Raw genomic sequence first — 49,059 nt, 5'->3', positions numbered from 1 at the left:
CAGCCGGTGGAGAACCCGCGCCGGAAGGAGAGCGTGACGTACGTCTGGCCGGTCGCGAAGGCGATCGTGCCGAGGACGATGACGAACACCGACGGCATCAGCACGCCGACGACCACGATGCCGAAGCCCGCGAAGGCGAGCAGACGCCATCTCAGGCGCGCCTTGTACTGCAGGAGCACCTCGCCGAGCAGCCACAGCGCGACGATTCCGAACGCGATGTAGAGGACCGTCCAGCCCATGCCCGCCCCCTCCTACGGCCACCCCCCGGGTCGCGGCGGGTACGGCCGGTCACGACTGCTTGTGCAGTCCGAGATTTTCGTAGATTTCGAGCGTCGCCGTCGAGTTGTTGAGCGTGATGAAGTGCAGTCCGGGCACACCCTCGGATCGCAGCCTCGCGCAGAACTGCGTTGCGAAGTCGATGCCAATGGAGCGTACAGCGGCGGGATCGTCCTTGGCGGCGAGGATGCGTTCTTTCAGGGAAGAGGGGAAAGACGCGTTGCTGAGCTGCGCAAATCTGTCCAACTGTTTGACGCTGGTCAGCGGCATGACTTCGGGAATGATCGGAGTTTCGCAACCCGCAGCGACCACCCGGTCACGCATACGCAGATAGTCCTCCGGATTGAAGAACATCTGGGTGATCGCATAGTCGGCACCGGCGCGGCACTTGTCCACGAAATGCCGGATGTCGGTGTCCCAGTCGGTCGATCGCGGGTGCATCTCGGGAAATGCCGCGACGCCGACACAGAAATCGCCGGATTCCTTGATGAGCCGGACGAGATCGGCCGCGTACCGCACGCCCTGCGGGTGCTCGATCCACTCGCCCATCGGGTCGCCCGGCGGGTCTCCGCGCACGGCGAGGATGTTCCGGATCCCGGCGTCCGCGTACTGCCCGACCATGTTGCGCAGCTCGGCGACGGAGTGGTTGACCGCCGTGAGGTGGGCGACCGGGGTGAGGGTGGAATCGGCCGCGATCTGCTCGGTGGCCTTGACCGTCCCGGCCCGGGTGGAGCCACCGGCCCCGTAGGTCACGGAGACGAAGCTCGGCCGCACCGCCTCGACCCGGCGCAGCGCGTTCCAGAGGTTCCGCTCGCCCTTCTCGGTCTTGGGCGCCCAGAACTCGAACGAGTACGAGGTCTTGCCGGTCGCGAGGAGCTCACGCACCGTGCGTGCGTGATCTGTCCTGGTGGATGGTGTGCCAAGGGCCATACCGGCAGGTTAACCAGAGCTCGACGGCCGATGGACCGGACCAGCGCGAATTGCCCGAATTGACTGGTTGTTTGTCCGTCCCTCGGACAGTCGGCCGGATATCGCCTCCGGGCGGCCGGAGACCGCTTCCGGCCGGTCGGCCGGATCACGCCGCGGCGCGCTCCCGGATCCTCCTGGCCAGGCCGGCGGTGGCGGCGGCCGGGTCGGCGGCCTCGGTGATCGCCCGGACGACGACCACCCGGCGGGCGCCGGCGTCCAGCACCTCGTCGAGATTGCCGGCGTCGATCCCGCCGATGGCGAACCAGGGCCGCGGCTGGTCGAGCGAGGCGGCGTACCGCACCAGGTCCAGGCCCGGGGCATGCCGTCCGGGCTTGGTCGGGGTGGGCCAGCAGGGGCCGGTGCAGAAGTAGTCCACGCCGGGCTGGGCGACGGCCGCGTCGACCTCGGAGCGGGCGTGTGTGGAGCGGCCGATCACCACGTCCTGGCCGATGACGGCGCGGGCGGCGGGCACCGGCAGGTCGCCCTGGCCGAGGTGCAGCACATCGGTGCCGATGGCATGGGCGACGTCGGCCCGGTCGTTCACCGCGAGGAGCTTGCCGTGGCGCCGGCACGCCTCGGCGAGGACGGCCAGATGGTCGAGCTCCTCGGCCGCCTCCATGCCCTTGTCGCGGAGCTGGACGATGTCCACCCCGGCGGCGAGGACGGCGTCGAGGAACTCGGGGAAGTCGCCCTGGCGCCTGCGGGCGTCCGTGCACAGATAGAGCCGGGCGCCGGACAGCAGCGCGCGAGGCGTGGACATGGTGCGGTTCCCCCCTGGGAGAGCGTGGTGGAGCGGTTGTCGCCGGTCGGTGCGGGCGCGGGCCGCGCGCTCTCGCGCGGCCCGCCCCTCACATACGGCCGGCCGTCAGACGGCGAGCGCCTGGGCGCGGCGCTTCACCTCCGTGCCGCGATTCTCGCTCAGTGCCTGGGCGGGGGTGCCGGGCAGGGTCGGGTCGGGGGTGAAGAGCCACTCAAGCATCTCTTCGTCGTTGTAGCCGTCGTCCCTCAGGAGCGTCAGGGTGCCGGAGAGGCCCTTGACCACCTTGTCGCCGTCGATGAAGGCGGCAGGCACCTGGAGCGTCCGGTTCTCACCACGTCGTACGGCGATCAGCTGGCCCTCCTTGACCAACTGCCGCACGCGCGTCACCTGGACATCGAGCATTTCGGCGATGTCGGGCAGGTGCAGCCAGGCGGGGACGAGAGCATCGATCTTTGCGTCAATCTCGGTCACGGGGACAAGCCTGCCATCCCGCACCGACAGCCGATACCCGGACTCAGCCCTTCAGGGCCTCGCGGACCACGTCAGGGACCCTGCAGTGGCTCTGCCGGTCGCCGGTGACCCAGCCGTGCGCGGTCGTCAGGGACCGCGAAAAGCAGGCCCCGGTGTCGGTGGTGCCCCGGTACGTCTCGGACGAGGCGCCGTCCGCGGCCCGGACCGCGCCGTTCTCGCGGGCGAGGCTGCCGGTCGTGTCCACGGTGTCGTCCGTGACCGCGTCCGTGCGCCACCGCTGCGCGTGGCCCGTCCTGGATGTGTCGAGAAGCACTCGGCGCTGGGTGACGGCGGCCTTCAGCTCGTAGTTGTTGTAGTCGCCGTAGAGCGGGGTGTCCATGTCGACGTCGATGGGGTAGGACCAGGCGTGCCGCCGGGCCTCGGTGCGCGCGCCGGTCTTCGTCGTCACGGTGGTGGCGCCGTGGTCGCGCTGGTGCATCGTCTGCTGCTGGCCGGTCCTGGAGACCGTGTCCTCGTTGGTGTACGAGAAGTTCTGCTCGACGGTGGTGGTGACCCGGCCCTTCGAGGTCCGGACGTAGCCCGAGATCTTCCAGGAGCGCCCGGTCGACACGGCGACATGGGTGGAGCCGTCGCCGCGCGGGGTCTGGACGGTCTTCACCACCGGCCGGTCGGTGAGGGTGTCGACGGTGACCCTGCCGCCGGTCCGGGCCGCCTGCGCGTCCGTGCGGAGGAAGAGCGAACCGTCGACGATCCAGCTGTCGGCCGCGCCGTACGGGGTGATGCTGATGGCGTGCGGCCTGCCGTCGGCCAGTTCACCGGCGAACGGGGTGAGGTCGATGTCGTACGCCTCGGTCCTGAACTGGTCGATGGCCGGGACCGGCCGCCACAGGGTCGGCACGATGCCGCCGGAGTAGACCACGGGGTACGGCTGGGCGAGGCCCGCGGGCCGCCCGTCCACGGCGATCTGCACCTCGCGGTAGGGGCCGCCGCCGCAGAGGTAGTCCGGGGCGGTGGCGGCGAGGTCGCTGGGGACCGCGTCGAACCACTGCTCGTCGCAGCCGCCGCCGCGGGCGTACACCTGGAGCCGGGCGGCGGTCAGATTGCGCGGGAAGGTGACGTCGGTACTGGTGGAGCCGCCCTTGCCGACGGTCATCCAGGGGGCGCCGGTGGACCCGGTGTCGCCGAGGGGGACGATCCGGTCGGCCGTGCTCGCGGCCGGGTGGCGCTTGTCGGCCCGGTAGTAGGTGATCGTCAGCTTGACCTTGTAGACACCGGTGTAGGTGTCGTTGACAACGTTGCCGAGTTCCAGCTGGAGCTTCTGCGGGTCCTTCAGGAGCGGCGCGAAGTCGGTGATGTCCTTGGCGACGTGCCAGCTGATGCCGTCGTCGTCGGGTTCGGCGGTGCTGGTGCGGAAGATCTCCGCGCCGCCGACGAACACCGCGGCGAGACGGTCGTACTGACGCCCCTTCACGCTGGCCGACCAGTCGAGAACGACCTTGTTCCAGGGGCCCTGGCACTTGTCGGGCGGGGTGAGCGTGGTGGTGTACGGCGGCCCGCCGAGGGTGTTGCCGAATTCGTGGTCGACGGCCGTGACCGCGCAGTGTCCGGTGTCCGGCCGGGAGACCGGCGGCAGCGCGTCGACCGGGTCCTGGTAGTCGACGGCCGGGTTGGAGCCGGGCTTCGGGGCGCTGCCCGCGTCGGCCGGAACGGCGAGGGCGCCGCCGGCCAGGGCTATCGAGGCCGAGACCACGGAGATCCGGCGCAGGGCGCGGACCCATCTGTGTCGGAACATGTGCTTCCTTCGGGAACGAGTCGGTGATCCAAAAGATGTACAGTGCACCAATTCCGGCCGCCGTCCAAGGGGTTGCCCGCATTCCGGACACCCCCGCACGCCCTGCGGCACGCTACTGACGGATCGCCGACTTCAGCGGTACGGCCGGGTCGGCGGCCCGTTCCGGATCGAGCCGCGCCCCCGCCTCGATGAGCTTGCGCCCCTGGGCCAGGTCGCGCGGCCGCCCGACGGCGAGCACCGCGACCAGCACGTCGTCCCGCAGCCAGCACACCGACCAGGCGGGTCCGGCCGGATCGCCGCGCCACAGCAGGGTGTCGGCGCTCCCGTGATGGCCCGCGTACTGCACGAACCGGCCGAACTGCTCGGACCAGAAGTACGGCACGGGGTCGTACGTCACCGGCTCCGGGGCGTCGCCGGCCGCCGCGCCGATGATGTTGGCGGCGGCGGTGCGCGGGCCCTGGAGCGCGTTGTCCCAGTGGTGGACGAGCAGGCGTTCGCCGTACCGGGCGGAGGGGAACGAGGCGCAGTCGCCCACCGCGTACACATCGGGCGCCGAGGTGCGCAGCGCACCGTCGGCGGTCACCGATCCGTCGGGGCCGAGCGCGATGCCGGAGCCGGCCAGCCAGCCGGTGGCGGGGCGGGCGCCGATTCCGACGACGACCGCTCCGGCCGGGACGGTACGCCCGTCCGCGAGGACCACCCGGCCCGGCTCGATGCGGTCGACCCGGGCCCCGGTGAGGAGTTCGGCGCCGGTCTCCGCGTACCAGGCGGCCATCGGGGCGGCGACCTCCGCGGGCATCGCGCCCGCCAGGGGCCGGTCGGCGGCCTCGACGACGGTGACCGCGCAGCCGGCGGCGCGGGCCGCGGTGGCGAACTCGGCGCCGATCCAGCCCGCGCCGACGACCACGACGCGGTGCTGCTCGTCGAGGACCGGCCGCAGCCGTGCCGCGTCGTCGAGGGTGCGCAGCAGATGGACGCCGGGAACGCCCTCGGTGCCGGGCAGGACGACCGGTTCGGCACCGGTCGCGATCACCAGGGCGTCGTACGGAACGGGCCCTTCCGGGGTGTCCAGTTCGTGCGCGTCCGGCCGGACACCGGTCACCTCGCGCCCCAGGTGCAGCTCGATCTCCAGCGCCTCGAAGTCGATGTCGAAGGCTGAGTCCTCGGCCTTGCCGAGCAGCACCGCCTTGGACAGCGGGGGCCGGTCGTAGGGCTGGTGCGGTTCGGCGCCGATCAGGGTGACGGGGCCGGTGAAGCCCTGCTCCCGCAGGGCCACCGCGGTCTGCACCCCGGCCATGCCCGCACCGACGACGACGACGCGGCGTCCTGCCCGCCGGTCCGGCTGCTCTGACTGCTGCTGATCGCTCACCCGTACACCATAAGCACCTGATTGATCGTCAGGAAAGGGCGAGTTCCTCGACCGTGCTCGTCCCGCTGCCCTCCTGCGACTCCCACGCCCACCGCTCGTCCAGCCGGACCCGGCCGTCCGGGAGGTCGACGACGGTGGAGACGCAGTGGCCGCAGGAGGTCGTCCCGTCCCGCTTCAGCTGGACGTACCGGAAGTCGAGGGTGTCACCGTCCCGGGTGCCGACGAGATGGCCACGCACCACGTCACCGCCCGCGTAATCGGCCCAGATCCGGCCGTCCCCCTCGTGGTACGTGAAGCGGGTACGGGTACCGACCTGGCCGGGCGCCTGGTCGGCGACCGGGGCCAGGACGAGTCCGTCGAGCGAACGGGCCACGGTGACTGCTCCCTTACTGGGCCGGCGGGACTGGGTTTAGGGTGGCCAACGTAAAACACTCGCGGGAGCCCGGACGCACCGGGCTGAGAGGGAGGCTGGGCGGCCTCCGACCGTACGAACCTGATCCGGGTCATGCCGGCGAAGGGAGGGGCTGGAAGCCCATGCGTTCTTCTCGGAACGAGAACGGATCCGATGTCCTCGTCATCGGGGGCGGGATCATCGGTCTGGTGACGGCCTGGCGGGCCGCGCAGCGCGGACTGCGCACGGCGGTCGCCGACCCCGAACCGGGCGGCGGCGCCGCCCGGGTGGCGGCCGGCATGCTGGCCGCCGTCACCGAACTCCACTACGGCGAGCAGCTGCTGCTGGGCCTCAACGTCGCCTCGGCGGCCCGCTATCCGGCCTTCGTGGCCGAGCTGGAGGCGGCGAGCGGTCAGGAGACCGGCTTTCGCACCTGCGGCACCCTGGCCGTCGCGCTGGACTCCGACGACCGTGCCCACCTGCGGGATCTGCACGCCCTCCAGCAGCGTTCGGGCCTCGGATCGGAGTGGCTCACCGGCCGTGAGTGCCGTCGGCTGGAGCCGATGCTCGCGCCGGGCGTCCGGGGCGGTCTGCGGGTCGACGGCGACCACCAGATCGATCCCCGCCGGCTGGCCGCCGCCCTGCTGACCGCCTGCGAACGGGCCGGGGTGGTCTTCCACCGCGGCTGGGTGGAGCGTCTGAGCGTGGTGGGCGGCAGGGCCTCCGGGGCGGTGCTCGCCGGGGATACGGAGCTGGCGGCCGACCAGGTCGTGCTCGCCGCGGGAAGCCTCAGCGGGCGGCTGCCCGGGCTGCCGGACGAGGTCGTGCCACCGGTCCGGCCGGTGAAGGGCCAGGTGGTGCGGCTGACCGTGCCCGCCGGGTACGCGCCGTTCCTGAGCCGGACGGTCCGGGCCGTGGTCCGGGGCGGCCACCTCTACCTCGTACCGCGCGAGAACGGCGAGCTGGTCGTCGGAGCCACCAGCGAGGAGATGGGCTGGGACACCACGGTCACCGCGGGCGGCGTCTACGAGCTGCTGCGGGACGCCCACGAACTGGTCCCCGGCATCACCGAGCTGCCGCTCACCGAGACCCTGGCCGGGCTGCGCCCCGCCTCCCCCGACAACGCCCCGCTGCTGGGCCCCACCGCCCTGCCCGGCCTCCACCTCGCCACCGGCCACCACCGCAACGGGGTGCTGCTCACCCCCATCACCGGCGACGTCATGGCGGAGCTCCTCACCGGCGGCGAGCCGCCCGAGCCGGCCCGCCCGTTCACCCCGCACCGTTTCTCCTCCGCCGCCGCCTCCGTACGTCAGGAGCAGCCCGTATGACCGAGTCCGCACCGCCCACCGTGTCCGTGAACGGCGAGGCCCGTCCCGTCGCCGCGGGCACCACCCTGGCGTCACTCGTCGCCACGCTCACCACCGCGCACACCGGTGTCGCGGCCGCCGTCAACGAGACCGTCGTACCGCGCGGCCGGTGGTCCACCGCCGTGCTCCGTGACGGCGACCGCGTCGAGGTCCTGACCGCGGTCCAGGGAGGCTGACCGTGTCCGACGACCTCTTCACCCTCGGCGACGCCACGTTCGGTTCCCGGCTGATCATGGGGACGGGCGGGGCGGCCGGCCTCGACGTGCTGGAGCGCTCGCTGACCGCCTCCGGCACCGAGCTGACCACCGTCGCGATGCGCCGCCTCGATCCGACCGTCCAGGGCTCGGTGCTCTCCGTCCTGAAGCGGCTCTCCATCCGTGTGCTGCCGAACACGGCGGGGTGTTTCACCGCCGGTGAGGCCGTGCTGACCGCCCGGCTGGCCCGCGAGGCGCTCGGCACCGACTGGATCAAGCTGGAGGTGGTGGCCGACGAGCGGACCCTGCTGCCCGATCCGATCGAGCTGCTGGACGCCGCGGAGATCCTGGTGGACGACGGCTTCACCGTGCTGCCGTACACCAATGACGACCCGGTGCTGGCGCGCAGGCTCCAGGACGTGGGGTGCGCGGCGGTGATGCCGCTCGGCTCCCCCATCGGCTCCGGGCTCGGCATCCGCAATCCGCACAACTTCCGGCTGATCGTCGAGCAGGCCCGGGTGCCGGTGATCCTGGACGCGGGCGCCGGGACGGCCTCCGACGCGGCGCTCGCGATGGAGCTGGGGTGCGCGGCGGTGATGCTGGCGTCCGCGGTGACCCGGGCCCAGGAGCCCGAGCTGATGGCGGCGGCGATGCGCCGTGCGGTGGAGGGCGGGCGGCTGGCGTACCGGGCCGGGCGGATTCCGCGCCGCCACTTCGCCGAGGCGTCGTCGCCGGTGGAGGGACGGGCGGTGCTGGACCCGGAACGCCCGGCCTTCTGAGCCGCCGGTACGGCGGTGGAACGCGTGTTCCTGTCACGGCTCGGCTTCAGTACGGCCCCGGGACCGCCCCGGCCCGTGGGTCGTGTCCGTGGCGGCTCGTAGACTCGCCTGCGTGGATACGACCCTCCAGGACCCTCTTGTCGGGCAGCTGCTCGACGGCCGCTACCGCGTCGATGCCCGCATCGCCGTGGGCGGCATGGCCACGGTCTACCGGGCCGTGGACACCCGGCTGGACCGGGTGCTCGCCCTCAAGGTGATGCACCCGGCGCTGGCGACCGACGCCTCGTTCGTCGAGCGCTTCATCCGCGAGGCCAAGTCGGTGGCCCGGCTCGCGCACCCCAATGTGGTCGCGGTCTTCGACCAGGGCGCCCAGGGGCAGTACGTCTACCTGGCGATGGAGTACGTCGCGGGCTGCACTCTGCGCGACGTGCTGCGCGATCGCGGCGCCCTCCAGCCGAGGGCCGCGCTGGACATCCTGGAGCCGGTCCTCGCCGCGCTCGGCGCCGCGCACCGGGCGGGGTTCGTGCACCGCGACATGAAGCCGGAGAACGTCCTGATAGGGGACGACGGCCGGGTCAAGGTCGCCGACTTCGGCCTCGTGCGCGCGGTGGGCACCGTCACGAACACCACCGGGTCCGTCCTGGGCACGGTCTCCTATCTCGCCCCCGAGCAGATAGAGGACGGCACGGCGGACACCCGCACCGATGTGTACGCCTGCGGCGTCGTCCTGTACGAGATGCTGACCGGCTCCAAGCCGCACGGCGGCGAAACCCCCGCCCAGGTCCTCTACCAGCACCTCAACGAGCCCGTTCCGGCGCCGTCGGCCGCCGTCCCGGGGCTCCCGGCCGGGCTGGACGACCTGGTGGCGAGCGCCACCGCCCGCAACCCCGAGGCCCGCCCGTTCGACGCGGTGGCGCTGCTCGCCGAGACCCGTGCGGCCCGCTCCGGCCTCACCGATGCCCAGCTGGACGCCGTACCGCCGCAGGCCACCGCCGAGACGCACGACGCCGCCGAGGACCGCACCAGCGTGATACCGCGGCTGCTCCCGGCCGGCCAGGGCGTCTCGCACCACACCAGCCGGCTGGAGGTGCCCCCGCCGGCCGCGCCGCAGGACCGGCGCCGCCGCGGGCCGCGGCGCTCGGTCGTCGCCGTGGTCGTCGCCGTGCTGCTGGCACTGGGGATCGGCACCGGTGTCTGGTACATCAACTCCGGCCAGTTCACCCAGGTCCCCCTGCTGCTCGGCCAGACCGAGAAGGACGCCCGGCAGCGGCTCTCGAAGGCCGGCCTGGAGCTCAAGGGCGTCGAGCGGGCGTACAGCGACACCGTGGACCGCGGCAAGGTCATCAGCAGCGATCCGGAGTCCGGTGACCGCATCAGGGGCAACGACGCGGTGAAGCTCGTCGTCTCGCGCGGCCCCGAGATCGTGAAGGTGCCCGACCTCCGGGATCTCTCGATCGCCGACGCCAGGCGTGAGCTGAAGAAGGCCGGTCTGGTGCCGGGCATGATCACCAAGGAGTTCAGCGAGGAGACGGTCCGGGGCGATGTGATCCGTACGGACCCCGCGGCGGGCACCGAGCGCCACCCGGACTCGGCGGTCGCGCTCCATGTCAGCAAGGGCGCTCCGGTGGACGTCCCCGACGTCAGCGGACTGTCCGTCGAGGACGCCACCGCCGCGCTGGCGGACGAGGGGCTGAAGGCCAAGGTGCTGCCCGACCGGGTCAATTCCCCCGAGGTCGCGGGCGACATCGCCCGGCAGTCGCCGGGCGAGGGTGCCGAGGCCGCCGAGGGCGACACCATCGAGCTCACGGTCTCCGACGGGCCGCGGATGATCGACGTCCCCGACGTCACCGGCAAGGACGTCGACGAAGCCACGAGCGAACTGAAGGACGCGGGCTTCGAGGTCAAGGTCGACCGCCCGTTCCTGTCCTTCAGTGACACCATCGCGAGCCAGTCCGTCGACGGCGGCGAGCAGGCCCCCGAGGGCAGCACCATCACCATCAAGACCAAGGGACTCTAGATCCATATGCGCAACCCAGTCGGCGGCCACATTCCGGTGGCCGGCGGCCTCGCCAAGGTCGGCCTCCCCTACGCCCGCGAGATGGGGGCGGAGGCCGTCCAGGTCTTCGTCGCCAACCCGCGCGGCTGGGCGACCCCGGTCGGCAACCCGGCCCAGGACGAGCGGTTCCGCGCCGAGTGCGCCGCCGCGTCCGTACCGGCGTACGTCCACGCCCCGTATCTGATCAACTTCGGGTCGCACACCGGGGCGACCGTGGAGAAGTCCGTGGACTCGCTGCGCCACTCGCTGCGCCGGGCCCGCGAGATCGGCGCCCTGGGCGTCGTGGTGCACACCGGGTCGGCGACCGGCGGCCGACCGCGCGAGCAGGCCCTCGCGCAGGTACGCACGCACATGCGGCCGCTGCTGGACGAGCTGACGCACGACGACGACCCGTATCTGCTGCTGGAGTCGACCGCCGGGCAGGGGTTCTCGCTCTGCTCGCGGACCTGGGACTTCGGCCCGTACTTCGACGCGCTCGACGCCCACCCCAAGCTCGGCATCTGCCTCGACACCTGCCACATCTACGCGGCGGGCCACGACCTGACCGGCCCGGTGGGCATGCGGCAGACCCTGGACCAGCTGGTGGCGACGGTCGGCGAGGGCCGGCTGAAACTGATCCACGCCAATGACTCCAAGGACGTGGTGGGAGCCCACAAGGACCGGCACGAGAACATCGGCGCCGGGCACATCGGCGAGGAACCCTTCCGTGAGCTCTTCTCGCACCCGGCCACCGAGGGCGTACCGCTGATCATCGAGACCCCGGGTGGCAAGGAAGGCCACGCGGCGGATGTGGCGCGGCTGAAGGGGCTGCGCGACCTGGGCCGACGTTGTTCCCCGACCCATTGAGGAATACCCCGTGGGGGTATACGGTTCCTGCTGTCGGCAGGAGCCGCTACTCGACGTCCGGGGGTTCACCATGCAGCACGACACACACCACGACCAGCACGGCCGGCACATGGACCATGCGGATCACGCAGCCCACACCGCCCACGCCGCCCATCACCCCGGCGGGGCGAGCTGGTCCATGGCCGCCCGGGCCACGCTGCACTGCCTCACCGGATGCGCCATCGGCGAGATCCTCGGCATGGTGATCGGCACGGCGCTCGGCTGGGGCAACATGGAGACGATGGTCCTCGCGATCGTCCTGGCCTTCTTCTTCGGCTACTCGCTGACCCTGCGCTCCATCCTGAAGGCCGGCGTCGACTTCCGTACGGCGCTGAGGGTCGCTTTCGCCGCCGACACCCTGTCCATCGCGGTGATGGAGCTGATCGACAACGGCGTGATCGCGCTCTGGCCGGGCGCCATGGACGCCACGCTCGCCGACACGCTGTTCTGGGGCGCGCTCGCGATCTCGCTCGCCGTCGCCTTCGTCGTCACCACACCGGTCAACAAGTGGATGATCGGCCGGGGCAAGGGGCATGCGGTGGTGCACCAGTACCACCACTGAGAAACGGGGCGGGACGGGACGGACCGACCCCGGGAGCCGCCGGGATCAGAGCTCGGGGCCGTCCCCGGGCTCTTCCTGGTAGGAGTACCGCTGCTCGCTCCACGGGTCACCGATGTTGTGGTAACCGCGCTCCTCCCAGAAGCCCCGGCGGTCGGTCGTCATGTACTCGACGCCCCGGACCCACTTGGGCCCCTTCCAGGCATAGAGATGCGGCACGACGAGGCGGAGCGGGAAACCGTGCTCGGCGGTGAGCAGCTCCCCACCCTTGTGGGTGGCGAAAAGTGTTCGGTCCGAGGCGAAGTCGGAGAGCCGCAGATTCGAACTGAATCCGTACTCGGCCCAGACCATCACGTGGGTGACGTTCGGCGCGGGCGGCGCGAGTTCCAGGACCGTACGGGCGAGGACTCCGCCCCATTCGGCACCGATCATGCTGAATTTGGTGACGCAGTGCAGGTCGGCGACGACCGAGGCGAACGGCAGCACCGAGAATTCCTGATGGTTCCAGCAGTGCTTCTCGCCGTCCGCGGTGGCCCCGAAGACCCGGAACTCCCAGCGGTCCGGCTTGAACTTCGGCACGGGCCCGTAGTGGGTAACCGGCCAACCGCGCTGGAGTCGCTGGCCCGGCGGAAGCTCGGACTGCTCTGACGCGCTTTGTTCCCGGCTTTCCGGCTGACCCATGTCTCCATGGTGACAGACAGGCAGGGGTGGTCCCGACCAGGGCGGGGGGCAATTCGGGCAACTCACAGTAAGCCTGCACTTACTGGACGGCCATCGGGTGCGATGCGAAGATGCGGCCAACTTGCCAGTTCACCGGTTGGAAGGAGCCTCTGCGATGCAGGGCGACCCCGAGGTCCTTGAGTTCCTGAACGAGCAGCTGACCGCAGAATTGACTGCCATCAATCAGTACTTCCTGCATGCGAAGATGCAGGACAACTTCGGCTGGACGAAACTCGCGAAGTACACCCGCTCCGAGTCGTTCGACGAGATGAAGCACGCCGAGATCCTCACGGACCGGATCCTCTTCCTCGACGGACTGCCCAACTACCAGCGGCTGTTCCATGTGCGGGTGGGCCAGACGGTCACCGAGATGTTCCAGGCGGACCGCCAGGTCGAGGTGGAGGCGATCGACCGCCTCAAGCGCGGGATCGAGCTGATGCGCGGCAAGGGCGACATCACGTCCGCGAACATCTTCGAGTCGATCCTGGCGGACGAGGAGCACCACATCGACTACCTCGACACCCAGCTGGAACTGGTCGAGAAGCTCGGTGAGCCGCTCTACATCGCCCAGCTGATCGAGCAGCCGGACAGCTAGGCCGGCACCGGCGAAACGGTCAGGCCGCGTCGGGAAGCGCGATTCCCGGTGCCATGCCGGGGGCGATGCCCGGTTCGGTTCCGGGGCCGGATCCGGCGCCCGTGACGGTGTCGTCAGCGGCGCCGGGCGTCCGCTTGCGGTCGAGCAGTTCGCGGCGCGGGCAGGCACCGCGGCCGAGCATCGCCTGGATGGCCCGGACGCAGCCGCCGCAGTCCGTGCCCGCCTTGCAGGCGGAGGCTATCTGCCTGGGCGTACAGGCCCCGGCGTCCGCATGTTCCTTGACCTGCTTCTCCGTGATGCCGAAGCATGAGCAGACGTACACGCGGTTCACCTCCCGGCGGGATCGGTCGTTCGCTGCCACCCCGTTTATCGGTGAGGCTAACCTAACCTTACCCGGCACCCAGGGGCGTTAAAAGCCTCCGGACGCCCTGTGGGGCACGGATCACATCGATCCGTGCCCCACAGTCGTACGTCCGCTGCCTGCGGTGATGCCTACTGGTCCCGGTACATCTCGGCGACCAGGAACGCCAGGTCGAGGGACTGGCTGCGGTTGAGCCGCGGGTCGCAGGCCGTCTCGTAGCGCTGGTGCAGATCGTCCACGAAGATCTCGTGTCCGCCGCCCACGCACTCGGTGACGTCGTCACCGGTGAGCTCGACGTGGATGCCGCCCGGGTGCGTGCCGAGGCCCTTGTGCACCTCGAAGAAGCCCTTGACCTCGTCCAGGACGTCGTCGAAGCGGCGCGTCTTGTGGCCGGAGGCGGCCTCGAAGGTGTTGCCGTGCATCGGGTCGGTCACCCACGCCACGGTGGCGCCGGAGGCGGTGACCTTCTCGACCAGGGCCGGGAGCTTGTCGCGGACCTTGTCGGCGCCCATCCGGACGATGAAGGTCAGCCGGCCGGGCTCGCGCTCGGGGTCGAGGCGGTCGATGTAGCCGAGCGCCTCGTCGACCGTGGTGGTCGGGCCGAGCTTGATGCCGATGGGGTTGCGGATCTTCGAGGCGAACTCGATGTGCGCGCCGTCCATCTGGCGGGTGCGCTCACCGATCCAGACCATGTGGCCGGAGGTGTCGTACAGCTCGCCGGTGCGCGAGTCGGTGCGGGTCAGCGCCGACTCGTAGTCCAGCAGCAGGCCCTCGTGCGAGGAGTAGAACTCGACCGCCTTGAACTCGGCCGGGTCCGTGCCGCACGCCTTCATGAAGTTCAGCGCGTTGTCGATCTCGCGGGCGAGCGCCTCGTAGCGCTGGCCGGACGGGGACGACTTCACGAAGTCCTGGTTCCAGGCGTGCACCTGGCGCAGGTCGGCGTAACCGCCGGTGGTGAAGGCTCGGACCAGGTTCAGCGTGGAAGCGGATGCGTGGTACATCTGCTTCAGCCGCTCGGGGTCCGGGACGCGGTCCTTCTCGGTGAAGGCGAAGCCGTTGACGGAGTCGCCGCGGTAGGTCGGCAGGGTGACGCCGTCACGGGTCTCGGTCGGCTTGGAGCGCGGCTTGGAGTACTGCCCGGCGATCCGGCCCACCTTGACCACGGGCACGGAGGCCGCGTACGTGAGGACGGCGCTCATCTGGAGCAGCGTCTTCAGCTTGGCCCGGATGTGGTCGGCCGACACGGCGTCGAAGGCCTCGGCGCAGTCACCGCCCTGCAGCAGGAACGCCTCGCCCTTGGCGACGGCTCCCATGCGGGCGCGCAGCTGGTCGCACTCGCCCGCGAACACGAGGGGCGGATACGACGTGAGGTCCGCGAGTACATCGCGCAGAGCCTCGGCATCGGGGTACTCGGGCTGCTGCGCCGCGGGAAGGTCTCGCCAGGTGTGGCCACCGGCGACGGAGGTATTGGCGTTCACGGTCACATCCTCAACATTACGGGGTTCGGCGGTGGGTCCATCCACAGGCTCAATAGATGAGACACGCGCTCGGACGAGACCGGCGTCCGCTAGGGTTCGGAACATGTTCGCGCAGACAAACCAGAACTGGTGGTGGACCGCTCATCCGGCGGCCCACTGACAATCGCGCGCGACAGACCACGCGAAGGCCGCCCGAGGGGCGGCCTTCTCCGCGTTTTCGGGAGCCGTTCCTCCGTCCGGAAGGAACAACCCCATGGATCACCGCACCGATGCCGTCATCGACCGGCTCCTGAGTGACGGCTGCCCGCCGTTCGCGCTGCTGCGCAGGCGCACCCCCGGCCACGACCAGGACACCGTCGAGGTGCTGATCGGCCGGGTGCGGGAAGCGGACCGGCTCGCCGGTCTCCCGGTCGGTGAACAGCCCTCGCTCGCCCTGGTGCCGTTCCGGCAGATCGCCGAGCGCGGCTTCGATGTGCGCGACGACGGGACTCCGCTGTCCGTGCTGGTCGCCGAGGAGACGTACGAGCTGCCGCTCGCCGAGGTGCTGGACCGGCTGCCGGTGCGCGAGGTGCGGGTCGAGGGCGGCGCCTTCGACGTGCCGGACGAGGAGTACGCCGGGATCGTCCGGCGGGTCGTCGAGGACGAGATCGGGCAGGGCGAGGGCGCGAACTTCGTCGTCCGGCGGACCTTCGAGGGCGAGATCCCGGGCTTCGGGCGGGCCGACGCGCTGGCGCTCTTCCGGCGGCTGCTGGCCGGGGAGCGGGGCGCGTACTGGACCTTCGTCGTGCACACCGGGGACAGGACGCTGGTCGGCGCCAGCCCGGAGGTCCATGTGCGGATGTCCGGCGGAACGGTCGTGATGAACCCGATCAGCGGGACGTACCGCTACCCCGCCGAGGGCCCGACCGCGGAGAGCCTGCTGACCTTCCTCGCCGACCGCAAGGAGACCGAGGAGCTCTCCATGGTGGTCGACGAGGAGCTCAAGATGATGTGCACCGTCGGCGACATGGGCGGGGTGGTGATCGGACCGCGGCTCAAGGAGATGGCCCATCTCGCCCATACGGAGTACGAGCTGCGCGGGCGTTCCTCGCTGGATGTGCGGGAGGTGCTGAAGGAGACCATGTTCGCGGCCACGGTCACCGGCTCCCCGGTCCAGAACGCCTGCCGGGTCATCGAGCGGTACGAGCCCGGCGGGCGCGGCTACTACGCGGGGGCCCTGGCGCTGCTGCGGCAGGAGCCGGGCGGGGCGCAGACCCTGGATTCGCCGATCCTGATCCGTACCGCCGACATCTCGGCCGGCGGCCGGCTGCGGGTGCCGGTCGGGGCGACCCTGGTGCGTCACTCCGATCCGGACGGCGAGGTCGCCGAGACCCATGCGAAGGCGGCCGGGGTGCTCACCGCGCTCGGGGTGCGGCCCGGCCGGCCGGTGGACGAGGCGGCCCGGCCGCAACTGGCGGACGACCCGCGGGTGCGGGCGGCGCTGGACGCCCGGCGGGACGGGCTCGCGCCGTTCTGGCTGCGGATGCAGGAGCGCACCCACGAGCTGTCCGGCCGGGCGCTGGTGATCGACGGGGAGGACACCTTCACCGCGATGCTGGCGCATCTGCTGCGCTCCTCGGGCCTCGATGTGTCGGTGCACCGCTACGACGAGCCGGGGCTGCGCGAGCTGGTGCGGGCGCACACCGGTCCGGTCGTGCTGGGCCCCGGGCCGGGGAATCCGGGCGACACCGGCGATCCGAAGATGCGGCTGATGCGCGGGCTCGCCGCGGAGCTGGTCCGTGACCACCGGCACGGCCTGCTGGGGGTCTGCCTGGGCCATGAGCTGATCGCGGCGGAGCTGGGGCTGGAGATCGTCCGCAAGACCGTGCCGTACCAGGGCGCGCAGACCCGGATCGAGCTGTTCGGGCGGCCGGAGACGGTCGGTTTCTACAACAGCTTCACCGCGCGCTGCGACGGTCCGGTGGTCGACGAGCTCGCGGCGCACGGCGTCGAGGTGAGCCTGGACGAGTCCACCGGCGAGCTGCACGCGCTGCGCGGGCCGGGCTTCGCCTCGGTGCAGTTCCACCCGGAGTCGGTGCTGACGCTGCGCGGTGCGGCGATCGTGGCGGAGCTGCTGGCGGGGTTGCCGGTGGCCGGCTGAAGGCGGGGGCCCCGGGATCCCGGGGGCCCTCGGACGGCCTTCGGCCGCCCGGCCGGCCGCTCAGCCCGCCGGGAGCGCGGGGACCAGGACGTTGTCGCTGCGGCGGCCGGCCAGGTAGTCGGCGACGTTGCCCACCGTGGCGTCGATGATCTGCCCCACCGCGTCCTCGGTGTAGTACGCCTGGTGCGAGGTGACGATGACGTTCGGGAAGGTGACGAGCCGGGCCAGGGTGTCGTCGTCGACACCCTCCAGCGACTTGTCCAGGAAGAACAGCCCGGCCTCCGCCTCGTACACGTCGAGTCCGACGCCCAGGAAGCGGCCCGCGCGCAACTCGGTGACCAGCGCCGTGGTGTCGATGAGTCCGCCGCGACTGGAGTTGACCAGGATCGCGTCGTCCTTCATCCGGGCCAGGGCGTCCGCGCCGATGATGTGGTGGGTCGCGGGGAGCAGCGGTACGTGCAGGCTGATCAGGTCGGACTCGGCGAGCAGCTGCTCCTTCTCGACGTACTTCATGCCGAGGGCGGCGCAGGCGGGGTTCTCCGCGACGTCCCAGCCGAGCAGTTCCATGCCGAAGCCGTGGGCGATCCGGGTGAAGGCCTCGCCGATCTTGCCGGTGCCGATCACGCCCGCCGTGCGGCCGCGCATGTCACGGCCGAGGAGTCCGTCGAGCCGGAAGTCGAAGTCGCGGGTGCGGCTCGCGGCCCGGATGATCCGGCGGTTGACGGCCATCGCGAGGGTCCAGGCGAATTCGGCGACCGAGTACGGCGAGTAGTAGGAGACCCGGGCGACCCGCAGCGCGAGGCGTTCGGCGACGTCCAGGTCGATGTTGTTGAAGCCGGTGGAGCGCTGGGCGATCATCTGCGTGCCCCCGGCCGCGAGGGTCTGCAGGACGCTGCCGCCCAGGTCGGCGTTGACGCTGGTGGAGATGATCTCGTATCCCGCCGCGATGGGGGCGGTGTCCTTGTTCAGGAAGACGTCCAGGCAGCGGACCTCGTGCTGTCCGGCGAAGGCCTTCTCGATCAGCGGCTTCTCGTCGGACTGCACACCGAAGGCCAGGATTTCCACGACTTCTCCCGTTCGTCGCGCGGATCGGCGGACCAGCGGACCGGCGGATCAGGGGGGCATGGGCCGGGCATCGCGAGCATGCCGGTCATCGCGAATATACGGCCCATGCCCCTGCCGCGCCGCCCGGCCGGGGCCGCTGGCTCAGGCGTCGTCGAGACCGCGCTCGATCGCGTACCGCACCAGCTCCACCCGGTTGTGCAGCTGGAGCTTGCCCAGGGTGTTCTGCACGTGGTTCTGCACGGTGCGGTGCGAGATGACCAGCCGCTCGGCGATCTGCTTGTACGAGAGGCCCTTGGCGACCAGCCGCAGCACCTCGGTCTCGCGCTCGGTGAGCTGCGGGGCCTTGGGCTCGTCGGACGCGGCGGGCGCGGGGTCGGAGGCGAGCCTGCGGTACTCGCCGAGCACCAGCCCGGCCAGACCCGGCGTGAAGACGGGGTCGCCGACGGCGGTGGACCGCACGGCCTCGGTCAGCTCCTGGGTACTGGCCGACTTGAGCAGATAGCCGGTGGCGCCGGACTTGACCGCTTCCAGCACGTCGGCGTGCTCACCGCTGGCGGAGAGCACCAGCACCCGCAGCCCGGGGTGGGAGCCGACGAGCTCCTTGCAGACCTGGACGCCGGGCATGCCGGGCAGATTCAGGTCGAGCACCAGGACGTCGGGGGTGACGGCCTTCGCCCTTCGGACCGCCTGCGGTCCGTCGCCCGCGGTCGCCACCACTTCGAAGCCGGACTCGGAAAGGTCGCGGGCGACGGCGTCGCGCCACATCGGATGGTCGTCGACCACCATGACCCTGATGGCCCGCTCCTGTGCGGCCCCGGTGTTCTCCGTGCTCATCTCGCTGATCCTGCCTTCCCCCGCGGAACCTTCTGAACCTTCAACTCGACCTCGGTGCCCTGGCCTGGCACCGAGATCACCTCGGCCGTGCCGCCCAGGTCACGCAGCCGCCCCCGGATCGACAGGGCCACCCCCATCCGCCCTTCCCCCTCGGCCTGGGCGAGCCGCCCGTCCGGGATTCCGGGGCCGTCGTCCCGGACCGTCACGATCACCTCGTCCGGCCAGTCCTCGACGAGGATCCATGCCTGGGCATTCTCCCCCGCGTGGACCCTGACATTGTCCAGGGCGGCACTGACAGCGGCCGCCAGCTCCGTCGCGGCCGCGGGGGCCAGCAGCACCGGAGCGCCCGGCTCCGCGAAGCTGACCCGGGATCCGGCGTGCGGGGCGAGCAGGGCGCGCAGATCGCAGTCGGCCTGTTCGGACGGTTCGTCGTCGACCTCGACGCTGCGGACCACCGCGCCCTCGGCGGCGTCCTCGGAGACCCGGGTGGTGGGCACCAGTCCGCTGGAGACCAGGGTGCGCAGGGCGACCTCCTGCTCCCCGGCCATCCGGCCCAGTTCGGCCGCCTCCCCGCCGAGCGCGGTGCCCCGGCGCTGCACCATCGCCAGGACCTGGAGCACGCTGTCGTGGATGTCCCGGGCCAGCCGTTCCCGCTCGCGGGTGGCGGCCTCGATCTCCAGGGCGCGGGCCAGGGTGCGCTCACTGGCCCTGGCCACCTCGATGACGTACCCGATGGCGATGGAGGCGACCCAGACCAGCAGCACGTTGTGGAAGGTGTCCCGGCTGGGATGGCCGCGCTCGACGATGTTGGCGACGGCGACGAAGCTCGACGCGAAGGCCGCCCAGCGCCAGCCGCCCTTGATCGCGAAGGCCAGCACGGAGCCCGCGGTCCAGATGGACGGCAGCGTCGGGCCGTCCATCTGCTGGGCCTCGAAGTCGGCGAGCGGGGTGAGGAGTATGCCGGTGAGCGCGATGGTCAGATCGGCGCCGAGGAAGCGTTTGGTGCAGGCGGTGGCGTTCGAGACCTTCGGGAGGGTGGCGAGCGTCCAGACCACCAGCACCGCGAGGAAGGCGACGGCCACCCATGGCCGGTCGTACTTCTCCCGGCCGAAGACGGCGAGCAGTACCGCGTACAGCATCGTCAGGATGCGATACGCGGTCAGCGCACTCCACAGCGGCTGTTCGACCGACATCCGTACGACCCGCTCGCGCCTGGCCACTTCCCCCACCCCCCGGACGGAACGGACGCGTTCACGCGCCGTACCGTTCCTTCACCCCTGTGTCGCGGACCCGGTGTCCTTGTGCTTCTCCGCCTCGGCGTGGCGCTTGGCCTCGTCCGCGATCTGCCGCTTGGCCGCCGTCGCGTAGATGTCGACGTACTCCTGGCCGGAGAGCTTCATGATCTCGTACATCACCTCGTCGGTGACCGAGCGCAGGATGAAGCGGTCCCCGTCCATGCCGTGGTAGCGGCTGAAGTCGAGCGGCTTGCCGATCCTGATCCCCGGGCGCATCAGCTTGGGCATCACCTGGCCGGGCGGCTGGATCTTCTCCGTGTCGATCATCGCGACGGGGATGACGGGCGCCCCGGTGGCCAGCGCCACCCGGGCCAGCCCGCCGGGCTTGCCCCGGTAGAGACGGCCGTCGGGCGAGCGGGTGCCCTCCGGGTAGATGCCGAAGAGGCCGCCGCTCTCGATGACTTCGATGCCCGCCTTGATGGCCGCCTCACCGGCGCCGCGGGCGCCCGAGCGGTCCACCGGGAGCTGGCCGACGCCCTTGAAGAAGGCGGCGGTCAGCTTGCCCTTCACGCCGGGTGCGGTGAAGTACTCGGACTTGGCGATGAAGGTGACCTTGCGGTCCAGGACGGCCGGCAGGAAGAAGGAGTCGGAGAACGACAGGTGATTACTCGCGAGGATCGCCGGTCCCTGCGCGGGGATGTTCTCCAGGCCCTCCACCCATGGCCGGAAGGCGAGCTTCAGTGAGCCGCCGATGGAGAACTTCATTGCGCCGTAGATCAACTCGGGTGCCTCCTGTGTGCTGTCCGACAGACCTTAACCCGTGGGACGCCCGCGCTCCCGCCCGGCACGGAGCCGCTGCGGCGGCCTGAGCCGGTGACGGCCCTGGTCGGTGTCGGTGACAGCCCTGGTCGGTGTCGGTGACAGCCCTGGTCGGTGTCGGTGACGGCCCTGGTCGGTGTCGGTCCGGTCGCGTACGGTGAAGTAATCCTCTGCACGCCCCCTTTCGCTCCCCTGCGAGCCTCACGAACAGGAGACCCCGGTGCCGGTCCTTCCTGGAGCCGAGCCGTTCCGCCACGAGGGCGGAGAGGTCGGCGTCCTCCTCTGTCACGGATTTACCGGTTCCCCGCAGTCGCTGCGCCCCTGGGCCGAGCATCTGGCGGAGCGCGGGCTCACCGTCTCGCTGCCCCTGCTGCCGGGGCACGGCACCCGCTGGGAGGACATGCAGCTCACCGGCTGGCAGGACTGGTACGCGGAGGTGGACCGGGAGCTGCGCGCCCTGCTGGAGCGGTGCAGCCAGGTCTTCGTCTTCGGGCTGTCCATGGGCGGCGCGCTGACGCTGCGGCTGGCGGCGAAGCACGGGGACGCGATCAGCGGCCTGGTGCTGGTCAACCCGGCCAACAAGGTGCACGGCCTGTCGGCGTACGCGCTGCCGGTCGCCCGTCATCTGGTGCGTACGACGAAGGGGCTGGCGAGCGACATCGCCCTGGCGGGCTCCGACGAGGTGGGGTACGACCGGGTGCCGCTGCACGCGGCGCATTCGCTGCGGAAGTTCTTCCGTCTGGTCGATGCCGAGCTTCCCCAGGTCACCCAGCCGCTGGTGCTGCTGCACAGCCCGCAGGACCATGTGGTGCCGCCGGCCGACTCGGCCCGCATCCTCAGCCGGGTGTCGTCGACGGACGTCGAGGAGATCCTGCTGGAACAGAGCTACCACGTCGCGACGTTGGACCATGATGCGGAGCGGATCTTCGACGAGAGCTACCGGTTCATCGGCCGCCTCGCCCCGAGCGTCGGCAAGAAGGGGAGCACGTCAGGTGGCTGAGCACGACGCGGAGCGCGCGGGCAGCGAGGAGGAGCGCGAGCCCCTTCCCGCGGAGGGAGCGGCCGTGCCCGACGACGGCGCGGGCCCGCAGGACGGCGCCGCACAGCAGGCGGCACCGGGCGCCGACGGCGGCCGGCCTGAGCCGTCGGTCGACGAGGACGCCGCGTGGCAGGCGATCGTCGCCGGGTACGGCGAGGAGCCGCCGGACCCGCCGGGCGCCAAGCCGTTCAGGTCGATCGAGGATCTCGCGCTGCCGGAGGACGACGGGTCCGACGTCCTGGATCCGGACAAGGGGCTCGGGAAGAAGTCCGTGAAGCCGCCGGAGAAGCCGCTCGGCAGCTCGGTCGTCTTCGCGCCCGGGGTCATCGGTCCGCGCGACTACGAGGTCCCGGAGCCGAAGGACGGCGACCTCGACGACAGCGACGAGGGGCACTTCGTCCCCCCGGAACCGCCGCCGCTCCCGGAGGCCGATGTCACGGCGAAGTTCGCCTGGCTCGCGGTCGTCGGCGGTCCGGTGCTGATGCTGATCGCGGTGCTGCTGCGGTGGGACATGACCTGGTGGCTGACGACGGTCTGCGTCGGCGGTTTCCTGGGCGGTTTCGTCACGCTGGTGGCGCGGATGAACGATGACGACGAGGACGGCGACGACCCCGGGCGCGGGGCGGTCGTCTGAGACCGGAGCGGAGTAACGGCCTCACCCGCGATTGTCAGCGGGGGAAGGAGCGGCGCCCGGGGCCTTCGAATCCAAGGCGGAGGAGGGAGTGATGGCGGAGCCATCGCGACTGACGACAACGCCGGAGGCGGAGGTCCCGGGCGCCGCGACGCCGCTGACAATCGCGGGTGAGGCCGTAAGGGTGTCAGGGCAGCATCGCGGGCACCCGCAGCGCCGCCAGCACCGGCAGATGGTCGGTGGCCGCCCGCAGGTCCGCCTCGGTGACCCCGGGCAGCCCGACGGGGACACCGCAGCCGAGCACCTCGATCCCCTCCGTCGCGAAGATCGCGTCGATGCGCCGTCGCGGGTCGTCCGGCGAGTAGGTGTGCTCCTCGCCCCACGGCCGGACCGCCCAGCAGTCCTGGAGCCGCCCGGCCAGCCGCCGGAAGGCGCCCCCGGTCGGTACGTCGTTGAGGTCGCCGGCCGCGATCGCGTGCTCGACGCCCATCTCGTCCAGCCGCTCCAGCAGTGTCTCGGTCTGGGCCAGGCGTTCGTCCCGTTGCAGGCTCAGGTGGAAGCTCAGCAGACCGATCCGGGTGCCCGCGATCCGTACCACCGAGGTGGCGAAGCCCCTGCGGTGCAGCCCTGGGGTGCGCGGCAGCAGCACGTCCTGCGTCCGCTCCACGGTGGCCCGCAGCGAGCAGAGCAGCAGCGGCCCGGCCGCCGTGGCACCGCCGCCGAGCACGACCAGGTCGGTACGGGCCGCGAGCCAGGCCGCGCGCTTGCGCCAGCGGAAGAACCGCGGCGCCTCCTGGACGAGGACGAGGTCGGGGGCGCAAGCGGTGATGACGCGGGCCAGCGCCTCGCGGTCGTCGCGCATCGACCGGATGTTGTAGCTGAGCACTCTGATGACGGCCGAACCATCCGGCTCGGTACGGGAGTCGGGCAGTGGCGTCAGGACCATGCGCCTCACGATACGACGGACGCCCGCCGCTGCCACAAGGGCGCGACGGGCGTCCGGGTTCGCCGCGGTCCGGTCGGCTCAGCCCTGGCGGGCGAGGTCGGCCGCACCCACCAGGCCCGCCTTGCCGCCCAGTTGGGCCGCGAGGACCTGGGCGTGCGGGCGCCATTCGCCGCCGATCAGCCAGCGCCGGAACGACTTGCGGATCGGGTCGAGCACCAGCTCGCCCTCGTCCGAGACGCCGCCGCCGACGATGAACGCGGACGGGTCGAAGAGCGAGGCGAGGTCGGCCAGTCCGGCGCCGGCCCAGCGGGCCAGCTCGCGGAACGAGTCGACCGACACCGGGTCGCCCTGCCGGGCGGCCTGGCTGATGTGCTTGCCCTCGATGCCGTCCACCGTGCCGTCGCCGAGCGACAGCAGGATCGTGGCGTTCTCCGGGGTGGCGTTGGCGCGCTGCTTGGCGTACCGGACGAGTGCGCGTCCGGACGCGTACTGCTCCCAGCAGCCCTGGCTTCCGCAGCCGCAGAGCAGACCGTCCGGGACGACCCGGATGTGGCCGAACTCGGCGGCCACGCCGAAGCGTCCGCGGCGCAGCTTGTTGCCGATGATGATGCCGCCGCCGAGGCCGGTGCCGAGCGTGATGCAGATGACGTCGTCGTGGCCCTGGCCGGCACCGAAGCGGTACTCGCCCCAGGCGGCGGCGTTGGCGTCGTTCTCGACGACGACGGGCAGGCCGACGCGCTGTTCGACCTTGTCCTTCAGCGGCTCGTGCCGCCAGTTGATGTTCGGCGCGAAGAGCACGGTGGCGCGCTTGTCGTCGACGTATCCGGCGGCGCCGATGCCGACGGCCTCGATCTGATGGCCCTCGCTCGCGCCGGACACGGCCGAGGCGATCGCGTCGACGATGCCTTCGGCCGTCGGCGGGGTCGGCACCTTGTGCGTCGAGAGGATCCGGCCCTCTTCGTCGACCACTCCAGCCGCGATCTTCGTGCCGCCGATATCGACGCCGATGGTGAGTCCCATGAATCCCTCAGTTCCGGTCGAGCCCCGCTGTGGCCAACCGTACCCGAGCCGGGGGCCCGGCCCTTCGGTGCCGGTCAGTCCAGGTCGATGTGTTCGCCCGCGGCGGGGCCCTCGTCACGGGGGTCGGAGGGGTCGTCGGCCTTCTTCCCGGTGCCGGCCGGGTCACCGGCGCCCTGGGTCCAGCGGCGTTCCTGGCCCTCGACGGCGGAGCGGTAGGCGGCGAGGAGCTCGCTGCCGGCCGCGGCGATGTGGTCGAAGACGTCCGGGTTGCGCTCGATGACGGGCTCGACCGCGGACTTCGCCTGCTTGATGATCTGCTGCACGGTGCCCTGGGCCGCCGCGCCGAACAGCGGCGACTGGAGGGACGAGAACTTGTCGGCCACGGCGTCGACCAGCTTGCGCAGTTCCTCGGCGGCGGAGCCGGGCGGCGGGCCGTGCTGGGCGCGGCGGCGGGCCTTCTCCGCTTCGAGGTCCTCGGCGCAGGCCTTCGCCCACGCGTCGTCGTCGACGGGACGATCGGTGGCATCGCTCATGGCGGACTCCTGCGACGTGGTGTGCCGGCGGCCCGGCATACGGGGCACGTACTAACGACGTTACCCGAAGCGCGACGCGCCGTTCAGCCCGTCCTCGGCCACAGGCCGGGGTCCGGCGTGAACCGGACCCGGAGCACTCCGTCGGTGAGGGCGGCGCCGGAGACGGTGCACCGGCGCAGTCCGGACTCCAGCGGGACGATCCGGTGGAACGGGCCGACGGTGAGCAGCAGTTCGTCGCCGCGGCGGACCAGCTGGAGGTCCTTCTTGGCGGCGCCGGGCAGCGGCAGGCACCAGACCAGGACCGGGTCGCCGTCGCCGGACGGTGGGCCGGTGGTCACGATCCGGGCGCCGGGCAGCAGCCCGTCCAGGCCGTCCGGGGTGCCGGGGCTCTCTATCCACCAGGGGGCGTCGGCCCGGCCGGGGCCCCGCCCGTCCAGTCCCCCGGCGAGGCCGTCGTCCCCGCGGGGGGCGCCGGCCGGGGTGTCGAGGCGGGCGAGGTCGTCGAGACCGCGCGGGTCGCGGCCGAGGTGGGGCACCTCGCACAGCGCGGCGTCGGGCGCCCACTCCTCGTACCAGTGGTCGACGGTCTTCTCCTGCTGGGCGGCGAGCCCGGCGAACCAGGGGTCGCCGGAGTGCCGGGGCAGGACCCGGTTCACGGTGAGGGCGTCGACCCGCAGTCCGTGCAGGGCGAGGCCGGTGCGGGCGGTGCGCAGGGTGTCCTCGGCGGCGGGGCCGGGCTCCGCGACCAGCCGGACCGTGGTGTCGCGGGCCTCGATCAGGGCCTGCACGGCTGCCAGCTCGGCGTCCCTGCGGGCGGCCGCCTCGTACAGCCACTGGGCGGGCATGGGCACGCCGGCGAGCTGGGCGAGCATCGGGCGCAGGGCGCGGGCGGCCTGGCGTTCCGGGGGGAGCAGCCGGCGCAGATAGCGGCGCAGCTGTTCGGGGAGGGCGAGCAGGGCGAGTGCTTCGCGCAGGGGTGGCAGGTCGACGACGAGGAGGTCGTGGCCGGCCCGCGACCAGTCGCCCTCGGCGGCGCGGCGCAGGGTGTGCAGCAGGGCGAGCTGGGTGCTGCCGGGGAGTTCGGTCAGCTCCTCGCCGTCCAGCCGGTTCCCGCCGAGCAGGTCCAGCACGACGGAGGCCTGGTCCTGGAGGGCGAGAAGCTCGGCGCGGAAGTGCTCGCCGGAGTCGATGCGGGCGGACCACAGCCCGTCGGTGACCTCGGTGGGCTCGGTGTCCTCGGGGAAGCCGGGTATGCCGTCGGCGGTCAGCAGCAGGGTGCGCTGGCCCCGGCGGGCGGCGGCCAGCGCGGTCGCCGCCGCGACGGTGGTACGGCCGGCGCCGCCAGGGCCGGTGACGAGGACCGTACGCATCCGGGTCAGGCCTTCGGGACGGACTCGACGCGCTTCTTCAGTCCGGCCAGGGCCCGGTCGATGATGACCTTCTCGGCCTTGCGCTTGATCATGCCGAGCATCGGGATCTTGACGTCGACGGTGAGCCGGTAGGTGACCTCGGTGCGGTCGCCGTCGCCGAGCGGGGCCAGTGCGTAGGAGCCGTCGATGGCGCGCAGCATCTGGGACTTGACGAGGGTCCAGCTGACCTCGTAGTCGCCGATCCAGGTGTAGGCGAGGGTGTGGTCGTCCTTGATCGCTCCGGCGTCGAGGACGAGCCGGACCTTCTCGGCGCGGCCGCGGTCGTCCTCGGAGAGGACCTCGGCCTCCTTGACCTCACCGGTCCATTCCGGGTAGCGGGCGAAGTCGGCGATCACTCCCATGACATCGGCCGGTGCCGCCTCGATCGTGATGCTCGAGCTGGTGTGTTCAGCCATCGCCGTGGCTCCTCCAGTGCGGTGTACCGGTGCGTCGGCAGATGCCTGCCGTCAGAAGGCTATCGCGTGTGCGCCGCGCCTCGTTCCAGGGTCCGGCGCCGGTGTGGTCACCACTCCAGGGACCAGGGCCTGCCGGTGGACGCGAAGTGGCCGACGTTCACGCATTCGGTGGCGCCGATCCGCATCCGGCGCACCAGCGGCTGGTGGACGTGGCCGAACAGGGCGTACCGGGGGCGGGTCCGGCGGATGGCGTCCAGCAGGGCCCGGCTGCCGCGCTCGAAGCGGCGCGCCACCGTGTCGTACGTCAGCTCCGGCACATCGGGCGGGATGTGGGTGCAGAGCACGTCGACCGGTCCGAGCGCCTCGATCTTCGCCGCGTACTCCTCGTCGCCGATCTCGTACGGGGTGTTCATCGGGGTCTTCAGCCCGCCGCCGACGAAGCCGAAGACGCGGCCGCCGATCTCGGCCCGTTCGCCGTCCAGGACGGTGGTGCCGGGGTGCGCGTACTCGGACCACAGGCCGGGGATGTCGACGTTGCCGTAGGTGGCGTACGTCGGGGTGGGGAAGGCCGCGAAGAGCTCGGCGTACTGCTTGCGCACCGCCGAGACGATCGCCGCGTTGCGGTCCCGGCCCGCCCACAGGCCCCGGCCGAACTCTCGGGCCTCCTCGAAGCGGCGCGCGGTGCGCAGCGCGACGATCCGGTCGGCGTTCTCCACGCCGAAGAGATCGGGGAAGATGCCGCGCGAGTGGTCGGCGTAGTCGAGGAAGAGCACCAGGTCACCGAGGCAGACCAGCGCGTCGGCGCCGTCCCCGGCGCGGGCCAGGGCCTCGGTGTTGCCGTGCACGTCGCTGACCACGTGGATACGCGTGCGCTGTCTGGTGCTGTCGGGTCCGGCTCGCATGGCGATCACCCTAGGACTCTGCCGGTCACCTGGGTAGAGGCCGCCGGACCTGCGAAAATCTTCGCCCGGTCATACGGGTGGACTACTGTGCGCCCAAGGATCACCGTTATGTGTGACGCGTAAGACATCTGGCCGGAACCCCCTATCGGGAACCGAGTACTGGTGGGTAACGTCCGGGCAGTCCAGTCGCGCTCACCCCACTGAGCGCCCGCCAGCCTTGGACCGCAGCCGGTGCGTCACACAGAGCCGTGGCACCGGAGCCCGATGAGGAGCAGCAGTCTTGCGCGAGTTCAGCCTTCCGGCCCTGTACGAGGTCCCCTCGGACGGCAACCTGACGGATCTCATCCGCCGCAATGCCGCTCAGCATCCCGATGTCGCGGTGATGAGCCGCAAGGTGGGGGGCACGTGGACCGATGTGAACGCCGCGCAGTTCCTGGCCGAGGTCAGAGGCGTCGCCAAAGGACTGATCGCCGCGGGCGTCGACGCCGGTGACCGGGTGGCCCTGCTCTCGCGCACCCGCTACGAGTGGGTGCTGCTCGACTTCGCGATCTGGAGCGCCGGCGCGGTCACCGTCCCGGTGTACGAGACCAGTTCGCCCGAGCAGATCCAGTGGATCCTCGGTGACTCCGGCACCACCCTGTGCGTCGTGGAGTCCGAGGCGCACCAGGCCTCCGTGGTCTCCGTCCAGGCGGACCTGCCTGCCCTGAAGGGCATCTGGCAGATCGAGGACGACGCGATCCGCCGGTTGACGGCGATCGGCGAGGACGTCTCGGACGAGACGCTGGACCTGCGGATGACGAGCGCCAAGGCGGACGACCCGGCCACCATCGTCTACACCTCGGGCACCACCGGCCGCCCCAAGGGCTGTGTGCTCACGCACCGCAGCTTCTTCGCCGAGTGCGGCAACGTGGTGGAGCGGCTGAAGCCGCTCTTCCGTACCGGTGAGTGCTCCGTACTGCTCTTCCTGCCGGCCGCGCACGTCTTCGGGCGGCTGGTCGAGGTGGCCTCGGTGATGGCCCCGATCAAGCTCGGCTGCGTACCGGACATCAAGCACCTCACCGATGAACTGGCCTCGTTCCGGCCGACGTTGATCCTCGGTGTGCCGCGGGTCTTCGAGAAGGTGTACAACGCGGCGCGGGCCAAGGCGCAGGCCGACGGCAAGGGGAAGATCTTCGACAGGGCCGCGAACACGGCGATCGCCTACAGCCGCGCGCTGGGCACCCCCCAGGGCCCCCCGCTGGGCCTGAGGCTGAAGCACAAGGTCTTCGACCGGCTGGTCTACGGCAAGCTGCGCGCGGTGCTCGGCGGGCGCGGCGAGTACGCGATCTCCGGCGGCGCGCCGCTGGGCGAGCGGCTCGGCCACTTCTACCGCGGCATCGGCTTCACCGTCCTGGAGGGCTACGGCCTGACCGAGACGTGCGCGGCCACCGCCTTCAACCCGTGGGACCGGCAGAAGATCGGTACGGTCGGCCAGCCGCTGCCCGGTTCGGTGGTGCGGATCGCCGACGACGGCGAGGTGCTGCTGCACGGCGAGCACCTGTTCACCGGTTACTGGAACAACGAGGCGGCGACGGCCGACGCGCTGGCCGACGGCTGGTTCCACACCGGCGACATCGGCACGCTGGACGAGGACGGCTATCTCGCGATCACCGGCCGCAAGAAGGAGATCATCGTCACGGCGGGCGGCAAGAACGTCGCTCCCGCAGTGATCGAGGACCGGATCCGCGGGCACGCCCTGGTCGCCGAGTGCATGGTGGTCGGCGACGGACGGCCGTTCGTGGGCGCGCTGGTCACCCTGGACGAGGAGTTCCTGGGCCGCTGGGCCGCGGAGCACGGCAAGCCGGCCGGTTCGACGGCGGTGTCGCTGCGCGAGGACCCGGAGCTGCTGGCCGAGGTGCAGCGGGCGGTGGACGACGGGAACGCGGCCGTGTCCAAGGCGGAGTCGGTGCGCAAGTTCCGCATCCTGGACTCGCAGTTCACCGAGGAGGCGGGTCACATCACGCCGTCGCTGAAGCTGAAGCGGAACGTGGTGGCGAAGGACTTCGCGGACGAGATCGAGTCGATCTACCGGGGCTGACGACCGGGACGTACTCGCGAGAGGGGGCCCGCACGGCGAGTGCGGGCCCCCTCTCGCGTACGTGGCTCAGAGCAGCGCCCGCAGCCGCTCGGCGAGCAGGTCCCAGCGCCACTTCTCCTCGACCCAGGCCCGCCCCCGCTCCCCCATCCGCTGCCGCAGCTCCGGGTCGCGCAGCAGCGTGACGATCCGGTCGGCCGACTCCTCCACGCTGCCGCCGCGCACCACCCACCCGGTCTCGCCGTCGAGCACCGCGTCGGGCGCGCCGCCCGAGTCGCCCGCCACCACCGGCAGACCGGTCGCGGAGGCCTCCAGGAAGACGATGCCGAGCCCCTCCACGTCGAGGCCGCCGCGCCGGGTGCGGCACGGCATGGCGAAGACGTCGCCCGCGCCGTAGTGGGCGGGCAGCTCCTCCCAGGGCACCGGTCCGGTGAACCGCACGGACTCCCCGACCCCGGTCTCCCGGGCCAGCCGCCTCAGCTCCTTGTCGTACGGTCCGCCGCCGACGATCAGGAGCACCGCGTCCGGCACCTGCGCCAGGATCGCGGGCATCGCGAGGATCAGCGTGTCCTGGCCCTTGCGCGGCACGAGCCGGGACACACAGACGACGACCGGCCGGTCCGAGAGGCCGAGCCCGGCCCTGGTCCGGTCCCCGCCCGAGTCCGGGTGGAAGGTCTTCTCGTCGACGCCTGGCGGCAGTTGGGCCATCCGCGCCGCGGCCCCGGGGGTGAGCGCGGGGGCGATCCGGGAGCGGGTGTACTCCCCCAGGTACGTGATCGTGTCCGTGCCCTCGCCGATCCGCCGCAGCAGCTGCCGGGCCGCGGGCAGCTGCGCCCATCCCGCCTCGTGCCCGTGGGTGGTGGCGACCAGACGGCGGGCGCCGGCCCTGCGCAGCGCCGGGGCCATCAGCCCGAGCGGGGCGGCGGCGCCGAACCAGACGGAGGTGCAGCCGTGCTCGCGCAGCAGCCGCACCGCGCGCCGGGTGACCCGGGGGGTCGGCAGCAGCATCGTCACGGGGTCGCGCACGACGGTGAACGGCTGCTCGGCGTCGAAGGCGGCGGTGGCCGCGCGGCCTTCGGGGGTCCGCTTCCAGGTGGAGGCGTACACGACGATCTGTGCGGGATCCAGGCGCAGCGCCATGTTGTGCAGGAACGCCTGGATGCCGCCGGGGCGGGGCGGGAAGTCGTTGGTCACGATCAGGGTCTTGTCCATCCCGGCCGACAGTACCGGCAGCCCGGCCCGATGGCTCTCGCGCGCTCCGGGCGGGCATCATGGCTCCTCGTACCCGCCCAGTACCCACCGGGTACCCCCCGATGAGAACGGATGAGACCGTCATGACGGGATCGACCGGCGCGCGGCTCGCCGTCGCGGTGTGGGCCCTGACCAGGGTCGCGCTGCTGCTCTGCGTCACCAAGGTGATCACGCTGCCCGGACCGGACGTGACCAGCGATGTCTCGGTGATCTACCACGGCTGGTCCGAGGTCCTGAAGACCGGTACGTATCCGCGGTCCGACGTCACCTGGCAGTACCCGCCGCTGGCCGCCCTCGCCGTCCTCTCCCCCGCGCTGCTGCCGTTCCTGGACTACGCCTCGGCCTTCTTCGTCCTCGCGTTCGTCTGCGACCTGCTGGTGCTGGGGCTGCTGCTGTACGCGGGCCGGGGGGACGGCCGGTGGCCGGCCGGCGCCTGGGTGTGGGTGGCGGGGGTGCCGCTGCTCGGCACGACCGCGTACGCCCGTTACGACGTGATGGTCACGGCGGTCGCGGTGGCGGCGCTGCTGGCCGGGCTGCGGCATCCGCGGGTGCTGGGGGCGCTGGCCGCCGTCGGCGCGCTGCTGAAGGTGTGGCCGGCGCTGATCCTGGCCGGTACGGCGCGCGGCCGGGCGACGCGGTGGGCGTGGACGGCCGCGGCGGCGACGGCGGCCGGGCTGCTGGTGGTGTGCACCGTGGCGATGCCCGGTGCGCTGGACTTCCTCGGCTCCCAGCGCGACCGGGGCACCGAGGTCGAGTCGCTGGGGGCGCTGGTCTTCCATGTGGCGCGGCAGTTCGGCTGGCAGGGCCGGGTGGAGTTCCACTACGGCTCGATGGAGTTCATGGGTCCGCACGTGCCGCTGGTGAGCACGCTCGCCGTCGGTCTGTCGGTCCTGGCGTTCGGCTGGCTGCTGCTGTGGCGGCTGCGGGCCCGCGAGTTCGGGGTGAGCACCCCGGCGGACGCGGCGTTCGCGGCGGTGCTGCTGTTCACGACGACGAGCCGGGTGATCAGCCCCCAGTACATGCTGTGGCTGGTCGGCCTGGCGGCGGTCTGCCTGGTGTTCCGCGACAGCCGGATGGTGCTGCCGGCCGGTCTGGTGCTGGTGGCGACGGGCGTCACCCAGTGGGAGTTCCCGCTCGGGTTCGTGCACGTGGTGACCAGCGACGCGACGGGTGTGACGCTGATGTTCCTGCGCAACGGCCTGCTGGTGGCGGCGACGCTGATCGCCTGCCGCCGGCTGTGGCGGCAGACGGTCACCGGGGCGGCGCGCGAGGGCGGCCCGGCCGCCCGGTCCGGTCTCGACCGGGCGACGGAGCCGGTCGCCTCCTGAGTGGCGCGTCTGCTCAGCCGAGCGTGGTGCGCAGGTGGTCGCGCCAGAGCGCGGTGAAGTCCTCGGGAGTCGTGCCGAGCACCTCGTGCATGGCCTGCTCCACCGCTCCGTCCCGTCCCCGGTGCCCTCCGACGGCCCGGTAGAAGGCGAACAGCTTCTCCTCGCCCCAGTGGTCGGCGATCAGCTCGCAGGCCGCCCAGCCGCCCTCGTACGCCCTCGCCAGGCGCGCCGGGTCGCCCGCGAAGCCGAAGTCCTCGTCGGTGGGGAGCCCGGCCGGCAGCTCGCCGCGTGCGACTGCGTCCGCGAGTCCGGGCGCGATCTGTGCGGCGGTGCGGTCCTCGGGGCGGTAGGCCGCCCAGTCCGCGAAGCCCTCGGAGAGCCAGGTCGGGGTCGCGGCGGAGGTGCGGGCGCGGGTGGCGACGTGGGTGGTCTCGTGGGTGAGCACGATCCGCTGCCCGAAGGTGCCGAGCGTGCCGTACGCCTGCGGGTTGACGATCACCCGGTCCGCCGGGGCCCGGCCCGTGCCGCCGGTCCGTCCGGTGGTGACGGCGGCGATCCCCCGGTAGTCCGCGGCCGTCGACCCCAGCAGCCCCGCCATGTCCCGCACCGTCCGCGGCACGAGCACCACCACGCGGCCCGCCCAGCGTTCCGGCCAGGCGGCGGAGACGGCGGGCACCGCGCCGTCCGCGGTCCGGGCGATCCGGTTCAGCTCCCGGTCCGTGCGGCCGACGCCGAGCACCAGGCTGTGTTTCCCGCGCACCACCCGGACGTCGCCCTGCTGCCAGAGCTGGACACCGTCCCCGACCGCCCGGTCGCCCACGACGTACCAGCGGCCGGCCGCCCGGTCCCGCTTCAGGTCCAGCACCCGGTCCGCGGTGACCGGCGCCGCGTCGTAGTCCTTGATCCGGTAGCGCAGCTCGACGTCGGCGGTGGCCCGGTCGGTGCCCTCGGCGGTCACGTCGCGCAGCCGGTACGTCCAGGAGGCGAGCGGTACGTCGGCGAGGTTGCCGAGCTCCCGGCGCTGGGCCGCGCGCAGCGCGGTGGCCCCGGGATCCGTGGTGGCGAGGTAGGCGTCCGTGTCGTGGTCCAGCACGGCGGCGGCCCGGCGCTCCAGCGTGGCGCGGACGGCCCGGGTGGTGGATCCGGGGGCGGCGCCGTCGTCGGGGGCCGCGCAGCCGGAGACGAGCAGCAGTCCCGCGAGCAGTGCTCCCGCCGCCCGTCGCCCGCCGTTCCGTCCCCGCCGCTGCATCACCCGATCGAGGGTACGGTCAGACGCGGGTCACCGACGAGACGGGCATCATGCCGACGGGGTCGTAGCGCACCGGAGCGCCGGGGTACGGGGCGTGGATCACCTGTCCGTTGCCGACGTACATCGCCACATGGCTCGCGTCCGCCCGGTAGACGACCAGGTCGCCGGGGCGGGCCGCGGAGAGCGGCACCATGTGTCCGGCGTACCGCTGGGCCTGCGAGGTGCGGGGCAGGCTGACCCCGGCCTGGGCGTACGCCCACTGCATCAGCCCGGAGCAGTCGAATCCGGCCGGTCCGTTGGCCCCCCAGATGTACGGGCGGCCGAGCGCCTGCCGGACCGCCATGACGGCGGCCGCCGCCCGCGCGGAGCCGGCCGGCACGTCGGCCGTCGCCGGGTAGCCGGCGTCCCGGCCGGAGCGTGAGGCCCGCTCGAACTCCGCCCGGTCGGCGCCGGGCAGGGCGTGCAGCAGCTTCCTGGCCTCGGTGAGCTTGCGCTCGACGGTCCGTTTGTGGCGGGTGGCGTCCGCCCGGCTGCGCTCCAGCTCGGCCAGTGCGCGGGCCGCCTCCGCCCGGGTCTGCGTCAGCCCTCGCTGGACCTGCTGGAGTTCCCGCAGCTCGGCGGCCTGAAGGCCGGTCAGGCGCTCCAGCGCGGCGGCCCGGTCGAGATAGCTGTCCGGGTCGGAGGAGAGCAGCAGGGCGAGCGAGGGGTCGATGCCGCCGGAGCGGTACTGCGCGCTCGCCGCCGAACCGAGCACCGTACGCATCCGGTTGACCTGTTCCTGGCCGCGGGCCGCCCGGTCCTGGGCCCGGTCGACCTCGCCGCGCAGCCGGCCGATGTTCTCACCGGCCTCGTTGTACTGCTCGGTGGCCCGCTCCGCCTCGGTGTACAGCCGGTCGATGCGGGCCTTGGCGGTCCTGGGCGCGTCCTGCGGGTCGGCGTTCGCGGTGGCCGCGCCGAGGGTGGCGGCCGCGGTCGCCGCCGCGGCGGACAGAACGGTGGCCCGGACGCTCAGATTGAGGCCGGACTGTGTGGAACGGCGATGGGACACCACAGGACGCCGCACTCCCTTCCGCTGTACGCAGACGCGCGCAGCCCCTGCCGCCCGGGGCGGGCGGACCGACGACCGGGAGCTGCACAGCAGGCAGACAGTAGTCGGGCGATCACGGAGCGACGAACGGCCACGCCGGACGAAGGGGCGGCGGAAACGACGGCGCCCCGCCGGTGACCTGTGGTCTCCGGCGGGGCGGACGGTCTGTACGGGCGCGGGAATTCGCCCGTTCGGGCGTCGTCAGCCGACGCGCACACCGAACTGGAAGCTGCCGATGGTGTCCATCGACTCGAAGCGGACGAACGTGCCCGGGTACGGGGCGTGCAAGAGGGTGTTGTTGCCCGCGTAGAGCCCCACGTGCGAGGTGTTGTTGAAGAAGACCAGGTCGCCCGGCTTCAGCGCGCTGCGCCCGATGCGGACACCGTCGTTGATCTGGGTGTAAGTGACCCGGGAGATCTGGACGTTGGCCTGGCCGTAGGCCCACTGGGTCAGCCCGGAGCAGTCGAAGGAGCCGGGGCCGGTGCCGCCGCGGCCGTACGGCTTGCCCACCTGGGTCTTGGCGGCGTTCAGGGCGGCGGCGCCCCGGGCGGAGGCGGGGGCCTCGTTGCCCAGCTCGACCCGGTCGCCCGCGGAGCGGCTGGCGCGCTGCTGGTCCTCGCGCATCTTCGTGCGCTCGGCGGCGGTCATCGAGTTGAGCAGGCGCTGCGCCTTGCCCAGCTTGGTCTGGAGTTCCTTCTTCTTCTCGCCGAGCGTCTTGCGTACGTCCGCGAGGTCACCGAGCTTGTCCTGGGCCTCCTTGCGCTGCTGCGCGAGGACCCGCTGCTTCTCCTGGATCTTCCCCAGGGTCTCGGTCTGCTTGGCCGTCAGCTGGTCGAGGGCCGATGCCTCGTCGAGGAAGGTGTCCGGGTTGGACGAGAGGAAGAGCTGCACCGACGGGTCGATTCCACCGGAGCGGTACTGAGCGGCGGCGAGCGAACCGAGGCCGTTGCGGAGCGTGTTGATCTCCTGCTGACCGCGGGCCACCTTGTCCTGCAGCGCGCTGACTTCCTTCTGCAGCTTCTCCTGCTTCTCCTTGGCGCCGTAGTACCGCTCGTTGGCCTCGCCGGCCTCGTGACTGAGCTTCTCGACCTCGGTCTTGACCTCGCCCTTGGAGGGCTTCGGGTCGGCGTGGGCCGCCTGGGAGGTCAGGGCGACGGCTGCGGCGGCGGTTGCGGTGAGCACGGTCACACGAGCGCGGCTCGGCTGCTTGGGACGACGGTGGGACGCCACGGAGGCGAGCTCCTTCTTCCTCGAGCCGCCTACCGGGCTGTGGGGGACGCGAATCCCCGGCTCCGTGCATGTCACGGACTCGGCGGTGCCTTCACCGTCACCCCGGATGGGTGATCAACCGTGCGAAGGTTCGAGGCCTGACCCTAGTGACCATCTTGTGATCAGTTCAAATCCTCACCGGAAAAATCTCGTCACGGACCGCACTTCTTTACCCACGACGCACGGGGTGTAGCGGTGACCTGACGGTCCGTTCCCCGATTTCCACCGAGAACCGGCAAGTGCCGCTAGACGCGCGAAAGACGCTTCAGGAGCAAGACGGACGCAACGGGCCTGGCGCCCGCCTTCGCCACTCCGTCGGCGACTTCACGGTCGGTGGAGACCACCACGACCGGCCTGCCCGGAGGTTCGGCGCGCGCCAGCTGACGGATGAGCTCGTCGGCGGTCACCCCGGGCTTGCTGAACAGCACCCGGACCCCGCGCGGCGGCGCCAGCAGCACCGGGGCCGCCAGCTCGGCCCCGTCGAAGACACAGGTCACCTCCGCGCCGGTCTGCGCGGCGAGCATCGAGAGCCCGCCCAGCAGCCGCAACCGCTGCTTCTCCAGCGGCAGCTGCGGATAGCCGGTCTTGGTGACGTTGTAGCCGTCGATGATCAGATGCGCCTGCGGCAGCGCGAGCAGCTGGTCGAGCAGGGCCGGGTCGGTCTCCGAAAGGGCCCTGGCGGCAATGTCCTTGGGCGACATCCGGCCCGGCTCGACCGCGTCGACGCTGTCCGCCGGGCGCATCGAGGAGGGCGGCAGGGCCAGTTCGCGGCGGAGCCCGCTCGCCGCGTCGAGCACCGTGTCCAGAAGCAGCCGCAGCCGCATGTCCTCGACCGAGCGGCCCTCCCTGGCGGCCCGGCGGCCCGCCTCCACGGACGCCTCGGCCTCGCCGAGCCGCGCCTTGAGCCGACGGCTCTCGCTCTCGGCCGCGGAGACCTGGGCGGCCGCCTCGGACCGTACGGTGTCGGTCTCGGCGCGGCTGCGGCGCAGCGCGGCCTCGCCGCGCTTGACCTCGTTGACGGCGCTGCGCAGCTTGCGCTGGAGGGACTCCGCCTCCTTGCGGGCCGCGTCCAGCTCGACGCGCAGCCGCTCCGTCTCGGCCTTCGTCTGGGAGCGGGCCCGGACCAGCTCCTCGCGCAGCCGCTCCAGCTCGCGGCGGCTCTCCTCGTCGGCGCGCTCGGCGTCCGCGCGCTGGACCTCCTCGCCGGCGGCGGCGACCAGCTTGACCCAGCCCGCCGGGCGCAGCACATAGGCCGCGGCGGCCACGTCGACGGGGTCGGCGGCGGCCGGCGGCGCCCCGGCCTCCAGGGCACCGGCCAGCTCCGGCTGGCCCTCCTTGAGCCGCTCGCCGATGCGCTGCCGGAACAGCGAGTCGCTCTCCAGGGCGGCAGCCATCGCGTTCCCGGCGAACTTGGCCCGCCGGGTCGGGGTGAAGCGGGCGTACTGCCGCAGCTGGGCCGGGAGTTCGGTGACCGTCAGGCCGCCGAACGCGTCCGAGACCAGCGCGACGACCCGCCGCCGTACGCCTTCGGGCAGCGGGCGGTCGAGCGCCTCGACGGCGTCGTCGGCCGCCCCGGCCGACTCGGCGCCGCTAGCGGGCTGCTCCACCATCCGTCACCCCAAATGTCTGTGGGCGCGGCTCCGTCAGGAGTCGGCACCCGGCCTGTCCACCAGTTCGATCTGGTCCACCGCGTTGCACCAACGGCAGCGCACCGACTCGATGGTCTCACTGACCACCTCACGTTCCTCGACGCTGGACTCACCGGCCAGGTCGAGATGGACGTATTCGACGACCTTCGAGGAGCGGGTCACGTCGAAGCGCGTGAGATTTCCGCAGAGCGTGCAGCGCCAGCGAGTCCCGTCGGTCGGCTGGGGAACCGTCGTCATCGTTGCGTCCTCTTTCGTCGAGCCTCGTGCTGCCTTGCTTCAAGGATCTCGCGGTGCGCCGTCGAACTGCGGATGTCCTGCTGTAACCCTACGGCCTCGTCGTGTCCCCCCGACACGGCGAGGCGGTCTGTCCCGTTCCCTCCGCTTGCGTCATGCTCTGTTCATGATCGATCGGCGAGCTGTGACCGGCAGGCTGACCGGCGGGCTGCTACGGACGGTCACCTCCGGCGGCCCACTGGTGACCCATGCCCTGATCGCGGTCTGCTCCCTGGTCTTCGTGATCAGCCCGCTGTCCGGCTTCAATCCGGTCCCCGGCACCGCCGACGCCCTGCTCGCCGCCCAGGCCGGGTACTTCGAACGCTGGGGCGTGATCCCCAGCGAGCTGTGGGGCGGCTCCGCGCACGCCCTGCTCACCCCGCTCACCGCCCTGTTCGTGCACGGCAGCTGGCTGCATCTGCTCGGCAACGTGCTCTTCCTGTACGTGTTCGGGGCGATGACCGAGGAGCGCATGGGCCGGGTCGGGTTCACCTTCTTCTACGTGATCTCCGGCTACCTCGCGCTGGTGGCCTACGCGGCCGCGCACGCCACGTCCGACCAGACGCTGGTGGGGGCCTCGGGGGCGATCTCGGCGGTGCTCGGGGCGTTCCTGTATCTGTTCCCCAGGGCCCGGGTCACCAGCCTGTTCCCGTTCCTCTTCTTCCTGCCGCTGCGCTTCCCCGCCTGGATCGTGCTGGTCTTCTGGTTCGCCCTCCAGTGGCTGGCCGTCCAGGGCGCGGGCAGCGGGGGGCCGGGCGTGGCCTATCTGGCCCATGTGGTGGGCTTCGCCCTCGGCTTTCTCTACGCCTGGGGGCGTTACCGGCGTACGGATAGAGTGAAGGGACCAGCCACGGCCACCGAGGGAGAAAGCCAGCCGTGATCACCGCGATCGTGCTCATCAAAACCAGCGTGGACCGGATTCCCGAGATCGCCGAGGCCATCGCCGCGCTGGACAGTGTCAGCGAGGTCTTCTCGGTCACCGGTACGTACGACCTGATCGCCATGGTCCGGGTGCCCAAGCACGACGATCTCGCCGATGTCATCCCCGGCCGGATCAGCAAGATCCCCGGCGTCGAGGCCACCGACACCCATGTGGCGTTCCGTACCTACTCCCAGCACGACCTGGAGGCCGCCTTCGCCATCGGCCTCGACGCGTAGGTACGCACCTCACCACCCCCGCAGCACTTCGGCGGGGGACGGGCCCACAAGGCCGCCCGTCCCCCGCCGAAGTGCTGTCCGCCGTCAGAGCTGTGCCGCACCCCGGTCCGGGACGCAGCGGCCGTCCTCGGTGCGGTACTTCCACTGGGCGCCCTTGCTGACCAGTTCCTTGACCGCGCGGACGAACCGCTCGATGTGCTCGTCCGGCGTACCGGCGCCGAAGCTCACCCGGATCGCGTTGAGCGAGCGCTCGCCCGGCTCGGCCTCCGGCGCACCGCACTCGCCGACCTCCTGCGGGTCGCTGCCCAGCAGGGTGCGGACCAGCGGGTGGGCGCAGAACAGTCCGTCGCGGACGCCGATGCCGTACTCGGCGGAGAGCGCGGCGGCGAAGTGCGAGCTGTTCCAGCCCTCCACCACGAACGAGATGACGCCGACCCGCGGGGCGTCGTCGCCGAACAGCGAGAGCACCTTGACCTCGGGGACCTCGGCCAGGCCGGCGCGGACCGCGGCGACGAGGCGCTGCTCCCGGGCCACCAGGTTGTCGAAGCCCGCCTCGGTGAGCGCCTTGCAGGCGGCCGCGATGGAGTACACGCCGATGACGTTGGGGGAACCGGCCTCGTGGCGGGCGGCGGTGGAGTGCCACTCGACGTCCACCCCGCCATCGGTGCGACGGGCGACCTTGCGCGAGGCGCCACCGCCCGCGAGGTAGGGCTCGGCCGCCTGGAGCCAGTCGGCCCGGCCGGCCAGTACGCCCGAGCCGAACGGTGCGTACAGCTTGTGGCCGGAGAAGGCGACCCAGTCCACGTCCAGCTCGGCGATGTCGACGGGGTGGTGCGGGGCGAGCTGGGCGGCGTCCAGCACGATCCGGGCGCCGTGCGCGTGCGCGGCGGCGGCCAGCTCCTTCACCGGCCACAGCTCGCCGGTGACGTTGGAGGCACCGGTGACGCAGACCAGCGCGGGGCCGTAGGGGTCGCGCTCCGCGAGCGCCCGCTCCAGCGTCTCGACGGCCTGGGCCGGGGTGCGCGGGGCGTTCAGGTAGGTCACCCGGGCGTCGCGCCACGGCAGCAGCGAGGCGTGGTGCTCGGTCTCGTAGACGAAGACCTGGCAGTCGGCCGGGACCACCGCGGCCAGCAGGTTCAGCGAGTCGGTGGTCGAGCGGGTGAAGATCACCTGGTCACCGGCGCGGCAGCCGAGGAACTCCGCGACGGTGGCGCGGCTGTTCTCGAAAAGGTCCGTGGAGAGCTGCGAGAGGTATCCGGCCCCGCGGTGGACGCTGCCGTAGTACGGGGCGTACGCGGCGACGTCGTCCCAGACCCGCTGGAGGGCGGGGGCGCTGGCGGCGTAGTCGAGCGCGGCGTAGCTGACCTCACCGCCCGTGACCAGCGGAACCGTCACATCCTTGCCCAGAACCGGCAGAGGGGCACAAAGCGACTGGTCGGCGGCAGCGGTGAAGACAGACATGGCGAACTCCCGTAAGAGGCAGGCGAATCGCATGCGCCGGCGGATACGCGGCAGCGCAGCGGAAAGAGATGAAGAGGGGTGTGCGGAGGAGGGCCGACGGCCCTATCGCATTCGCGTGCTCACAAGAGGCTCCCTAGGGACCAGGACCCCGGGGGTTGGCATTCACAGATGCCGAGGGGCCCGCGCTTGCCGCAGACCTCGCTGCCTACGGCCTGGTCTTCACCCGGGGCACCCCGCCACGGACGGAGGGTTGCCGGACAGCGGGCCGGGGCCGTAGTCGCTGTCACTCATGACCTGCCCAGCATCTTGCCATACGTACGAAGACGCGCAAGGCGCAGTCCAGGATCCGGACTGCGCCCTGCGCCACATCTGCGCCCGTCTCAGGCGTTGCTGGCCGCCACCCAGCGCTCCAGCGCCCGGGCCGCCGCACCGGAGTCGATGGACTCGGCGGCCTTCGCGATCCCGGCCGCGAGCTGCTCGTTCAGCGTGCCGTCCGTCGGGTCGAGAGCCGTCAGCGCCGCCGCCGAGTTGAGCAGCACGGCGTCCCGGGCGGGCCCCCGCTCGCCGGCCAGCACCCGCCGGGCCACATCGGCGTTGTACGAGGCGTCCGCGCCGCGCAGAGCCTCCACGGGCACCAGTTCCAGGCCGACGTCGCGCGGGTCGAACGCCTCCTCGCGCACCGCTCCGTCCCGGACCACCCAGACCCGCGAGGTCGCGGTCGTGGTCAGCTCGTCCAGGCCGTCGTCGCCCCGGAAGACCAGCGCCGAATTGCCGCGCTCGGCGAGGACACCGGCGACGATGGGCGCCATTCTCAGGTCGGCGACACCGACGGCCTGGGAGCGCACCTGGGCCGGGTTGGTGAGCGGTCCGAGGATGTTGAACGTGGTCGGCGTGCCGAGCTCCTTGCGGGCCCTGGCGACGTACCGCAGGGCGGGGTGGAACTTCACCGCGAAGCAGAAGGTGATGCCCGCCTCCTCGGCGACCTCGGCGACCCGCTGCGCGCTGAGGTCCAGGTTGACGCCCAGCTTCTCCAGCACGTCGGAGGAACCGCTCGCGGACGAGGAGGCGCGGTTGCCGTGCTTGACGACCTTGGCGCCGGTGCCGGCGATGACGACCGCCGACATGGTGGAGATGTTCACCGTCTTGGCGAGGTCTCCGCCGGTGCCGACGATGTCGACCGTACGGCCGGGTACGTGGATGGTGTTGGCGTGCTCGTACATCGCCCGCACCAGGCCGGTGACCTCGTCGATCGTCTCGCCCTTGGCGCGCAGGGCGACCGCGAATCCGGCGATCTGCACATCGCTCGCCTCACCGCGCATGATGCGGTCCATCGCCCACGCGGTGTCGTCGGCGGTGAGGTTCTCGCCGCGCAGCAGGGGGTTCAGCACGCCGGGCCAGGTACGGTCCGCCACGCTGTCGCCGCCGATCGGGGTCACAACGTTCATGGTCCGCTCCTGGGGTCCACAGCCGGTAAAGGGATAGCTCCACCCTATCCAGCCCCGGGGACGGCAAAGAGCCCCGTCCATCGAATGGACGGGGCTCCTGCTGTGGCGATCAGTTCAGGCGATCAGTGGTGACCGTGGCCGCTGGTGATCTCCTTGTACTCCTCGGCGGTGGGCTTGGCGATCTGGTTGTCCTCGCCGTAGTAGCCCTTGCTGAGCCGGGCCCGCAGCTTCTGCAGGGCCGACACCTTGCGCTCGACACCGTTCTCGTCGACCGTCGGGCCCAGCTCGACCGGCTTGTACTGCTCGTGCGCGGTGAGCGTGTGCAGCTGCTCGGGGCCGAGCGGCTCGTGGATCTCGACGAACTCACCGTGCGGCAGGCGCTTGATGATGCCGGACTCGCGTCCGTGCAGCACCTTCTCCTTGTCGCGGCGCTGGAGGCCGAGGCAGATCCGCCGGGTGGCGATGAACGCGAGGACCGGGCCGACGAAGATGAAGATCCGTACGAACCAGGAGATGGCGTTCAGCGACAGGTGGAAGTGCGTGGCCCACAGGTCGTTGCCACCGCCGATGAAGACGATGACGTACTCGGTGATCCAGGCGACACCGAAGGCCGTCCGGGTCGGGGCGTTGCGCGGGCGGTCCAGGATGTGGTGCTCGCGCTTGTCCCCGGTGACCCAGGACTCGATGAACGGGTAGACCGCGATGATCGCGAGCACCAGTCCGAAGGCCATCAGCGGGATGAACACACCCAGGACGAGCGTGTGACCCCAGAGGTTGATCTCCCAGCCGGGCATCACTCGGATCAGACCCTCGGCGAAGCCCATGTACCAGTCGGGCTGGGCGCCGGTGGACACCTGGTCCGGACGGTACGGACCGATGTTCCAGATCGGGTTGATCGTGGCGATCGCCGCGATGATGGCGATGATGCCGAAGACCAGGAAGAAGAAGCCTCCGGCCTTCGCCATGTACACCGGCAGCAGCGGCATGCCGACGACGTTCTTGTTCGTCCGGCCGGGGCCCGCGAACTGCGTGTGCTTGTGGTAGAAGACCAGGATCAGGTGCGCCACCAGCAGACCGAGCATGATGCCCGGCAGCAGCAGGATGTGGATCGAGTAGAACCGGGCGACGAAGTCGTGACCGGGGAACTCTCCGCCGAACAGGAACATCGAGATGTACGTGCCGACAATCGGCATCGACAGGATCGCGCCCTGGGTGAAGCGGACACCCGTACCGGACAGCAGGTCGTCCGGGAGCGAGTAGCCGGTGAAGCCGGTGAACATGCCCAGCACGAACAGCAGGAAGCCGAACAGCCAGTTGATCTCACGCGGCTTGCGGAACGCGCCCGTGAAGAAGACGCGCATCATGTGCACGAACATGCCGGCCAGGAAGATCAGCGCGGCCCAGTGGTGGATCTGGCGGACCAGCAGACCACCGCGGACGTCGAAGCTGATGTCCAGTGTCGAGGCGTAGGCCTGCGACATCTTGATGCCCTGCATCGGCTCGTACGAGCCGTGGTACACGACCTCGTTCATGCTCGGGTGGAAGAACAGCGTCAGATACACACCCGTGAGGATGATGATGATGAAGCTGTAGAGGGCGATCTCACCGAGCATGAAGGACCAGTGGTCCGGGAAGATCTTGCGCATGTTGGCCTTGGCCAGGGAGTAGATCCCGAGCCGGCCGTCCGCCCAGTCGGCCACCCGCTCACCGGCGGGCGCCTTGCGCTGTGTGTCGGTCGCAGTACTCATCCGCGCTCCCAGAATGCAGGACCGACGGGCTCTTCGAAGTCACCGAGCGCCTCGAGGTTGCCCTCGCTGTTCACGCCGATCCGCAGCTGCGGAAGGGCGTGACCGGCCGGACCGAAGATGACGCGGGCGCCGTCGGAGAGGTCGAAGGTGGACTGGTGGCACGGGCAGAGCACGTGGTGCGTCTGCTGCTCGTACAGGCTGATCGGGCAGCCGACGTGGGTGCAGATCTTGGAGAAGGCCACGATTCCCTCGTGGGCCCACTCGCGCTCGCGCTTGTCCTTGATGTTGTCCGGCTCGATGCGGATGATCATCAGCGCGGCCTTGGCGATCTGGTTCTGGAAGTCCTCCGCCTCCTCCGTCAGCCCCTCGGGCATGGCGAAGGTCAGCGAACCGACCGCGACGTCCTCGGGACGCAGCGGCTCCATCGTGTTCATGTTGATGAGCTGCTTGCCCTTGGCCCACAGGGTGTTGCGGAGCTTCTTCTCCGGCAGCGGACCGAGGTCGCGCAGCAGCACCACACCGGAGAGCGGCACCAGGGCCAGCGCGCCGAACATGGTGTTGCGGATCAGCTTGCGCCGCCCGAACCCGGACTCCTCGGCACCTGCCGCGAAGTCCGCCATGACCTTCGCCTTGACCTCGGGCTCGGCCTCGATGGCGTGCCGGTCGTCGGCGACCTCCACGTCGGACATCAGCGTGCGCGCCCAGTGGACGGCGCCGGCGCCGATCGCGAAGAGTGCCACGCCCAGGGTCAGACCCAGGGAGAAGTTGAGCGCGCTCACATGACCGAAGGGCCAGATGTACACGATCTTGTCGACCGGGAAGATGACGTAGGAGGCAATGAAGCCGACCGTCGCCAGCATGGACAGCGTGAACATGAACGCGATGGCGCGCTCGGAGCGCTTCGCGGCACGTTCGTCGATGTCCTGGATACGCGGCTTGTGGGCCGGCAGCCCCGGGTCGGCGAACGGATCGTCGGCGACCTCTACCGCGCCGTGCGCGGTGCCCTGCTCAGCGGGCAGGTTCTCGTCTGGAATCTCTTGGCTACTCATGACTTCTTGGCCTTAGCGGTGTGGGCCGCGACCCAAATGGCAACTGCGATCAGTGCGCCGAGCCCGAAGATCCAGGCGAACAGACCCTCACTGACCGGCCCCAGGCCGCCCAGCTTCAGCCCGCCCGGGTTCTCCGCCTGGGCGCTGTTCACGGTCTGGATGTACGCGATGATGTCCCGCTTCTGCTGCGCGGGCATCGTCGTGTCCGGGAAGGACGGCATGCTCTGCGGGCCGGTCTGCATGGCCTCGTAGACATGCTTCGGGTCCACGCCCTCAAGGCTGGGCGCGTACTTGCCGTTCGTCAGCGCGCCGCCCTCACCGGTGAAGTTGTGGCACTGCGCGCAGTTGGTACGGAACAGGTCGCCACCCTTGGCGATGTCCGCACCCTGAGGGTTGACGTCGTTCTTGGTCGGGACGATCGGGCCGGCGCCGAGCGACGCGACGTACGCCGCGAGCTGGTCGATCTGGGCCTGGTTGTAGATGACCTTCTTCTTCGGCACCTGGGCGCCGGGCTGCTGCGCCGGCATACGGCCCGTACCGACCTGGAAGTCAACGGCGGCGGAGCCCACGCCGACCAGGCTCGGCCCGTCGGTGGTGCCCTGACCGCCGGTTCCGTGGCAGCTGGCGCAACCGACGGAGTACAGCTTCTTGCCCTCATCGATGGCGAGGGACTGGGCGGTTTCGTCGGCCTGCGCCTTACTCGCGGGCGCAAACGCGGCGTACAGCCCCCCAGTGGCCGCCAGCGCGAGGAGTAGTACGACGACCGCCGCCAACGGATGGCGTCGTCGTGCGGAGAGCTTTTTCACGGATTACCCCGGTGTCAGGATCTTCTGCGTCGATGCTGGATGTGGTTCGGGTTCGAACCCGGTTACTTGATCATGTAGATCGTGGCGAAGAGGCCGATCCACACGACATCGACGAAGTGCCAGTAATAGGACACGACGATGGCGGCGGTCGCCTGTTCGTGGGTGAACCTCTTGGCTGCGTATGTCCTGCCCAGAACGAGCAGGAAGGCGATGAGACCGCCTGTCACGTGCAGACCGTGGAAGCCGGTGGTCAGGTAGAACACCGAGCCGTACGGGTCGGAGGACAGCGAGAGGCCGTCCTTCTTCACCAGCTCGGTGTACTCGAAGACCTGGCCTCCGATGAAGATCGCACCCATCACGAAAGTGATCACGAACCACGCACGGAGCTTCTTCACATCGCCCCGCTCCGCGGCGAAGACGCCGAGCTGGCAGGTGAGTGAGGAGAGCACCAGGATCGTGGTGTTCGTCGCCGAGAACGGGAAGTTCAGGGCCGAAGCCATTTCCTTCCAGTGCTCCGGTCCGGTCACCGATCGCAGGGTGAAGTACATCGCGAAGAGGGCCGCGAAGAACATCAGCTCGGAACTCAACCAGATGATGGTTCCGACGCTGGTGAGGTTCGGTCGATTGACCGACGGGTGCGCGTGCCCGGTTTCTACTGTCGTTGCTGTCGCCACGACCGACATTATGTCGGTCGCTTATCCCGCCCTCACCCCGGGGGGTGCCGTTCGGTGTGTCAGCCGGGTGTGTCCTCCCCGAACGGCCCATGGAACAGCGGTCCGAAGCGGTGCTGACAGGCCGTCGGGCGGAGTACGATCCGCGCATCGGTTCATGCCCGGAAAGCCCCGAAGACACAGATGTCACGGAGGAACAATGCAGCCGACCGCCACGGTCCTGGTCTACAGCGACGACGCCAACACCCGTGAGCAGGTGAGGCTGGCTGCCGGGCGCAGGCCCGCGGCTGACGTGCCACCGGTGGAATTCCTCGAATGCGCCACCATGCCCGCCGTGCTGGAGGCGCTGGACCGCGGCGGCATCGACGTCTGCGTGCTGGACGGCGAGACGGCGCCCGCGGGCGGCATGGGCGTCTGCCGGCAGATCAAGGACGAGATCTTCCGGTGCCCGCCGGTGCTGCTCCTGATCGGGCGCCCGCAGGACGCCTGGCTGGCCACCTGGAGCCGCGCGGACGCCGCGGTGACCCTGCCGGTCGAACCGGTCGAGTTCGCGGACGCCCTGGCCGCCCTGCTGCGCAGCAGGGCCTGCGTGGGCGCCTGAGGCCCGCCGCGGCCCCGTCCGCGGTCCCTCCGAAGGGCAGCGCACCTCCCCGGTCCGGTCAGACCTCGGGGCGCAGTCGCGCCGCCTGGATCGTCTCCGTACGGTCCGGGGCGGTGTTCTTCTGCAGGGCGCTGCCCTTCAGCCATTTGGCCCAGGACAGGTTCCAGTCCCCGAAGCCGTTGTCGAACGGCGTCATCGTCTCGCCCTCGCTGCCCACCACCGTGACGATGTCGCCCGGGCGCACGGTGTTGTAGAACCACTCGGCCTGGCTGGTGCTCATGCCCGTGCAGCCGTGGCTGACGTTCGCGTACCCCTGTGAGCCGGTGGACCAGGGGGCCGCGTGCACGTACTCGCCGCTCCAGGTGACCCGCGTCGCGTAGTAGACCTGCAGGTCGTACGAGTCGGAGGAGCCCTCCGCGATGCCGATCGTCTCCCCGCGCATACGTACGCGGTATTCCTTGCCCAGCACGACCTTGACGCCGTTTCGGGTGGAGAAGCCCGGCTTGCCGGTGGTGACCGGAATGGTATTGATCACTTTCCCGTCGCGCTTGACCGTCATCGAGTGCGCCGCGGCGTTCGTGACGGCCTCGATGCGGTCGCCCGTGGTGAGCCGCAGCGGCTTGGTGGGGGCTCCGTAGAGGGCGTCGGTGACCTTGACGCCGGCCAGGCCGCTGGTGACGTCGATGGTCGCCCTGGCGGGCCAGTAGTCCTTGGGGCGGTAGTGCAGGGTCTTGTCGTCGACCCAGTACCAGGAGCCGGTCACGGCGGGTGTCGAGCGGACCCGCAGGGCGCGCTCGACGTTGGCCCTGGAGGCCTTGTCCTTGACCGGAGCGCTGAGTTCCGCCGTGATGGGCTGTCCGACGCCGTAGGTGCCCGCCTGAGGGCCGAAGGCGACCTTCAGGAACTTCTTGGCGGAGGTGGTCCCGAACGCGAGCGTACGGCTGCCGGGAGCGCCGTCGTCGTCCTCCACACCGACCCTGACGGTGTACCGGGTGCCGGCGGCTAGCGGGAGCGTGGAGTGCCACCGCTTCCCGTCCGCGTCGAGTTCACCCGCGAGGTGGCGGCCGGCCGTGTCGACGGCCGACACGTCCGTGATCCGGCCGTCGTCGCCGTTGACGGTGACCTCCAGCGGTTTGCCGGGGTCGACCTTCTCGTCGCCGTCCGACGCGTTGGCGGAGATATCGTCCGCCGCGTCGTACGGCTTCTCCGCGAGCGGGTGGCCACCGGACCCGCCACAGGCGGTCACACCTGCGACCAGGGACACGACCAGCAGAGTGCAGCTCACTACGGGGCGGATGCGCGGCGTGTGGTTCATGGACCCACGCTATGGAGATTCATCCGTATCAGCGCGCGGTGTGACTGCGAACGGGGGACCCGCACTCCTCTCGGTGGAGAAGTGCGGGCCCCCCGTCAGGTGGAGCGGTGGCGCTGTGTCACTGGGTGCGGTTCTCACCGCGGTAGTACTCGAAGACCCAGCCGAACAGACCGATCAGGATGACCGGGGCCGAGAAGTAGAGCAGCCACCAGCCGAAGATGACTCCCATGAAGGCGAGGGCACCGCCGACCGCCAGCGAGAGCGGCTGCCAGCTGTGCGGGGAGAAGAACCCCACCTCGCCGGCCTCGTCCGCGACATCGGCTTCCTTGTTGTCCTGCGCCATGGCGTCGACCCGCCGGGCCGTGAAGGCCAGGTAGAAGCCGATCATGACGCTCAGCCCGAAGGCCAGGACGAGCGCGGTGGTTCCGGCCGGCTCCTTCGACCACACGCCGTACGTGACGGCCATGGCGAGGATGAAGACGCTCAGCCAGATGAACATCTTGCCCTGGATCTTCACTTGCCGGCCTCCTTGCCACCAGCGAGGGCCTTGTCATCCTCGGAGTGGTGCTCCAGCTGCTCGAGCGCCGAGATCTCCGGGTGATGCAGGTCGAACG

General features: G+C 71.1%; 48 protein-coding genes, 1 pseudogene and 2 riboswitches. Of the genes and pseudogenes, 15 read left to right on the top strand and 34 right to left on the bottom strand.

What is annotated here, in order from left to right:
- From EES42_RS46090 to EES42_RS12245, 7 genes and pseudogenes are all read right to left on the bottom strand, one after another.
- Positions 1-239, bottom strand: a pseudogene (locus EES42_RS46090) (hypothetical protein); the annotation flags it as partial.
- A 49-nt stretch (positions 240-288) separates the two neighbouring features.
- Positions 289-1,206 carry a methylenetetrahydrofolate reductase [NAD(P)H] gene (gene metF, locus EES42_RS12270; protein WP_124718157.1) on the bottom strand — a complete coding sequence of 306 codons (918 nt, stop codon included), beginning with the start codon at positions 1,204-1,206 and terminating at the stop codon, positions 289-291.
- Positions 1,207-1,351: 145 nt separating this feature from the next.
- A complete protein-coding gene (thiE, locus tag EES42_RS12265) occupies positions 1,352-2,005 on the bottom strand; it encodes a thiamine phosphate synthase (protein ID WP_124718156.1) in 654 nt (217 codons plus the stop codon).
- 105 nt (positions 2,006-2,110) lie between these two features.
- A complete protein-coding gene (locus tag EES42_RS12260; protein ID WP_124718155.1) occupies positions 2,111-2,476 on the bottom strand; it encodes an Rv2175c family DNA-binding protein in 366 nt (121 codons plus the stop codon).
- 43 nt (positions 2,477-2,519) lie between these two features.
- Positions 2,520-4,268 (bottom strand): peptide-N4-asparagine amidase, encoded by a 1,749-nt coding sequence (locus EES42_RS12255; protein ID WP_124718154.1) that lies wholly within the window; start codon positions 4,266-4,268, stop codon positions 2,520-2,522.
- A gap of 112 nt (positions 4,269-4,380) precedes the next feature.
- Positions 4,381-5,565, bottom strand: a complete 1,185-nt coding sequence (locus EES42_RS12250) for an NAD(P)/FAD-dependent oxidoreductase (protein ID WP_241196380.1) — start codon at positions 5,563-5,565, stop codon at positions 4,381-4,383.
- 100 nt (positions 5,566-5,665) lie between these two features.
- Positions 5,666-6,010, bottom strand: coding sequence for a hypothetical protein (locus EES42_RS12245; RefSeq protein ID WP_124718152.1), 345 nt, complete (start codon positions 6,008-6,010; stop codon positions 5,666-5,668).
- Between the two features lie 51 nt (positions 6,011-6,061).
- A riboswitch (TPP riboswitch) is annotated at positions 6,062-6,174 on the top strand.
- On the opposite strand from EES42_RS12245, the gene thiO reads away from it, so the two are divergent.
- The 6 genes from thiO (at position 6,172) to EES42_RS12215 (ending at position 11,871) form a co-directional block, all read left to right on the top strand.
- Entirely contained in the window at positions 6,172-7,356 is a 1,185-nt protein-coding gene (gene thiO / locus EES42_RS12240; RefSeq protein WP_124718151.1) for a glycine oxidase ThiO, read from the top strand. Its footprint overlaps the riboswitch before it by 3 nt.
- Positions 7,353-7,571 carry a sulfur carrier protein ThiS gene (gene thiS / locus EES42_RS12235; RefSeq protein ID WP_124718150.1) on the top strand — a complete coding sequence of 73 codons (219 nt, stop codon included), beginning with the start codon at positions 7,353-7,355 and terminating at the stop codon, positions 7,569-7,571. Before thiO ends, thiS begins: the two co-directional genes overlap by 4 nt.
- A gap of 2 nt (positions 7,572-7,573) precedes the next feature.
- Positions 7,574-8,368: a thiazole synthase gene (locus EES42_RS12230; protein ID WP_124718149.1), complete on the top strand. Its 795-nt coding sequence runs from the start codon at positions 7,574-7,576 to the stop codon at positions 8,366-8,368.
- A 112-nt stretch (positions 8,369-8,480) separates the two neighbouring features.
- Entirely contained in the window at positions 8,481-10,385 is a 1,905-nt protein-coding gene (gene pknB, locus EES42_RS12225; RefSeq protein WP_124718148.1) for a Stk1 family PASTA domain-containing Ser/Thr kinase, read from the top strand.
- A 6-nt stretch (positions 10,386-10,391) separates the two neighbouring features.
- Positions 10,392-11,270, top strand: coding sequence for a deoxyribonuclease IV (locus tag EES42_RS12220; protein WP_124718147.1), 879 nt, complete (start codon positions 10,392-10,394; stop codon positions 11,268-11,270).
- A 109-nt stretch (positions 11,271-11,379) separates the two neighbouring features.
- Positions 11,380-11,871, top strand: a complete 492-nt coding sequence (locus tag EES42_RS12215) for a DUF4396 domain-containing protein (RefSeq protein ID WP_124718523.1) — start codon at positions 11,380-11,382, stop codon at positions 11,869-11,871.
- Positions 11,872-11,916: 45 nt separating this feature from the next.
- Here the strand turns inward: EES42_RS12215 and EES42_RS12210 are convergent, their stop codons facing one another.
- Positions 11,917-12,549 carry a sulfite oxidase-like oxidoreductase gene (locus tag EES42_RS12210; RefSeq protein WP_124718146.1) on the bottom strand — a complete coding sequence of 211 codons (633 nt, stop codon included), beginning with the start codon at positions 12,547-12,549 and terminating at the stop codon, positions 11,917-11,919.
- A 154-nt stretch (positions 12,550-12,703) separates the two neighbouring features.
- On the opposite strand from EES42_RS12210, the gene bfr reads away from it, so the two are divergent.
- Entirely contained in the window at positions 12,704-13,183 is a 480-nt protein-coding gene (gene bfr / locus EES42_RS12205; protein ID WP_124718145.1) for a bacterioferritin, read from the top strand.
- Between the two features lie 19 nt (positions 13,184-13,202).
- On the opposite strand, the gene EES42_RS46085 is transcribed toward bfr, so the two are convergent.
- Complete coding sequence (locus EES42_RS46085; RefSeq protein WP_241196362.1) at positions 13,203-13,505, bottom strand: (2Fe-2S)-binding protein; 303 nt, start codon at positions 13,503-13,505, stop codon at positions 13,203-13,205.
- Positions 13,506-13,675: 170 nt separating this feature from the next.
- Entirely contained in the window at positions 13,676-15,022 is a 1,347-nt protein-coding gene (locus tag EES42_RS12195; protein ID WP_164495226.1) for a class II 3-deoxy-7-phosphoheptulonate synthase, read from the bottom strand.
- 253 nt (positions 15,023-15,275) lie between these two features.
- On the opposite strand from EES42_RS12195, the gene EES42_RS12185 reads away from it, so the two are divergent.
- The gene (locus EES42_RS12185; RefSeq protein ID WP_124718142.1) at positions 15,276-17,162 is read left to right on the top strand and encodes an anthranilate synthase family protein; all 1,887 of its coding nucleotides are present in this window, start codon (positions 15,276-15,278) and stop codon (positions 17,160-17,162) included.
- Positions 17,163-17,222: 60 nt separating this feature from the next.
- Here the strand turns inward: EES42_RS12185 and EES42_RS12180 are convergent, their stop codons facing one another.
- From EES42_RS12180 to EES42_RS12165, 4 genes are all read right to left on the bottom strand, one after another.
- Positions 17,223-18,227: a 2-hydroxyacid dehydrogenase gene (locus EES42_RS12180; RefSeq protein ID WP_124718141.1), complete on the bottom strand. Its 1,005-nt coding sequence runs from the start codon at positions 18,225-18,227 to the stop codon at positions 17,223-17,225.
- A gap of 141 nt (positions 18,228-18,368) precedes the next feature.
- Positions 18,369-19,061: a response regulator gene (locus EES42_RS12175; RefSeq protein ID WP_124718140.1), complete on the bottom strand. Its 693-nt coding sequence runs from the start codon at positions 19,059-19,061 to the stop codon at positions 18,369-18,371.
- On the bottom strand, positions 19,058-20,281 hold the full coding sequence (locus tag EES42_RS12170) for a MacS family sensor histidine kinase (RefSeq protein WP_124718139.1): 1,224 nt from the start codon (positions 20,279-20,281) through the stop codon (positions 19,058-19,060). Before EES42_RS12170 ends, EES42_RS12175 begins: the two co-directional genes overlap by 4 nt.
- Positions 20,282-20,332: 51 nt before the next feature.
- Positions 20,333-21,076, bottom strand: a complete 744-nt coding sequence (locus EES42_RS12165) for a lysophospholipid acyltransferase family protein (RefSeq protein WP_206433444.1) — start codon at positions 21,074-21,076, stop codon at positions 20,333-20,335.
- Between the two features lie 259 nt (positions 21,077-21,335).
- Here EES42_RS12165 and EES42_RS12160 point away from each other — a divergent pair, with 259 nt between their 5' ends.
- Positions 21,336-22,115, top strand: a complete 780-nt coding sequence (locus tag EES42_RS12160; RefSeq protein WP_124718138.1) for an alpha/beta hydrolase — start codon at positions 21,336-21,338, stop codon at positions 22,113-22,115.
- A complete protein-coding gene (locus tag EES42_RS12155) occupies positions 22,108-22,788 on the top strand; it encodes a hypothetical protein (protein ID WP_124718137.1) in 681 nt (226 codons plus the stop codon). The genes EES42_RS12160 and EES42_RS12155 overlap by 8 nt, the downstream gene beginning before the upstream one ends.
- 184 nt (positions 22,789-22,972) lie before the next feature.
- Here the strand turns inward: EES42_RS12155 and EES42_RS12150 are convergent, their stop codons facing one another.
- The 6 genes from EES42_RS12150 to EES42_RS12125 form a co-directional block, all read right to left on the bottom strand.
- Positions 22,973-23,731, bottom strand: a complete 759-nt coding sequence (locus EES42_RS12150; RefSeq protein ID WP_124718136.1) for an endonuclease/exonuclease/phosphatase family protein — start codon at positions 23,729-23,731, stop codon at positions 22,973-22,975.
- Positions 23,732-23,809: 78 nt separating this feature from the next.
- The gene (locus EES42_RS12145) at positions 23,810-24,751 is read right to left on the bottom strand and encodes an ROK family glucokinase (RefSeq protein WP_124718135.1); all 942 of its coding nucleotides are present in this window, start codon (positions 24,749-24,751) and stop codon (positions 23,810-23,812) included.
- 74 nt (positions 24,752-24,825) lie between these two features.
- A complete protein-coding gene (locus EES42_RS12140; protein WP_124718134.1) occupies positions 24,826-25,284 on the bottom strand; it encodes a DUF5304 domain-containing protein in 459 nt (152 codons plus the stop codon).
- A gap of 83 nt (positions 25,285-25,367) precedes the next feature.
- Complete coding sequence (locus EES42_RS12135; RefSeq protein ID WP_124718133.1) at positions 25,368-26,654, bottom strand: ArsA family ATPase; 1,287 nt, start codon at positions 26,652-26,654, stop codon at positions 25,368-25,370.
- A 5-nt stretch (positions 26,655-26,659) separates the two neighbouring features.
- Positions 26,660-27,109, bottom strand: coding sequence for an SRPBCC family protein (locus tag EES42_RS12130; RefSeq protein ID WP_124718132.1), 450 nt, complete (start codon positions 27,107-27,109; stop codon positions 26,660-26,662).
- A gap of 107 nt (positions 27,110-27,216) precedes the next feature.
- On the bottom strand, positions 27,217-28,011 hold the full coding sequence (locus EES42_RS12125; protein ID WP_124718131.1) for a metallophosphoesterase family protein: 795 nt from the start codon (positions 28,009-28,011) through the stop codon (positions 27,217-27,219).
- Positions 28,012-28,291: 280 nt separating this feature from the next.
- Here EES42_RS12125 and EES42_RS12120 point away from each other — a divergent pair, with 280 nt between their 5' ends.
- Positions 28,292-30,088 carry an AMP-dependent synthetase/ligase gene (locus EES42_RS12120; protein ID WP_124718130.1) on the top strand — a complete coding sequence of 599 codons (1,797 nt, stop codon included), beginning with the start codon at positions 28,292-28,294 and terminating at the stop codon, positions 30,086-30,088.
- A gap of 66 nt (positions 30,089-30,154) precedes the next feature.
- On the opposite strand, the gene EES42_RS12115 is transcribed toward EES42_RS12120, so the two are convergent.
- A complete protein-coding gene (locus EES42_RS12115) occupies positions 30,155-31,297 on the bottom strand; it encodes a glycosyltransferase family 4 protein (RefSeq protein ID WP_124718129.1) in 1,143 nt (380 codons plus the stop codon).
- 122 nt (positions 31,298-31,419) lie between these two features.
- On the opposite strand from EES42_RS12115, the gene EES42_RS12110 reads away from it, so the two are divergent.
- A complete protein-coding gene (locus EES42_RS12110; protein ID WP_124718128.1) occupies positions 31,420-32,664 on the top strand; it encodes a glycosyltransferase family 87 protein in 1,245 nt (414 codons plus the stop codon).
- A gap of 13 nt (positions 32,665-32,677) precedes the next feature.
- Here EES42_RS12110 and EES42_RS12105 read toward each other — a convergent pair whose 3' ends face one another.
- From EES42_RS12105 to EES42_RS12085, 5 genes are all read right to left on the bottom strand, one after another.
- On the bottom strand, positions 32,678-33,913 hold the full coding sequence (locus tag EES42_RS12105) for a hypothetical protein (RefSeq protein WP_124718521.1): 1,236 nt from the start codon (positions 33,911-33,913) through the stop codon (positions 32,678-32,680).
- Positions 33,914-33,932: 19 nt separating this feature from the next.
- Positions 33,933-34,964, bottom strand: a complete 1,032-nt coding sequence (locus EES42_RS12100; protein WP_124718127.1) for a C40 family peptidase — start codon at positions 34,962-34,964, stop codon at positions 33,933-33,935.
- Between the two features lie 237 nt (positions 34,965-35,201).
- Positions 35,202-36,230 (bottom strand): C40 family peptidase, encoded by a 1,029-nt coding sequence (locus EES42_RS12095; RefSeq protein ID WP_124718126.1) that lies wholly within the window; start codon positions 36,228-36,230, stop codon positions 35,202-35,204.
- A gap of 284 nt (positions 36,231-36,514) precedes the next feature.
- Complete coding sequence (locus EES42_RS12090; RefSeq protein WP_124718125.1) at positions 36,515-37,876, bottom strand: NYN domain-containing protein; 1,362 nt, start codon at positions 37,874-37,876, stop codon at positions 36,515-36,517.
- Positions 37,877-37,912: 36 nt separating this feature from the next.
- On the bottom strand, positions 37,913-38,155 hold the full coding sequence (locus EES42_RS12085; RefSeq protein ID WP_014156692.1) for a hypothetical protein: 243 nt from the start codon (positions 38,153-38,155) through the stop codon (positions 37,913-37,915).
- A 163-nt stretch (positions 38,156-38,318) separates the two neighbouring features.
- On the opposite strand from EES42_RS12085, the gene EES42_RS12080 reads away from it, so the two are divergent.
- Complete coding sequence (locus tag EES42_RS12080) at positions 38,319-39,071, top strand: rhomboid family intramembrane serine protease (protein WP_124718124.1); 753 nt, start codon at positions 38,319-38,321, stop codon at positions 39,069-39,071.
- Positions 39,068-39,349: an Lrp/AsnC family transcriptional regulator gene (locus EES42_RS12075; protein WP_124718123.1), complete on the top strand. Its 282-nt coding sequence runs from the start codon at positions 39,068-39,070 to the stop codon at positions 39,347-39,349. Before EES42_RS12080 ends, EES42_RS12075 begins: the two co-directional genes overlap by 4 nt.
- A gap of 84 nt (positions 39,350-39,433) precedes the next feature.
- On the opposite strand, the gene EES42_RS12070 is transcribed toward EES42_RS12075, so the two are convergent.
- The 6 genes from EES42_RS12070 to EES42_RS12045 all read right to left on the bottom strand — a co-directional run bounded on the left by EES42_RS12070 (position 39,434) and on the right by EES42_RS12045 (position 46,541).
- Positions 39,434-40,810 carry an aminotransferase class V-fold PLP-dependent enzyme gene (locus EES42_RS12070; protein ID WP_124718122.1) on the bottom strand — a complete coding sequence of 459 codons (1,377 nt, stop codon included), beginning with the start codon at positions 40,808-40,810 and terminating at the stop codon, positions 39,434-39,436.
- A gap of 177 nt (positions 40,811-40,987) precedes the next feature.
- Positions 40,988-41,105, bottom strand: a riboswitch (SAM riboswitch).
- An 85-nt stretch (positions 41,106-41,190) separates the two neighbouring features.
- Entirely contained in the window at positions 41,191-42,255 is a 1,065-nt protein-coding gene (trpD, locus tag EES42_RS12065) for an anthranilate phosphoribosyltransferase (protein ID WP_124718121.1), read from the bottom strand.
- Positions 42,256-42,377: 122 nt separating this feature from the next.
- On the bottom strand, positions 42,378-44,003 hold the full coding sequence (locus EES42_RS12060) for a cytochrome bc1 complex cytochrome b subunit (RefSeq protein ID WP_124718120.1): 1,626 nt from the start codon (positions 44,001-44,003) through the stop codon (positions 42,378-42,380).
- Positions 44,000-45,052 carry a cytochrome bc1 complex Rieske iron-sulfur subunit gene (locus tag EES42_RS12055; RefSeq protein ID WP_124718119.1) on the bottom strand — a complete coding sequence of 351 codons (1,053 nt, stop codon included), beginning with the start codon at positions 45,050-45,052 and terminating at the stop codon, positions 44,000-44,002. Before EES42_RS12055 ends, EES42_RS12060 begins: the two co-directional genes overlap by 4 nt.
- Positions 45,049-45,858, bottom strand: coding sequence for a cytochrome bc1 complex diheme cytochrome c subunit (locus EES42_RS12050; protein WP_124718118.1), 810 nt, complete (start codon positions 45,856-45,858; stop codon positions 45,049-45,051). The genes EES42_RS12055 and EES42_RS12050 overlap by 4 nt, the downstream gene beginning before the upstream one ends.
- A gap of 62 nt (positions 45,859-45,920) precedes the next feature.
- Positions 45,921-46,541 (bottom strand): aa3-type cytochrome oxidase subunit III, encoded by a 621-nt coding sequence (locus EES42_RS12045; protein WP_124718117.1) that lies wholly within the window; start codon positions 46,539-46,541, stop codon positions 45,921-45,923.
- Positions 46,542-46,728: 187 nt separating this feature from the next.
- Between EES42_RS12045 and EES42_RS12040 the strand changes: the two genes are divergently transcribed.
- Positions 46,729-47,130 carry a DNA-binding transcriptional response regulator gene (locus EES42_RS12040; protein WP_124718116.1) on the top strand — a complete coding sequence of 134 codons (402 nt, stop codon included), beginning with the start codon at positions 46,729-46,731 and terminating at the stop codon, positions 47,128-47,130.
- Between the two features lie 58 nt (positions 47,131-47,188).
- On the opposite strand, the gene EES42_RS12035 is transcribed toward EES42_RS12040, so the two are convergent.
- Positions 47,189-48,445: a L,D-transpeptidase gene (locus tag EES42_RS12035; protein ID WP_124718115.1), complete on the bottom strand. Its 1,257-nt coding sequence runs from the start codon at positions 48,443-48,445 to the stop codon at positions 47,189-47,191.
- A gap of 118 nt (positions 48,446-48,563) precedes the next feature.
- Positions 48,564-48,962, bottom strand: a complete 399-nt coding sequence (locus tag EES42_RS12025) for a cytochrome c oxidase subunit 4 (protein WP_124718114.1) — start codon at positions 48,960-48,962, stop codon at positions 48,564-48,566.
- Positions 48,963-49,059: the final 97 nt, after the last annotated feature.

The organism is Streptomyces sp. ADI95-17, assembly GCF_003846175.1.
GTDB lineage: Bacteria > Actinomycetota > Actinomycetes > Streptomycetales > Streptomycetaceae > Streptomyces > Streptomyces sanglieri.
Note: the sequence above shows the minus strand (reverse complement) of the source record. Positions and strands in the feature narration are given on the sequence as shown.

Bases quoted from the DNA above. Each gene is read 5' to 3' on its own strand.
- metF (WP_124718157.1), bottom strand. From the start codon at position 1,206: ATGGCCCTTGGCACACCATCCACCAGGACAGATCACGCACGCACGGTG.
- thiE (WP_124718156.1), bottom strand. From the start codon at position 2,005: ATGTCCACGCCTCGCGCGCTGCTGTCCGGCGCCCGGCTCTATCTGTGC.
- EES42_RS12255 (WP_124718154.1), bottom strand. From the start codon at position 4,268: ATGTTCCGACACAGATGGGTCCGCGCCCTGCGCCGGATCTCCGTGGTC.
- EES42_RS12250 (WP_241196380.1), bottom strand. From the start codon at position 5,565: ATGGCCGGGGTGCAGACCGCGGTGGCCCTGCGGGAGCAGGGCTTCACC.
- thiO (WP_124718151.1), top strand. From the start codon at position 6,172: ATGCGTTCTTCTCGGAACGAGAACGGATCCGATGTCCTCGTCATCGGG.
- thiS (WP_124718150.1), top strand. From the start codon at position 7,353: ATGACCGAGTCCGCACCGCCCACCGTGTCCGTGAACGGCGAGGCCCGT.
- EES42_RS12220 (WP_124718147.1), top strand. From the start codon at position 10,392: ATGCGCAACCCAGTCGGCGGCCACATTCCGGTGGCCGGCGGCCTCGCC.
- EES42_RS12215 (WP_124718523.1), top strand. From the start codon at position 11,380: ATGGACCATGCGGATCACGCAGCCCACACCGCCCACGCCGCCCATCAC.
- EES42_RS12210 (WP_124718146.1), bottom strand. From the start codon at position 12,549: ATGGGTCAGCCGGAAAGCCGGGAACAAAGCGCGTCAGAGCAGTCCGAG.
- bfr (WP_124718145.1), top strand. From the start codon at position 12,704: ATGCAGGGCGACCCCGAGGTCCTTGAGTTCCTGAACGAGCAGCTGACC.
- EES42_RS12185 (WP_124718142.1), top strand. From the start codon at position 15,276: ATGGATCACCGCACCGATGCCGTCATCGACCGGCTCCTGAGTGACGGC.
- EES42_RS12175 (WP_124718140.1), bottom strand. From the start codon at position 19,061: ATGAGCACGGAGAACACCGGGGCCGCACAGGAGCGGGCCATCAGGGTC.
- EES42_RS12150 (WP_124718136.1), bottom strand. From the start codon at position 23,731: ATGGTCCTGACGCCACTGCCCGACTCCCGTACCGAGCCGGATGGTTCG.
- EES42_RS12145 (WP_124718135.1), bottom strand. From the start codon at position 24,751: ATGGGACTCACCATCGGCGTCGATATCGGCGGCACGAAGATCGCGGCT.
- EES42_RS12140 (WP_124718134.1), bottom strand. From the start codon at position 25,284: ATGAGCGATGCCACCGATCGTCCCGTCGACGACGACGCGTGGGCGAAG.
- EES42_RS12135 (WP_124718133.1), bottom strand. From the start codon at position 26,654: ATGCGTACGGTCCTCGTCACCGGCCCTGGCGGCGCCGGCCGTACCACC.
- EES42_RS12130 (WP_124718132.1), bottom strand. From the start codon at position 27,109: ATGGCTGAACACACCAGCTCGAGCATCACGATCGAGGCGGCACCGGCC.
- EES42_RS12125 (WP_124718131.1), bottom strand. From the start codon at position 28,011: ATGCGAGCCGGACCCGACAGCACCAGACAGCGCACGCGTATCCACGTG.
- EES42_RS12115 (WP_124718129.1), bottom strand. From the start codon at position 31,297: ATGGACAAGACCCTGATCGTGACCAACGACTTCCCGCCCCGCCCCGGC.
- EES42_RS12110 (WP_124718128.1), top strand. From the start codon at position 31,420: ATGACGGGATCGACCGGCGCGCGGCTCGCCGTCGCGGTGTGGGCCCTG.
- EES42_RS12105 (WP_124718521.1), bottom strand. From the start codon at position 33,913: ATGCAGCGGCGGGGACGGAACGGCGGGCGACGGGCGGCGGGAGCACTG.
- EES42_RS12085 (WP_014156692.1), bottom strand. From the start codon at position 38,155: ATGACGACGGTTCCCCAGCCGACCGACGGGACTCGCTGGCGCTGCACG.
- EES42_RS12080 (WP_124718124.1), top strand. From the start codon at position 38,319: ATGATCGATCGGCGAGCTGTGACCGGCAGGCTGACCGGCGGGCTGCTA.
- EES42_RS12070 (WP_124718122.1), bottom strand. From the start codon at position 40,810: ATGTCTGTCTTCACCGCTGCCGCCGACCAGTCGCTTTGTGCCCCTCTG.
- trpD (WP_124718121.1), bottom strand. From the start codon at position 42,255: ATGAACGTTGTGACCCCGATCGGCGGCGACAGCGTGGCGGACCGTACC.
- EES42_RS12060 (WP_124718120.1), bottom strand. From the start codon at position 44,003: ATGAGTACTGCGACCGACACACAGCGCAAGGCGCCCGCCGGTGAGCGG.
- EES42_RS12055 (WP_124718119.1), bottom strand. From the start codon at position 45,052: ATGAGTAGCCAAGAGATTCCAGACGAGAACCTGCCCGCTGAGCAGGGC.
- EES42_RS12045 (WP_124718117.1), bottom strand. From the start codon at position 46,541: ATGTCGGTCGTGGCGACAGCAACGACAGTAGAAACCGGGCACGCGCAC.
- EES42_RS12040 (WP_124718116.1), top strand. From the start codon at position 46,729: ATGCAGCCGACCGCCACGGTCCTGGTCTACAGCGACGACGCCAACACC.
- EES42_RS12035 (WP_124718115.1), bottom strand. From the start codon at position 48,445: ATGAACCACACGCCGCGCATCCGCCCCGTAGTGAGCTGCACTCTGCTG.